The 57,671-nt window shown below is 42.7% G+C and carries 45 protein-coding genes, 1 riboswitch and 1 other annotated feature (1 of these 47 running past the window's edge); of the genes, 16 read left to right on the forward strand and 29 right to left on the reverse strand.

Annotation, left to right across the window (positions count from 1 at the left end; genetic code table 11):
• Positions 1 to 38: 38 nt before the first annotated feature.
• On the forward strand, positions 39 to 1,250 hold the full coding sequence (locus H8Z82_RS06720) for an IS110 family RNA-guided transposase (RefSeq protein WP_019160295.1): 1,212 nt from the start codon (positions 39 to 41) through the stop codon (positions 1,248 to 1,250).
• Positions 1,251 to 1,550: 300 nt separating this feature from the next.
• Positions 1,551 to 1,626, reverse strand: a riboswitch (cyclic di-GMP riboswitch).
• Between the two features lie 341 nt (positions 1,627 to 1,967).
• On the opposite strand, the gene mgtE is transcribed toward H8Z82_RS06720, so the two are convergent.
• Positions 1,968 to 3,362 carry a magnesium transporter gene (gene mgtE, locus H8Z82_RS06725; RefSeq protein WP_186994659.1) on the reverse strand — a complete coding sequence of 465 codons (1,395 nt, stop codon included), beginning with the start codon at positions 3,360 to 3,362 and terminating at the stop codon, positions 1,968 to 1,970.
• A gap of 589 nt (positions 3,363 to 3,951) precedes the next feature.
• On the opposite strand from mgtE, the gene sdaAB reads away from it, so the two are divergent.
• Complete coding sequence (gene sdaAB, locus H8Z82_RS06730) at positions 3,952 to 4,620, forward strand: L-serine ammonia-lyase, iron-sulfur-dependent subunit beta (RefSeq protein WP_186994660.1); 669 nt, start codon at positions 3,952 to 3,954, stop codon at positions 4,618 to 4,620.
• 50 nt (positions 4,621 to 4,670) lie between these two features.
• A complete protein-coding gene (sdaAA, locus tag H8Z82_RS06735) occupies positions 4,671 to 5,540 on the forward strand; it encodes an L-serine ammonia-lyase, iron-sulfur-dependent, subunit alpha (protein WP_186994661.1) in 870 nt (289 codons plus the stop codon).
• A 130-nt stretch (positions 5,541 to 5,670) separates the two neighbouring features.
• Here sdaAA and H8Z82_RS06740 read toward each other — a convergent pair whose 3' ends face one another.
• Together H8Z82_RS06740 and H8Z82_RS06745 are read right to left on the reverse strand one after the other, a co-directional pair.
• Complete coding sequence (locus tag H8Z82_RS06740; RefSeq protein ID WP_186994662.1) at positions 5,671 to 6,306, reverse strand: YczE/YyaS/YitT family protein; 636 nt, start codon at positions 6,304 to 6,306, stop codon at positions 5,671 to 5,673.
• 127 nt (positions 6,307 to 6,433) lie between these two features.
• Positions 6,434 to 7,090, reverse strand: coding sequence for a ribonuclease H1 domain-containing protein (locus H8Z82_RS06745; RefSeq protein WP_186994663.1), 657 nt, complete (start codon positions 7,088 to 7,090; stop codon positions 6,434 to 6,436).
• A 266-nt stretch (positions 7,091 to 7,356) separates the two neighbouring features.
• Here H8Z82_RS06745 and H8Z82_RS06750 point away from each other — a divergent pair, with 266 nt between their 5' ends.
• The 5 genes from H8Z82_RS06750 (at position 7,357) to H8Z82_RS06770 (ending at position 13,731) form a co-directional block, all read left to right on the forward strand.
• Positions 7,357 to 8,541, forward strand: a complete 1,185-nt coding sequence (locus H8Z82_RS06750) for an MFS transporter (protein ID WP_186994664.1) — start codon at positions 7,357 to 7,359, stop codon at positions 8,539 to 8,541.
• 145 nt (positions 8,542 to 8,686) lie between these two features.
• Positions 8,687 to 8,956: a binding site (T-box leader), on the forward strand.
• 465 nt (positions 8,957 to 9,421) lie between these two features.
• The gene (gene ilvB / locus H8Z82_RS06755; protein ID WP_186994665.1) at positions 9,422 to 11,140 is read left to right on the forward strand and encodes a biosynthetic-type acetolactate synthase large subunit; all 1,719 of its coding nucleotides are present in this window, start codon (positions 9,422 to 9,424) and stop codon (positions 11,138 to 11,140) included.
• Positions 11,141 to 11,157: 17 nt separating this feature from the next.
• Entirely contained in the window at positions 11,158 to 11,667 is a 510-nt protein-coding gene (gene ilvN, locus H8Z82_RS06760) for an acetolactate synthase small subunit (protein WP_019162659.1), read from the forward strand.
• Positions 11,668 to 12,064: 397 nt separating this feature from the next.
• Complete coding sequence (locus tag H8Z82_RS06765) at positions 12,065 to 12,697, forward strand: ECF transporter S component (RefSeq protein ID WP_019162660.1); 633 nt, start codon at positions 12,065 to 12,067, stop codon at positions 12,695 to 12,697.
• Between the two features lie 68 nt (positions 12,698 to 12,765).
• Positions 12,766 to 13,731: a P1 family peptidase gene (locus H8Z82_RS06770; RefSeq protein WP_186994666.1), complete on the forward strand. Its 966-nt coding sequence runs from the start codon at positions 12,766 to 12,768 to the stop codon at positions 13,729 to 13,731.
• A gap of 52 nt (positions 13,732 to 13,783) precedes the next feature.
• On the opposite strand, the gene H8Z82_RS06775 is transcribed toward H8Z82_RS06770, so the two are convergent.
• The 7 genes from H8Z82_RS06775 to H8Z82_RS06805 form a co-directional block, all read right to left on the reverse strand.
• Complete coding sequence (locus H8Z82_RS06775; protein WP_019162662.1) at positions 13,784 to 15,037, reverse strand: DNA polymerase Y family protein; 1,254 nt, start codon at positions 15,035 to 15,037, stop codon at positions 13,784 to 13,786.
• A gap of 133 nt (positions 15,038 to 15,170) precedes the next feature.
• Positions 15,171 to 16,739, reverse strand: coding sequence for a glycoside hydrolase family 43 protein (locus H8Z82_RS06780; RefSeq protein ID WP_186994667.1), 1,569 nt, complete (start codon positions 16,737 to 16,739; stop codon positions 15,171 to 15,173).
• An 86-nt stretch (positions 16,740 to 16,825) separates the two neighbouring features.
• Positions 16,826 to 17,596, reverse strand: coding sequence for a polysaccharide deacetylase family protein (locus H8Z82_RS06785; RefSeq protein WP_186994668.1), 771 nt, complete (start codon positions 17,594 to 17,596; stop codon positions 16,826 to 16,828).
• A gap of 4 nt (positions 17,597 to 17,600) precedes the next feature.
• Positions 17,601 to 19,700, reverse strand: coding sequence for a glycoside hydrolase family 3 C-terminal domain-containing protein (locus tag H8Z82_RS06790; protein WP_186994669.1), 2,100 nt, complete (start codon positions 19,698 to 19,700; stop codon positions 17,601 to 17,603).
• Positions 19,701 to 19,732: 32 nt separating this feature from the next.
• A complete protein-coding gene (locus H8Z82_RS06795) occupies positions 19,733 to 20,578 on the reverse strand; it encodes a carbohydrate ABC transporter permease (protein ID WP_019162666.1) in 846 nt (281 codons plus the stop codon).
• Between the two features lie 12 nt (positions 20,579 to 20,590).
• On the reverse strand, positions 20,591 to 21,478 hold the full coding sequence (locus H8Z82_RS06800; protein WP_019162667.1) for a carbohydrate ABC transporter permease: 888 nt from the start codon (positions 21,476 to 21,478) through the stop codon (positions 20,591 to 20,593).
• Positions 21,479 to 21,557: 79 nt separating this feature from the next.
• On the reverse strand, positions 21,558 to 22,850 hold the full coding sequence (locus tag H8Z82_RS06805; protein WP_186994670.1) for an ABC transporter substrate-binding protein: 1,293 nt from the start codon (positions 22,848 to 22,850) through the stop codon (positions 21,558 to 21,560).
• Between the two features lie 314 nt (positions 22,851 to 23,164).
• On the opposite strand from H8Z82_RS06805, the gene H8Z82_RS06810 reads away from it, so the two are divergent.
• Positions 23,165 to 24,055, forward strand: coding sequence for a helix-turn-helix transcriptional regulator (locus H8Z82_RS06810; RefSeq protein ID WP_186994671.1), 891 nt, complete (start codon positions 23,165 to 23,167; stop codon positions 24,053 to 24,055).
• A gap of 41 nt (positions 24,056 to 24,096) precedes the next feature.
• On the opposite strand, the gene H8Z82_RS06815 is transcribed toward H8Z82_RS06810, so the two are convergent.
• The 6 genes from H8Z82_RS06815 to H8Z82_RS06840 form a co-directional block, all read right to left on the reverse strand.
• Positions 24,097 to 25,284, reverse strand: coding sequence for a serine hydrolase domain-containing protein (locus H8Z82_RS06815; protein WP_186994672.1), 1,188 nt, complete (start codon positions 25,282 to 25,284; stop codon positions 24,097 to 24,099).
• A gap of 67 nt (positions 25,285 to 25,351) precedes the next feature.
• Complete coding sequence (locus H8Z82_RS06820) at positions 25,352 to 26,335, reverse strand: AraC family transcriptional regulator (RefSeq protein ID WP_173742168.1); 984 nt, start codon at positions 26,333 to 26,335, stop codon at positions 25,352 to 25,354.
• Between the two features lie 208 nt (positions 26,336 to 26,543).
• Positions 26,544 to 27,572, reverse strand: coding sequence for a substrate-binding domain-containing protein (locus H8Z82_RS06825; RefSeq protein ID WP_186994673.1), 1,029 nt, complete (start codon positions 27,570 to 27,572; stop codon positions 26,544 to 26,546).
• Positions 27,573 to 27,703: 131 nt separating this feature from the next.
• Complete coding sequence (locus H8Z82_RS06830; RefSeq protein ID WP_186994674.1) at positions 27,704 to 28,702, reverse strand: ABC transporter permease; 999 nt, start codon at positions 28,700 to 28,702, stop codon at positions 27,704 to 27,706.
• Positions 28,703 to 28,705: 3 nt separating this feature from the next.
• Positions 28,706 to 29,698 (reverse strand): ABC transporter permease, encoded by a 993-nt coding sequence (locus H8Z82_RS06835; protein ID WP_019162674.1) that lies wholly within the window; start codon positions 29,696 to 29,698, stop codon positions 28,706 to 28,708.
• Positions 29,698 to 31,212, reverse strand: coding sequence for a sugar ABC transporter ATP-binding protein (locus H8Z82_RS06840; protein ID WP_019162675.1), 1,515 nt, complete (start codon positions 31,210 to 31,212; stop codon positions 29,698 to 29,700). The genes H8Z82_RS06835 and H8Z82_RS06840 overlap by 1 nt, the downstream gene beginning before the upstream one ends.
• A gap of 253 nt (positions 31,213 to 31,465) precedes the next feature.
• Between H8Z82_RS06840 and H8Z82_RS06845 the strand changes: the two genes are divergently transcribed.
• Positions 31,466 to 33,022: a response regulator transcription factor gene (locus H8Z82_RS06845; RefSeq protein WP_019162676.1), complete on the forward strand. Its 1,557-nt coding sequence runs from the start codon at positions 31,466 to 31,468 to the stop codon at positions 33,020 to 33,022.
• Positions 33,023 to 33,032: 10 nt separating this feature from the next.
• Positions 33,033 to 34,856, forward strand: a complete 1,824-nt coding sequence (locus H8Z82_RS06850) for a sensor histidine kinase (RefSeq protein WP_186994675.1) — start codon at positions 33,033 to 33,035, stop codon at positions 34,854 to 34,856.
• Between the two features lie 76 nt (positions 34,857 to 34,932).
• On the opposite strand, the gene H8Z82_RS06855 is transcribed toward H8Z82_RS06850, so the two are convergent.
• The 10 genes from H8Z82_RS06855 to H8Z82_RS06900 all read right to left on the reverse strand — a co-directional run bounded on the left by H8Z82_RS06855 (position 34,933) and on the right by H8Z82_RS06900 (position 48,068).
• Entirely contained in the window at positions 34,933 to 36,351 is a 1,419-nt protein-coding gene (locus tag H8Z82_RS06855; protein WP_186994676.1) for an arabinose isomerase, read from the reverse strand.
• Positions 36,352 to 36,421: 70 nt separating this feature from the next.
• On the reverse strand, positions 36,422 to 37,822 hold the full coding sequence (gene rhaB, locus H8Z82_RS06860) for a rhamnulokinase (RefSeq protein ID WP_186994677.1): 1,401 nt from the start codon (positions 37,820 to 37,822) through the stop codon (positions 36,422 to 36,424).
• A 213-nt stretch (positions 37,823 to 38,035) separates the two neighbouring features.
• On the reverse strand, positions 38,036 to 38,416 hold the full coding sequence (locus H8Z82_RS06865; RefSeq protein ID WP_019162680.1) for a hypothetical protein: 381 nt from the start codon (positions 38,414 to 38,416) through the stop codon (positions 38,036 to 38,038).
• Positions 38,417 to 38,510: 94 nt separating this feature from the next.
• On the reverse strand, positions 38,511 to 39,629 hold the full coding sequence (locus H8Z82_RS06870) for a substrate-binding domain-containing protein (RefSeq protein WP_186994678.1): 1,119 nt from the start codon (positions 39,627 to 39,629) through the stop codon (positions 38,511 to 38,513).
• Between the two features lie 175 nt (positions 39,630 to 39,804).
• Positions 39,805 to 40,782 carry an ABC transporter permease gene (locus H8Z82_RS06875; RefSeq protein WP_019162682.1) on the reverse strand — a complete coding sequence of 326 codons (978 nt, stop codon included), beginning with the start codon at positions 40,780 to 40,782 and terminating at the stop codon, positions 39,805 to 39,807.
• Between the two features lie 11 nt (positions 40,783 to 40,793).
• Positions 40,794 to 42,305 carry a sugar ABC transporter ATP-binding protein gene (locus H8Z82_RS06880; RefSeq protein ID WP_019162683.1) on the reverse strand — a complete coding sequence of 504 codons (1,512 nt, stop codon included), beginning with the start codon at positions 42,303 to 42,305 and terminating at the stop codon, positions 40,794 to 40,796.
• Between the two features lie 20 nt (positions 42,306 to 42,325).
• Positions 42,326 to 43,303, reverse strand: coding sequence for an ABC transporter permease (locus H8Z82_RS06885; protein WP_186994679.1), 978 nt, complete (start codon positions 43,301 to 43,303; stop codon positions 42,326 to 42,328).
• 358 nt (positions 43,304 to 43,661) lie between these two features.
• The gene (locus tag H8Z82_RS06890; protein WP_186994680.1) at positions 43,662 to 44,639 is read right to left on the reverse strand and encodes a substrate-binding domain-containing protein; all 978 of its coding nucleotides are present in this window, start codon (positions 44,637 to 44,639) and stop codon (positions 43,662 to 43,664) included.
• Positions 44,626 to 46,452 carry a sensor histidine kinase gene (locus H8Z82_RS06895; RefSeq protein ID WP_186994681.1) on the reverse strand — a complete coding sequence of 609 codons (1,827 nt, stop codon included), beginning with the start codon at positions 46,450 to 46,452 and terminating at the stop codon, positions 44,626 to 44,628. The genes H8Z82_RS06890 and H8Z82_RS06895 overlap by 14 nt, the downstream gene beginning before the upstream one ends.
• Positions 46,449 to 48,068 (reverse strand): response regulator, encoded by a 1,620-nt coding sequence (locus H8Z82_RS06900; RefSeq protein WP_186994682.1) that lies wholly within the window; start codon positions 48,066 to 48,068, stop codon positions 46,449 to 46,451. Before H8Z82_RS06900 ends, H8Z82_RS06895 begins: the two co-directional genes overlap by 4 nt.
• A gap of 208 nt (positions 48,069 to 48,276) precedes the next feature.
• Between H8Z82_RS06900 and H8Z82_RS17110 the strand changes: the two genes are divergently transcribed.
• Positions 48,277 to 48,420 carry a hypothetical protein gene (locus H8Z82_RS17110; protein ID WP_207724638.1) on the forward strand — a complete coding sequence of 48 codons (144 nt, stop codon included), beginning with the start codon at positions 48,277 to 48,279 and terminating at the stop codon, positions 48,418 to 48,420.
• Positions 48,414 to 48,857, forward strand: coding sequence for an RbsD/FucU family protein (locus H8Z82_RS06905; protein WP_186994683.1), 444 nt, complete (start codon positions 48,414 to 48,416; stop codon positions 48,855 to 48,857). The genes H8Z82_RS17110 and H8Z82_RS06905 overlap by 7 nt, the downstream gene beginning before the upstream one ends.
• Before the next feature lie 153 nt (positions 48,858 to 49,010).
• Here H8Z82_RS06905 and H8Z82_RS06910 read toward each other — a convergent pair whose 3' ends face one another.
• The 3 genes from H8Z82_RS06910 to H8Z82_RS06920 all read right to left on the reverse strand — a co-directional run bounded on the left by H8Z82_RS06910 (position 49,011) and on the right by H8Z82_RS06920 (position 54,436).
• On the reverse strand, positions 49,011 to 50,069 hold the full coding sequence (locus tag H8Z82_RS06910) for a hypothetical protein (RefSeq protein ID WP_243176414.1): 1,059 nt from the start codon (positions 50,067 to 50,069) through the stop codon (positions 49,011 to 49,013).
• Positions 50,070 to 50,094: 25 nt separating this feature from the next.
• A complete protein-coding gene (locus H8Z82_RS06915) occupies positions 50,095 to 52,380 on the reverse strand; it encodes a C1 family peptidase (protein WP_186994684.1) in 2,286 nt (761 codons plus the stop codon).
• A 259-nt stretch (positions 52,381 to 52,639) separates the two neighbouring features.
• The gene (locus H8Z82_RS06920) at positions 52,640 to 54,436 is read right to left on the reverse strand and encodes an L-fucose isomerase (protein ID WP_019162691.1); all 1,797 of its coding nucleotides are present in this window, start codon (positions 54,434 to 54,436) and stop codon (positions 52,640 to 52,642) included.
• A gap of 219 nt (positions 54,437 to 54,655) precedes the next feature.
• Here H8Z82_RS06920 and H8Z82_RS06925 point away from each other — a divergent pair, with 219 nt between their 5' ends.
• From H8Z82_RS06925 to H8Z82_RS06935, 3 genes are all read left to right on the forward strand, one after another.
• Positions 54,656 to 55,504: an AraC family transcriptional regulator gene (locus tag H8Z82_RS06925; protein WP_019162692.1), complete on the forward strand. Its 849-nt coding sequence runs from the start codon at positions 54,656 to 54,658 to the stop codon at positions 55,502 to 55,504.
• 522 nt (positions 55,505 to 56,026) lie between these two features.
• Positions 56,027 to 57,019 (forward strand): dihydroxyacetone kinase subunit DhaK, encoded by a 993-nt coding sequence (locus H8Z82_RS06930; RefSeq protein ID WP_019162693.1) that lies wholly within the window; start codon positions 56,027 to 56,029, stop codon positions 57,017 to 57,019.
• 21 nt (positions 57,020 to 57,040) lie between these two features.
• On the forward strand, positions 57,041 to 57,671 hold the 5' portion of the coding sequence (locus H8Z82_RS06935) for a dihydroxyacetone kinase family protein (protein WP_186994685.1). The gene runs 14 nt beyond the window's last position; only the first 631 of its 645 coding nucleotides appear in the window; the start codon lies at positions 57,041 to 57,043; its stop codon lies off the right edge, out of view.

The raw sequence follows: 57,671 nt of genomic DNA on the forward strand, positions 1-57,671 counted from the left end.
TTTATCCATTGTAATATTTTTTAAGGAGTGATAAATTTATGAACGCAGTAGGTATCGATGTTTCAAAAGGTAAAAGTATGGTTACAATTCTGAGACCATTTGGGGAGATTGTATCCTCTCCTTTTGAGATTAAGCACACATCCAGTGATATCCATTCACTTATTAAACTTATTCATTCTATCGAAGGTGAATCCCGGGTTGTAATGGAACATACCGGCCGCTACTACGAAGCACTTGCTCACCAGCTTTCAGCAGCAGATCTCTTTGTCAGTGCTGTTAATCCCAAGTTGGTCAAAGATTTTAATAACGATTCTCTTCGCAAAATCAAGTCCGACAAAGCTGATTCTGTCAAGATTGCCCGCTACGCTCTTGACAAATGGCAAAGTCTTGAACCGTATAGTATTACAGATGAATTACGCGCTCAGCTAAAGGTCATGAATCGTCAGTTCCATTTCTATGTGAAACAAAAAACGGCTATGAAAAATAATCTTATTGGCCTCATTGACCAGACCTATCCAAATGCAAATACTTATTTCAATAGTCCCACCCGCAGTGATGGTTCCCAGAAATGGGTTGATTTTGTCTCTACATACTGGCATGTAGATTGCATTCGTAAAATGTCTCTAAACGCTTTTGTTGAACATTATCAGAACTGGTGCAAGCGCAAAAAATATGCCTTCAATAAATCAAAAGCGGAAGAAATTTACACCAAAACAAAGGAACTTGTTCCAGTATTTCCTAAGAATGAAATAACCAAACATATCATCAGACAAGCTATCGATCAGCTCAACAGTACTTCCGTTACTGTCGAAACAATACGCACTCTCATGAACGAGACTGCCTCAAAGCTTCCTGAATACTCAATTGTCATGCAGTTTAAAGGGATTGGTCCATCTCTCGGTCCACAGCTTATGGCTGAGATCGGTGATGTAACCAGATTCACGCATAAAGGAGCCCTTACTGCATTCGCCGGAGTTGATCCTGGGGTAAACGAATCTGGTTCCTATGCACAAAAAAGCGTCCCAACATCCAAACGTGGATCTTCAAATTTAAGAAAGACTCTTTTTCAAGTAATGGATGTTCTTATCAAAACCATGCCTCAGGATGATCCTGTATATCAATTCATGGACAGAAAACGCACCCAGGGTAAGCCTTACTATGTTTATATGACTGCAGGTGCTAATAAATTTCTCAGAATATACTATGGACGAGTGAAAGAATATCTTTCTGTTCTTCCTGATCCAAGCTAATTCAAAACTTTTACTTTCAGACCAGCACTGGTTGTGGTGGCCTTATTTTAATGCCTAATTTTTAACCTGTAAAGTTTTTTAACTTTCTTCAATTTTAGTATTGACTTTTTATTTGCAGGCTGAAGTAACGAGAATGCGACGCGCGGTCATTCAAGCGGATATTCCCAATCCGCTTCGCTACTTGCTCATAACCGAATAACTGCTTATTGCTTTTCTCAATTGAAGCAGGGGACTTACTTGATTCGGTTAAAAAAAGAGAATAATGCCCGCTACAATACAACAAGACATTACTCTCTGTATAAATGTAACTGGCTGCCATTTTACAGGCCCTTTAGTTTTGCGCCGCAGCCTTTCGACTGTTTTGCCGATAGTATCTGTTAAATTATACAGTTGTCGGCACACTGGTTTTATTCACAGATACATTATATATATATATTATATTTTCAATTTCTTATTACTGTTTACCGCTAATATTTCCTGCACCGCTGTTTATTTGTTACTGTTTCCTCCGTTCTCAGTAACGTTTATACGCTTTGTAAACACTAATTGCAATATATTATTTGTATATCCCCTGAATAATGTCAACTGCTATTTCCCTTATTTCACAAAATTTATTCCAGATTGCAAATATCAGACATTGTATTTTTCAAACACGCTTTAAAACAGGTCCAATATCTTATAATCAAAGATAAAGGACCTGTTTTTATTATCTGAAATTCATCCCGCAAACTGCAATATTTCCAATAAAAACAGCCAGCTCAGTCCATAGTAAGTAATTACTGCTACAAGGTCGTTGATCGTAGTGATCAGCGGACCGGATGCAACTGCAGGGTCAATATTGATTTTCTTAAAGAACAGTGGGATACAGGTACCTACTGCACTGGAGATCAACATAGCCAGCAACAGTGCCACACCGATACATCCGGATACTGCATAGGAAAACAGAAGTGTTTTTCCCTTAAACAGGTAAATGTACAATCCTATCAGGATAAAGGACAGAAAACCAAGAAGACTGCCGTTACACAGACCAATTCTCATTTCCTTCCACACCAGTTCCAGCTTTTGTTTTCCTGTCAGGGATTCATCCATGAGGACACGGATTGTTACAGCCAGCGACTGTGTACCCACATTACCTGCCATATCCAGGATCAGTGACTGGAAGCACATAATAATCGGAAGTACAGTTACTACTTTTTCAAAAATTCCTACTACAGAAGAAACAACCATCCCAAGTCCCAGAAGAATAATCAGCCATGGCATACGTTTCTTCATGCTCTCCTTCAATGGCTCTTTCAAATCCTCTTCTGCAGTCAGACCGGCCAGCTTCGCATAATCATCACCCATTTCATCATCAACCAGGTCAATGATACTGGCAGATGTGATAACACCCAGAAGCTGATTATCATTGTCAAGAACCGGAATGGAATCCTCAGAGTAGTCCTTCAGTTCCTCAATACAGTCATCAATGCTCTCCTCCGCATACACATACGGATAAGAGGTCACCACCAGATTTTCAAGCAGATCATCCCGTCTGGCAATGATCAGCTCTTTCAGATTGATCGCTCCGTAAAATTTCTGCTGTTCTGTCACTACAAAAATAGTAGAAATATTGTCATTCTTTGCAGCCTGTTCAATCAGACTGCTCATTGCCTGCTTGACGGTCAGCTTATCTGTGATCACAATATAATTTGTGGTCATGCGGCTTCCGATCTCATCCTCATCAAAGGACGCGATCATTTCCACATCACGGCGAACCTCAGGTTCCAGCAGATCGATCAGTATTTTTTTCTTTGTTTTTTCAACTTTATTTAATACATCGGCCAGAGCATCTGTCTCCATTCTGGATAAAATGGCTGCTGCTTTTTTTACGTCCATTTCATTCAGATACTCTGCTGCATTCTCCTCACCTGTATATTCAAAAATATCAGAAAGCATATCTGTGTCCAGAATACGGTACAGTTTGTATCGCTCCTGTACAGTCAGAACCGGTAATACATCAGCCAGGTCATTCTCATGATAATCCTGCAGTCTGGCTGCCATAACAGCCGGAGATGTGTTGCTGCGGATAATCTTCAGAATTTCTTTTGAATAATCCTGTACTCTTTTTTCCATCACTTTTTCCTCCGTTATTTACATAAAAGTACACAAAAAGAAAGCAGTCTGTTACACTTGTTATGTTTACTGCTACCTTCTCTATACATTTTCCAGCACAACAAATGAGTAAGTTATTTCTGTCATCACTTACTCTTGTTCTCTGTCAAATATGTAATTGCATGATTCGGGGGATTTCATAATACAGGATAAGATATAAAAAGACGTGGTAATATATGACTACAGCAGAACAGAAGGGCTGCTATACTCATATACTCTTTTTATTTCAGATCCTGTGCTACTACTTCGCCCATGAGAATCGCAATTATCCATTCTGTTCCACCTGCCTTTTCTTTAAATTTTCTTAATTATCAATTTAGTCAAGCGGATATTCGCAATCCGCTTCGCTACTTGCTTGATTCGGTTAAAAACTGAAATGCACTGTTATTGTAACCGCACCACACTGAAAAAGCAACCCTGTTTTACTATTTTTACATTAAATTTTGTTAATATTAACGTAATGACAGGTTTGCTTCTTTTGCAGACAAATGTTACAATAAAATCACTTTATCAATACTATATTTCACATATTCACAGGAGAATATTTTTTATGTCATTTATCAGTGCTTTTGATGTAATGGGGCCAAACATGATCGGCCCTTCCAGCTCACATACCGCAGGTGCGGCACGTATTTCCTATCTTGCCCAGAAAATGATTGAAGGACCGTTAAAAAGGGCTGATTTTATTTTATACGGTTCCTTTGCCAGAACCTACCACGGACACGGTACAGACCGTGCTCTGCTTGGGGGCATCATGGGTTTTTCCACAGATGATATGCGCATCCGGAATTCTTATGAGCTTGCGCACGAAAATGGTCTGGAATTTTCTTTTACTCCAAATGAAACAGAAACAGATATCCATCCAAATACTGTAGATATCTGTATGGAAAATGAAAAGGGCCAGAAAATGACTGTCCGTGGAGAATCTCTGGGCGGCGGCAAGGTCCGCATCGTGGAGATCAACCATGTACAGGTAGATTTTACAGGCGAATACAGTGCTGTGATCGTGATTCATCAGGATACCCCGGGGGTTGCGGCTTATATCACAAAATGTCTCAGTGACCGCAGGATCAACATTGCATTTATGCGCCTCTTCCGCGAGGGAAAAGGTGATATTGCCTACACCATCGTAGAATCTGACGGCAGACTTCCGGAGGACATTGTCCCCGTGATCCGTGAAAACCCGAATATTCACGAAGTTATGATCGTACAGATGTAGAGAAAGGAGTGTTACTGTGTACAGGTTAAACAGTAACGAAAATTTTTATTATGGACTTTAAAAATGCACAGGAACTGATCGCACTCTGTGAAGAAAGAAATCTTCCCATCTCAGAGATCATGCGGATCCGTGAAATTGAACTTGGGGAAACAACAGCAGAAACTGTGAAAGAAAAAATGACCAGAGTGCTTGAAATTATGCGGGAAGCTGCACGTTCTCCCATTGAAAAGCCGGTAAAATCCATGGGTGGTCTGATTGGCGGAGAAGCCCGAAAACTCAATATTCACTCTCAGGGAAAAAAGGGACTTTGCGGAGATCTTCTTCAAAAAGCCATCACTTATGCCATGGCAACACTGGAAACCAACGCTTCCATGGGACTGATCGTTGCCTCCCCCACCGCCGGTTCTGCCGGAATCGTTCCCGGACTGATGCTTGCAATGCAGGAACATTATCATTTCTCTGATGACGAAATCATCCGGGCATTATTTAATGCAAGCGCCATTGGATATCTGGCAATGCGAAATGCCACAGTCGCAGGTGCTGTAGGCGGATGCCAGGCTGAGGTTGGTGTTGCTTCTGCCATGGCAGCTTCTGCTGCTGTGGAACTGATGGGCGGTACACCGAAAGAATGTACTTATGCCGCATCTACTGTTCTTATGAATATGCTGGGTCTGGTCTGTGACCCTGTGGGCGGTCTGGTAGAATATCCATGCCAGAACAGAAATGCAGCAGGTGTGGCCAACGCAGTTATCGCTGCTGAGATGGCTCTTGCCGGAATTCATCAGCTGATTCCTCTGGATGAAATGATACAGACTATGTTTACAGTAGGCAGAAAGCTTCCTGCTGAACTGCGTGAAACTGCAATGGGCGGATGTGCTGTCACACCATCTGCATGTGAAGCATGTCATATGTGCAGTTAACCTTCTGATAAACTGCAAAGCAGTTATTCGGTGTAAAGCCACAAAGCATTTTCCAAACACACTGCAGATACAAAAAGACTGTCCCTGTATATACCCATTTTCTTCTGCGTATATACAAGACAGTCTTTTATTATTTATTGCATTTTTCCAGTATTTTAGATGTAAAGTGTGTGTCAAAAAACTGTACAAATGGTCCAAATCCAAATGCACCGACCAGGGTTCCAAGACCTACTATACCACCTGACAGCCAGCATACAAGTGCACTGATTCCATCCGTAAAGACTCGGCACCAGAAATACGGAAACTTTGACCATCTGTCTGCCATGATCAGTGAAATGCTGTCATATGGTGCCACTCCCTGATTAGGCAGCTGATACATAGAAATCCCAAGACTTGCAACAATCACTCCTATACATACTGTCACCACTCTCAGAACCATCTGTTCAGGTGCATTGATCACAGATGTCACAAGATTATAGAAAAATGTAACAAAGTATCCCAGCAGCAACGCATTTACAATTGTCCCCACACCGATCAGTTTTCTTCCCCATATGATTTCTATGACAAAAAATCCCACATTGAGCAAAATCACAAATCGGGGATATTCAATCCCTATACATTCTGCCAGTCCCATAGCCATTCCTGTAAAGGGATCATTTCCAAGCCCTGAAAGCTTAAAGATCGCAACTCCCAGTCCCAGAATAACATTTCCAACAAACATCACAAATACAAACTTCCAGTTTATTTTTTTTATTCGTTCTCTCATTTCCTTTTTCTCCGTAAAATCGATTAATTATATCAAGAAGTAAAGTACTTTACAACAATCTTTCCGGAAATAGCAACCAGAAATATTGTAAAAAAAGCCGCTGTTTTTTATTTTTCCACTAAGATTTTTATATCCGTACTTCTTCATCCATTTTAAGCAATGCACTCTTAGCCACCTGATCCGCTTCTTCATTGTAGTGATTGCCTGTATGGGCTGCGATTTTACAAAAAGAAATCTTTATTTTCTTTCCTGCTTCCTGCATTTGGGCTGCGTATTTGCTGGTCAGTGGTGTTTTGGCTCTCCATACACCTGTTACCCATTTCTCTACCCCTTCATAATCATAGCGGATTTCCACAGCCGGATATTTGTTTTCTATAGCCCAGTTTACTGCAGTCATAGAACCAAGCATCTCCCCTGCCACATTCCGGATGGCAACTCCTGCAGGATCGCTTCCGCTGCCTGATTTGCGGACTTCCTGTCCGTCCGGTGTAAGAATCACACAGCCAAAAGCATATCTGCCAATACTTTTTTCAAAACTTCCGTCCACATAGGCAATGACCATATTTTCAGGTACTTCCACGATTCCTGCCGCCTCTTTTGCTTTATCACCGGATACATTTCCTGCTGTCTCCATGTTCAGAAAAGCCAATGCTTCCTCTTTCTCTGTAAATCCCCGAAACTCAGCTCCTGAATATCCGCTCACTGCCTTCTGGCACTCCGCCCATGTAGCAAAAAGTCCTGTTTTATGTCCCTTGCGTACTGCATATATTTTCTTTTTTGCCATAAACCCTCCTGAATACTCCCTATTGTTAACTCGCATTACTTTACTGTTTTGATTAATACTATATAGTCTTTCTTTCTATCAGGCAAGTTATATAATGAAAATTCCTCAAAAAATCATAATAGTATAGGAATTTACAAAAAAATCAAAAGATAACGAAAGAAAAATAAAAAGATATATGATAAACTGTCTTTGCTGACCGATAAAAACAAATTTATATATGAATTCTATCGGCATCATATATTTCAGATAGGGGGATATCACATCGGATGAAAACAAATTATAACAGAACACTACAGGCCTGTTTTATTGGATATGTAGTGCAGGCTATTGTCAACAACTTTGTTCCGCTACTGTTTCTTACATTCCAGAGCAGTTACGGAATTTCTCTGCAGAAGATTACACTTCTGGTTACTTTTAATTTCGGAATCCAGCTTCTGGTAGATCTGGCATCCATCGGCTTTGTAGACAGAATTGGCTATCGCGCCTCAATGATCCTGGCACATGGGATGGCAGCAGCAGGGCTGATTCTTCTCACTGTATTGCCAGAATATCTGAGTGATCCATTTGCCGGACTTCTCATAGCAGTTATGGTCTATGCCATTGGCGGTGGTTTATTGGAGGTACTGGTAAGCCCTGTTGTGGAAGCCTGCCCTACAGACAATAAGGAGAAAGCAATGAGCCTTCTTCATTCCTTTTACTGCTGGGGACATGTGGGGGTGGTACTTCTTTCTACGTTATTTTTCCGTATTTTCGGTATTTCAAACTGGAAATATATGGCACTTGTATGGGCCTTGATTCCTGTTATAAATGGAATTCTTTTTACCAGGGTCCCATTTGCTCCGTTACTGGATGACGGAGAAAAAGGGATGACGGTGGCAGAGCTTTTTAAGAAAAAAATCTTCTGGATCCTGATGCTGATGATGCTCTGCGCCGGAGCCAGCGAACAGGCTGTAAGCCAGTGGGCCTCTACTCTGGCTGAGAAGAGTTTTGGAATTAACAAGACCATTGGAGATCTGGCAGGTCCTATGGCATTTGCAATTCTCATGGGAAGCTCCAGGGCATTTTACGGAAAATTCGGAGATAAGATCAATCTGGAACGCTTTATGCAGTACAGTGCCATTCTGTGCATGATTTCCTATCTGATGATTGCATTTATCCCTGTACCTACGCTTGGGATTCTTGGCTGTGCAGTCTGCGGTCTATCTGTTGGTATCATGTGGCCGGGAACCTTCAGTATGGCAGCCGCCTCTGTAAAGCGAGGCGGAACAGCTCTATTTGCGCTTCTTGCCCTTGCAGGGGATGTAGGATGTTCTTCCGGACCAACTTACGTGGGGATGATTTCAGGAGTTCTAAACGATAACCTAAAACTTGGCATCTTCGCAGCACTGGTCTTCCCTGCATTGATGATAGCAGGAATTAAGATGATCGGAAGACTGAGAAAATACGATTGAATATATAGTTTCCCTTTTATTATTTATAAAGCTTTACATAATTACTACAAAACCCAGTTGACAATTCCCTCTCTCCAAATGTATAATGTAACCCAAGAAAACATTTGTCCACCCTATCCGGACAATGAATATCTCTATCTATCAGCCAAATGCCATGACAGGGAGGAGTACACAACCCCGGGAAGCACAGAGAGGAAGCGGTCGGTGCGAGCTTTCGTGAACGAATTGTAGAAGTAGCCCTCGAGCAGTGAACCCAACCGCATCTCCCGTCTGATCCACAGATCTGAACAGACATGCCAAGTAGGCTTCAACGTCAGTTCCACGTTACAGGAACACAGTATATCAGTACTGACAAAGTGCAGAGCCAGACTCTGAATACAGGTGGTACCGCGGAAGATTATTTTTCGCCCTGGGCAATAAGCCCGGGGCGTTTTTTACTATATTTAGATATCAAGGGCAAAAGGTCAAAAAGACGTTCGTGCTTGCACGATAAAACTTTTGAACTTGGGACCCGCCAAACATAAGAAAGTAGCGATTTACATAGTAAATCAGCGGATTTCGAATGTTTGAGAATTATCCCGGCAAACCTACCTTCCCCCAGCAGAATCAGCACAGCGCCATTCTGCTCCCCTGTATTTGCCAATGCACAGCTCAGAAATTTATTTGTTTGGTGTGCATTTGCAGGAGTCGTGTAGATCTTAGTGCCTGAAAATCTGCGTTGTTCAGAAAAATCTCACTGTCTGAGCGCAGCGAGTTTGAGATTTTTCTGAACGCTTTTAGTAGATTTTCAGACACTTAGAGTTCCTAGGCTCCGAAACCGCACCCGAAAACAAATAAATTTCCGAGCGTACCTATACCATACAAAAAGGAGGTCCCCCATATGAAACAAATATCCGGCAACAAACTCTTAGTCAAAGCCTTAAAAGAAGAAGGCGTAGAATACCTCTTCGGCTACCCCGGAGCCTGTACCATCGACATCAGTGATGAACTCTACAAACAGGACGACGTCAAAATTATCCTCCCCCGTCACGAACAGGCCCTTGTCCACGAAGCAGACGCCTACGCCAGAACCACCGGAAAAGTCGGTGTATGTCTGGTAACCAGCGGCCCCGGCGCAACCAACCTTGTAACAGGACTTGCAACCGCCAACTATGACAGCGTACCTCTTGTATGCTTCACCGGACAGGTAGCCCGCCACCTGATCGGCAACGATGCATTCCAGGAAGTAGACATCGTAGGAATCACCAGAAGCATCACCAAATACGGCGTTACTGTCCGCAAACGTGAAGACCTTGGAAGAATTATCAAAGAAGCCTTCTATATTGCCCGCACTGGCCGTCCGGGACCTGTCCTCATCGACCTTCCAAAGGACGTCATGGCAGAACTTGGCAGCGCAGAATATCCTAAAAATGTAAACATCCGCGGTTACAAACCAAACACAGATGTCCACATCGGCCAGCTCAAACGTGCCATCAAACTTTTAAATAAAGCAAAACGTCCCTTATTCCTGGCCGGCGGCGGTGTAGTAATCTCCCGCGCCCACGAAATCTTCCGTGAAGTAGTAGAAAAAACAAAGGTACCAGTTGTCACAACTGTAATGGGAAAAGGCTCCCTCCCTACAGACCACCCGCTCTATATCGGAAATCTTGGTATGCATGGTGCCTATGCAGCAAACATGGCAGTCAGCAACTGCGATGTGCTTTTCTCCATCGGAACCCGATTCAATGACCGAATCACCGGAAAGCTTCATGAATTTGCACCACATGCCCAGATTATCCACATTGACATTGATACTGCATCCATTTCCAGAAATATTCAGGTGGATATCCCCATTGTTGCTGATGCAAAAGAAGCTATCACAAAGATGAGTGAATATGTACAGGAATGTCCTACCGGCAAATGGCTTGAGCAAATCCAGGCATGGAAAGAAGAACATCCGTTGAAAATGCGTCCAAACGATATGTTAAGTCCCATGGATATTCTGAAAGAGATCAATGAACAGTTTGAAAACAGCATTATCGTAACAGATGTAGGACAGCATCAGATGCTTGTTTCCCAGTATGCTGAAATCACAGAGGGTAAGCAGATGATCATGTCCGGTGGTCTGGGAACCATGGGCTATGGCCTTCCGGGCGGTATCGGAGCCAAAATCGGAAATCCTGACAGACCGGTCATCGTTATCTCAGGTGACGGCGGTGTACAGATGAACATTCAGGAGCTTGCAACTGCAGTTCTGGAAGAGCTTCCTGTTATACTGTGTATCTTTAACAATGAATATCTTGGAATGGTACGCCAGTGGCAGAAGCTTTTCTACGGCAAGCGCTATGCCATGACCAACCTGCGTGCAGGAGCACTTTCCCGCCGCACTGAAGGTATGGAATATCCACAGTACACCCCGGATTTCATTAAACTTGCAGAGAGCTACAGAGCAAAGGGAATCCGTGTCACAAAGAAAGAGGAAATTGCGGCAGCCTTTGAGGAAGCCAAAAAGAATACAAAGGCACCTACAGTAATCGAATTCATCATTGACCCTGAGGAAATGGTTTATCCTATGATCAAACCAGGCGGAACTCTGGAAGATATGATTATGGACTGTTGATCAGGAGGAATATTATTATGGATAAAGGAATGAAAAAAAGATGGATTTCTCTCTATGTTGAGAACCAGGTAGGTGTTCTGTCCAAAATTTCCGGTCTTTTTTCCGGAAAATGTTATAACCTGGACAGTCTTACAGTAGGAACAACAGAAGACCCTACCGTATCCCGAATGACGATCGCAACTGTCAGTGATGACGAAACTTTTGAACAGATTAAAAAGCAGTTAAACCGTATGATTGAGGTGATTAAGGTTATTGACTTCACCGACGTATTTGTCCGCATGAAGGAGATTCTGTATATTAAGGTTTTCAACTGCTCCAAAGAAGATAAGGTTGAGCTATTTCAGATTGCCGAAACCTTCAAAGCAAAGGTCATTGACTACGGCAAAGACAGCCTGCTTCTGGAATTTGTCCAGACAGCAACCAAGAATGATGCAGTAGTGAAACTAATCAAGGAAGAATTCCACAGAATTGAAGTGGTGCGTGGAGGAAGTGTAGGAATTGAGTCTATCAGTATGATGGAACGTTAAATCTCACTATCAATCATTTCTTACAGGATATAGAGTTACTGTTCACTCCGTTCACAGTAACTCTATATCCTGTATTTATTTTCAAACATGCTATAAAACATTGCAGTTTTTTATCAAATGTGTTATTGTTTACGGGAGCGTTATTCGGAAGAAAATGCATCTGTTTTCCACATCTGGCAGTCTGGTGGAGCAAATCATCCACTTTGCAGTCTGGTTAAATTTGTGAGGCGACCTGTAAGGCGTCTACACACTGGAAATTTTTACCGGAAGATATTTCTTATTTCATATCTTTTTATTCTGATGCAGATTTTTCAAAACGCTTAATCCCCATACTCTAAACTGTCTGAAAAGCAGGGGACGCATTGCGCCGTTTTATCAGACCAAAAGGAGAATTTATATGAACGCAACAACTACAACAACAAACGTAGCAAAAAAGAGTAACACTCTTTACATGGTAGAACTGGCTATGATGATTGCCATTATTCTGCTCATGTCCTTTACCCCGCTGGGTTACCTTCGTACTCCCGGCTTATCCATCACTCTTCTCACCATCCCGGTAGCTGTAGGTGCCATTATTCTTGGACCGAAGGGCGGAGCTGTATGTGGATTTACTTTCGGTGCAACCAGCTTCTATATGGCTGTTACAGGAAGTTCTGCTTTCGCAGCTGCACTTTTTAATATCAGCCCGGCAGCAACCTTTATTGTATGTATCGTGGCACGTGTACTGGAAGGATGGATCACTGGACTTATTTTTGCAGCATTACATAAATCACCGGCGAAGAAATTTTCCTATTACATTGCTTCACTGGCATGTCCGTTACTGAATACCTTCTTCTTCATGGGCTTTTTATGTCTCTTCTTCTACAACACTGATTATATTCAGGGTATTGTTTCCACCCTTGGTGTAAGTAATCCGATTGTCTTTGTGGCAGCCTTTGTAGGAGTTCAGGGACTGATTGAGGCAGGTTTCTGCTTTGTAGTGGGAAGTATTGTTTCCAAGGCACTTTCTGTAGCACTGAAACGTGCATAATATTTAATAAAAAGTCCCTGATTACATTGTCACTGTAGTCAGGGATTTTTTATCAGAAGGAGATTTTTATGTCATTACTAAAAGAGATTTCTATTACAGAGTTTACAAATTTACGCATCGGTCATGCCTCGAATCATGACGGGCAGACCGGTGTAACTGTTCTTTACTTTCCACAGGGAGCAAAGGTGGGATGTGATATCAGCGGCGGTGGTCCTGCCTCCAGGGAAACACCTCTCACCTCTCCTGTCACCGCCGACAATCCCATCAACGCTATTGTATTATCCGGCGGATCTGCCTATGGACTGGCTGCCGCTGACGGTGTGATGAACTATCTGGAATCACAGAATATAGGTTATAACACCGGTGCAGCGCTGGTTCCCCTTGTGTGTCAATCCTGTATCTATGACCTTTCCTACGGAAACCCTAAAGTACGCCCAACTGCAAAAATGGGCGAGGAAGCCTGCCGTCAGGCATTTTCCGGAACAGATACCAGAACCGGAAATATCGGTGCAGGTACCGGTGCAACTGTGGGAAAACTCTACGGCATGAAACAATCCATGAAATCCGGGCTTGGGATTGCCGCTGTATCTGCCGGTGATTTCCAGATGGCTGCAGTGGTAATTGTCAATGCAATAGGGGATATTTTTAATCCGAAAAATGGCCAGAAAATTGCCGGACTAAAAACACCTGACAGAAAAGACTTTCTAGACAGTGTCCAGGAATTATACCGTTTTATGACACCTCACGATCAGTTTACCGGCAACACCACCATCGGGGCAGTGATCACCAATGGGGCATTTTCAAAAGCTGAGCTGAACAAAATTGCCTCTATGACCCGCTGTGCCTATGCCAGATGCATCAATCCTGTAGCAACTATGGCAGATGGCGATTCCATCTATGCAGCAAGCATTGGTGATGTTTCTGTGGATATTAACATGGCCGGAACCCTTGCTGCAGAAGTCATGGCACAGGCTATCCAGAATGCCATCCATACCTCTCAGATTCCGGATGAAGAATTTCTGAAATATGTATAGCAATCCACTATAAAAGCGCAGAGATTATACTTTTTTCTCTGCGCTTCTATTATTATTCTTTCCTGTCTTCATTTTTCATTTGTGCTTTTGCCTTTCGCCCGATCCGTGCACTGCTGTTCATAATACTGGCTCGGGTAATCTTATCATTTCCAAATTTCATACGTATCTCATCCATGGCTGCATCCAGCTTTCTGCGGCGTTCTTTTGTTTCTGTATTTTCAAACAGTGACATCTGTTCAAAGGAACCGTCCGTAAGACCGGTCAGTGCCACACCGATCAGGCGCAGAGGCTGTCCTTTCCAGAATTCTGTAAAAAGCCTGGTCGCATTTGCATAAATTTCATCTGTAAGATCTGTAGCATTTTCCAGCTTTGTCTGATGAGAACGGTTTCGGAAATCTAATGTCCGGAAAGTAACAGAAATACATCTACACTTCTTTCCTTTTCTGCGCATTCTGGTGGCCAGAACATCACACTGTTCCAACAAAATGGGCAACACCTGTTCTGTGGAAGTAATATCATCGTTAAAAGTAGTTTCTACACTGAAGCCCTTTGCCTCATCCGGTACTGCCTTTACAGTTGAATGATCGATGCCTCTGGCATATTGCCAGAGCTGGTGTCCCGGCTTTTCCCCCAGCCAGCACTGCACATTGGCTTCCCGTTCTCTCGCCAAATCACCGATAGTACGGATTCCCTGATTCAGAAGCTTCTGCTCGGAAGCTTTTCCCAGAAACAGCAGGTTACGAATAGGAAGGGGCCACATTTTCTCCGGAATTTCATCTGGGAACAAAGTGTGTACTCTGTCCGGCTTCTGAAAATCCGATGCCATCTTTGCCAGCAGCTTATTGGTAGAAATTCCCACATTTACTGTAAATCCCAGCTCTCTGTGAATTTTATCTTTCAGCTCATAAGCTGCAGCCACAGGATCAGGATAGATCAGAGAAGTACCCGTCATATCCAGAAACACTTCATCAATGGAAAAGGATTCCATCACAGGTGCAAAAGAAGCACAGATGGACTTAAATGCCCGGGAACATTTATCGTATAATTCAAAATCACTGGGAACGATCACCAGATTGGGACATTTCCGAAGAGCCATGGCTACGGGCTCGCCGGTCTGGATCCCGTATTTTTTTGCAGGGATAGATTTGGCAACCACGATACCTGTCCGTTTCTTTGGATTTCCTCCTACGCAGGAGGGAATTTCCCTGAGATCCGGCAGTCCCTGGCTCACCCTTCTGGCTGATTCCCAGGAAAGAAATGCACTGTTTACATCAATATGAAAAATTAGCCGTTCCGTACTTTTCACTGTTCTGCCTCCTCTGCTCCTGCCGCTTAATCATAAGTCAAGCGGATATTTGCAATCCGCTTCGCTACTTACTTTTATCTTAACACAAACGCAAAGGCAGAACAACCAATTGCCGGAATCATCAGAATGATTGTTACTTTACCGTAAATCTGCAAAACTGTGCACAGCCTGTACTCTGTTTCTGTTCAGAGTGTACATACATTCCCACTGTACAGCCGGTAAAACCGCCTGCCGCTTCTGTACACATATGGCTGATATCCACCTCCCTGATTATACATTGTGATTTTTCTTCCGTCTCAGGCCAAATCAGCCATACCTGCGCCAGGCTTTGGTCTACGCTCAATCTCAGGGTCTGCATACCTCTTTTCTCTGTTTTCTTTTCTGCAAGTATTTTCTCTGTTCCATTGATACATACTGTGACATAGATATAGCCGTCTGCCCCCACTTCTCCATATTCTGCCAGAAGATAATTCTGAGAATTCTGAAGATAGGCAATTCCGGCTCTGTCACCTTTTTCTCCTGCTTTTAACAAAAACTCCGTCTCTGCCTGAAATCTATGGTGCTTTTGTCTCACCGCAACATACGAAGGACTTCCATTATCCCCAATTGCCACAGCTTTTGCAGGAAGTTTTAAACATTCTTCCTGTTCATCTATTGTATAAGCATTCGGCTGGGGATTTCTGAGCATCATAAAATCCAGTGGAAGCTTTTTATCTGTCATATTTTTGAAACTGTAATTTCTGACTTCATTCAGTTCTCCGGGCATAGAGTTATCCTTCTCACCAGGCAGACAGATTTCCTTTTCCAGCATTCCTACTCCCGGGTTTACCACCGGCCAGTCATCCTCCCACTCTACCTTTGCCAGAAAAGTCTCTCTTCCCAGAAATGTCTTTCCGTCCACAGGTCTGCAGCCCAGAACAACCATAAACCAGTTTCCCTGTTCATCCTCAGTCAAATCGCAATGTCCTACACAGGTAATCTCCGCATTTTTTCCCAAATGTCTGTGCGTCAGGATCGGATTTGTCCCTGCATATTCATAGGGACCAAAAATATTTTTACTCCTGGCCACCATTTCACTGTGATGCTCCGCTGTTCCACCTTCTGCATGAAAAATATAGTAATAACCATTTCTTTTATAAAGATGAGGACCCTCCGGCCAGATTGCATTTCTCTGGAATCCATATAAAACAGGATGCGCCTCCCCTTCTAGCCTGAAAGTCTGCAAATCCAGCTTCTGTATCCATATTTCGCAATCACCATTGTACCTGCCGCCACGGGAATTTTCTCTCTGTCCGATATAATAACAGGTTCCATCCTCATCAAAGAATAAGCTAGGATCGATTCCCCTGGCATTTTCCAAAAAATGAGGTTCTGACCATGGACCCTGGGGATTTTTTGCAGTTACTATAAAATTTCCACCGCCAGATACATTAGTAGTGATCAGATAAAAAGTTCCCTCATGCCACCGAAGTGTAGGAGCATAAATCCCCTCATTATGTTCACAGCCCTGTAAGGGCAGCTGGCTCTCCCGTGTCAATATATTGCCAATCTGCTCCCATTGTGCCAGATTTCTGCTGCGAAATACAGGAATTCCCGGAAAATATGCAAAAGTAGATGTAACCAGATAAAACCACTCTCCCACCCTGCATATAGACGGATCCGGATAAAAGCCACTTAAAATCGGATTTTTACAAGTTATCATAGATTATTTCCTCCCGTAAATCAAATATGATGTCTGTAGACTCTCTTATATGCTTTTCAGCAAACCCTATATCAGTGAATGCCAGATCACAAAATCTGGCACTCTCCATTTATTTTACAATATATTTTTATTTTTGATAAATTTTCTGCATGAGAACATTCTGCATTGAATATCAGGTTTCTGGCTGCATTCATATAATTCACATAATCTATATTAGTGGTATACCACACATTCTCATGGCCTGAAATCTCTCTGCAGAAGCTTTCCATTTGCTCCCATGTCTGTTCCCGGTCAAACTCAAAGCTGTGTCCCCATACATAGAGAAGAGGAAGCTTCTGATAATCCGGTTTATGCAAAAACTTTTCTGCAATTCCCCTGAATGCATCATTGTGATGACAGGACGGAGTCCACCTCATAAAATCCTCCGGAATGCGGAAATTTCCTGTAGACTCCACGGTCCTGCTGTATGCAAACCCAAGATTCTTCAGAGTATGAATGACCCTTTCGTCATATTCTCCAAATGCATAAGAACATCCCCTGATAATCCTTCCCGTTTCTCTCTCCAGACTGCATCTGTCCTGATAAAATTCCTGAACCAGCCTTTCCTGCGAAAGATGTGTGGGATACTCATGTGCAACACCATGGCAGGCAATTTCATGTCCCTGATATAAACTTTTCAGTTCTTGTGTTTTTATAAATCCCTCTGTATCCAAAGTCCCTGAGTTCAGATGAAATGTTGCTTTCAAATTATATTTATTAAAAATATCAACCAGTCTTCTATCAAAAATCTGGCCATCATCATAACTGAATGTAACTGCCCGGTCTTTCCACTGCGGATAAAACAATTCAAATTTCATAGACTCAGTCTTCTTTCTCCCAGATTATCTTTACAGGTGCTGTTCCGGTAAGCTCTATACTTCTTTCATCCGGCTGGCTGCAGCCTGCAAAAATCTCATATTTCCTGCCATCCTCTACACGTTTTCCATTTTCATCTACCACTGTAAATGCCTTTTCCCAGACAGGAACCATAACTTTTCTGCGTTCTCCTGCTTTTACAAAAATTCTCTGGAATCCTCCCAGTGCAGGATTTGGAATTGCATTTTTACTGTCAAGATTTTTTACATAAACCTGAACAACATCCTCCGTATCTGCATTACCCTTATTATATACTTCTGCCTCTACTGTTATCTGCCGTCCGCACTGTCTTACCTCTGCATTTTCTACTTTTACATTACTGTAGGTAAGTCCATATCCAAAGGGGAACTGTGCTTTTCCTTCCATATAACGATAGGTTCTGCCTTTCATGGAATAATCTGTAAATTCCGGAAGTTCTTCAAGGCTCTCATAAAAGGTAACCGGAAGTTTGCCGGATGGGGAGTTTTCCCCAAACAGAATTTTTGCTGCCGCTTTTCCGCCCTGGCTTCCCGGATACCACAGAACCATAACTGCATCAAATTTCTCTGCTGCATAGCTCATATCAATATCACTTCCTGCCATCAGACAGAGAACCACCGGTTTTCCGGAACCAGCCATTGCTTCCATTAAATCAATCTGAGACTGAGGAAGCTTCAGGCTCTCTTTGTCTCCGGATGCATAGCTGTTTCCGGTATCTCCTTCTTCACCTTCCAGTGTCTCATCCAGACCTACACAAAGAATCACCACATCACTGTTTTCTGCAACGATCTTAGCTTCCGCAAGACGATCTCTGCTGAATGCCAGAGGTTCTGTCCTGTCTCTAAACAACTCGCTTCCTACAGAACTAAGAATTCTCACATCCTCACCTACATAATCCTGGATTCCCTCCTGGATTGTAATATATCTGGATGCAGTTCCATGGTAGTTTCCAATCAAAGCCTTTCTGCTGTCTGCATTAGGTCCCACAATTCCGATTGTTTTGATATTCTCTTTTTTTAATGGAAGAATTCCATTATTCTTCAAAAGTACAAAGCTCTTCGCTGCTGCTTTCTCTGCTGCTGCCAGATGTTCTGCTGATTCTACTTCCATATAGGAAATATCATCATATTCACTGCCATCAAATAACCCAAGAAGATATCTGGTAGTAAAAAGTCTTACTGCTGATTCCGTAATCCTTTCCTCTGTGACAAGCCCCTTTTCATATGCTTTCATAATATGAAGATATGTATTTCCACAGTTCAGATCGCAGCCATTATTAATGGCAAGTGCTGCTGACTCATAAGCCGTATTAGTCACCATATGATGTTCATGGAAATCTCTGATCGCCCAGCAGTCTGATACAAAATGTCCCTGGAACTTCCAGTCATCTCTCAGTTTTTTCTGCAGAGCAGGGCTTCCACAGCAGGGTTCTCCATTTGTGCGGTTATATGCTCCCATAACTGCCTCTACATCAGCCTCCTCTACCAGGCTTTCAAATGCAGGCAGATAAGTTTCCTCCATATCTTTTGCAGATGCCTTTGCATCAAACTCATGTCTGATCGCTTCCGGTCCGGAATGCACTGCAAAATGCTTTGCACATGCCGCAGCTTTCATAGTTTCTCCATTACCCTGAAGAGCTTTTACAAAAGCTACTCCAAGCTCTTTGGTCAGATACGGATCTTCCCCGTAAGTTTCATGGCCTCTGCCCCATCTCGGATCACGGAAAATATTTACGTTGGGAGACCAGAATGTCAGTCCTTTATAGATATCTCTGTCCTCTTCACTGGAATATGCATTGTATTTTGCACGTCCTTCTGTTGCTACAATATCTGCCATCTCAGCTACGCAATCTCTGTCAAATGTAGCAGCCATGCCAATTGCCTGCGGAAATACAGTTGCCTGTCCTGCCCTGGCTACCCCGTGAAGTCCTTCATTCCACCAATTATAAGCCGGGACACCAAGTCTCTTTATAGCCGGCGCATCATATTTTAACTGACTGGCTTTTTCTTCCAATGTCATTTTGGATACCAGTTCCTGCGCTTTCTTTCTTGCCTCGTCTCTGTTCATACAAGCCTCCTTTTACACATTCCTTTCATACATCATCCTTTTACAGCACCTGTAGTCAGACCTTCTACGATCTGATTACTGAACAGGCAGTATACAATAACGGTAGGTGCGATTGCGATAATGATCGCCGCGAACATCTGTACATAGTTGGTAGCATATGGTCCTACGAAATATGTAAGTGTTACAGGCAGTGTTTTCTTTACCGGGTCTGAGATAAATACCATAGCCAGCAACAGTTCATTCCAGTTACCAACAAATGTCATAAGACCGGAAACAAAGAATCCTGTTCTGCAAAGTGGAAGTGCGATTCTGAAAAAACATCCGTAAATTCCACATCCGTCAATGGCTGCTGCCTCAAATAATTCTCCAGGCATAGATTTGAAAAATCCTGTCAGAAGGAAAATAGTCATCGGAAGGGAAAACGTAATATACGGGATCATCAGACCTACTCTTGAGTTAGTCAATCCCAGCCCTGCAAAACGTACGAACAGCGGAATCAGGATACAATGTACCGGAACCATCATTCCGATCAGGAAAAATGTGTGTGCTGCTTCTGATAATTTCCAACGCATTCTCGCAATGGCAAATGCTGCCATAGCTCCGAAAAACAAACTAACCAAAAGTGTAACACCACAGACCAGTACTGAGTTTACAAGCGCAGTTCCAAGCTTACCCATTGTCCATGCCTGCTGATAATTTTCCCAGTGGAATACTTCAGGCAAAGCAAATGGCGCTGCCATTACACCTGCATTATCTTTTAACGAAACACTTAACATCCACAAAAGTGGAGCCACATAAATCACAGCAAGTATAATAAGAAATAGATATAAAATTACTGTAACAGGCTTTACCGGTTTTTTTGATTTTTTTGTCTGCATCTCTGATACCTCCTAGCCCTCGTAAGTTTCAACTTTGATTACTTTTTTGACCAACAATGTTACGATCAGGCACATAACCAGTAAGACTACAGAAATCGCACTGGCATATCCGTATTTGAAATAATTAAAGCCTTCTGCATAAAGTTCTGTTGCAAGTACCTCGGTTCTGTGGTTTGGTCCACCCTGTGTCATGTTATATACAAGGTCAAAGAATTTAAGTGAACCAATACAGTTCAACGAAAGTGAAGTTACCATCATTGGTTTGATCAGTGGAAGTGTAATATAACGGAATGACTGTGTCTTTGATGCACCGTCTATATAGGAAGCTTCATATATATCTCTGGAAATTCCTGTGATCTGAGCCATATAAAGCATCATATTCTGTCCAACATACTGCCATAGGGCAACAAACGCGATCACCCACATGGGAAGTACAATAAAACCTTTGGAATCCATCAGCCAAAGAGGGCCTTTGATTCCGAACTGTGCCAGCAGATTATTGATACCGATCTTTGGGTTAAACATAAATGCCCACAAAAGACCTAAGGCTGCTGATGAAAGAACAGATGGAAGATAATAAATATTTTTGAAAAGGTTTCTGCCTTTTTTAATATTGGTAAGCATAACTGCAAGACCAAGGCCGATCACCTGCTGAGTGATGGCAGAAAAGATCATGAAAAAAATAGAGTTCTTTAACGCAATTTTAAATGTAGCATCTTTGAAAAATAACTTTTTATAGTTTGCCAATCCGCTAAATTTAGGCGGTGTCAGTGCCGCGTAATCACATAAAGAATAGTAGACCATCTGCACCATTGGGATAACCAGTACCAGAACAAACATGATCAGTGCCGGTGCGATAAATATGAAAATAGCCTTCTTATTACGTAAAATTTTATCCATAACTGCCTCCATTTAAAAACTGCTGCGGAACTTTTTTCTTCCGCAGCAGCCATGTAAATTCTGTACTATCTATCCACAATTATTCCCAGACGTTTTCTTCATAGAAATCCTGTACTGTCTGGAAGGCTTCTTCCGGAGTCTGGTTTCCAAGGAATATATCAACCATTGCATTGTCGAAGCAGTCACCGGCTTCTACAGATGCCAGAGATTCATTGTAGAATCCAAAAGTACCAGTTGCTTTGTCCATGATATCCTGCACATATTTCAGCTGTGCAGGAGCTTTGTCATAGTCAATGTCAAGATCTTTGATGATCGGGAATTTTCCTGCTATTTCTGCTGTATATTTCTGTGCTTCTTCATCTGTAAACATCTTCATCAGTGCGATTGCTGCATCCTGATGCTCTGTTGTAGAGCTCATCAGTAAGTTGTCTGTTTTAACGATCATACGGTTCGGATCATTTGCTCCGTCGATTCCAGGGAACTGGAATACACCGCATTTGCTCTGGAAATCAGGATTATTACCATTGATCTGAGCAATAGCCCATGATCCCTGTACCAGCATTGCTGCATCTCCATTGTAGAAGTTTGCTGTAGCCTGATCATTGGAGTCACCTGCTGCTGTTTCCTGGAAATACTGAGATAACTCTTTTAATTTCTCACCTGCTGCAATACAGTTATCGTCTGTCCAGTTTGCTGTATGATCTGCGATTGCCTGAAGATCTACACCTGAACGGTCACAAAGATAACCTGCGATCATTGACAGGCACCATGCAGTTCCTGCGGAACAGGAGATTGGTGTAATACCAGCATCCTGCAGTTTCTTACATACATCAATCAGTTCATCATAGGTAGTCGGAACTTCTACTCCGGCCTTCTCAAAAAGCTCTGTATTATAGTATACACAGGCAGCTGCGAAGTTTGTTGGAACTGCCATGATCTTTCCATCATAAGTCAGTCTGTCAAAGATTCCATCTGTAAATGTTGCATACCAGTCTTTTTCCTGATTTTCAAGAATGTCTGTCAGGTCTGCTGCTGCTCCTGCATTTACATATACATCCATGTTCGGTCCCGGGTTGCAGATATATACATCCGGTGTCTGTCCTGCTGCGATCAGGGCATTTAATTTTCCGTCATATTCTTCCAGATTTGTTGTGATCGGTGTTACATGGTATTTCCCTTCATATTCTGTATTGAAGCGATCAATAACATCTTTGTATCCTTTGGAAACCAGATCCTCTGTAGCTTCCAGATCATCCCAGAACATCCATGTGATTTCCTCTGTGTCATCTGCATATGCAGGCACTGCTACTGCCATGGTTCCCGCTACCATAGCTGCTGAAAGCAATACTGAAAGTAATCTCTTCTTGTTCATTTTTTAATCCTCCTTTTGATTCATTGCCTCGTTTCTTGATGGTTTTACTATAGCAGAATGTCCTGTGATTGGCTCCATAATTCTTGTCATGTTGCTATCAATTCTTGCTATTTATCTACTACTATTTTCTTCAATATGTCAATTTTAATAGATTTTTATATTCTTTTTTATATATTTTGACATATGTTTTTATTATTTCAATTTTTTCAATGTTATATATTGCCATTTACACATGTTTTTGATACATTATATACACAAACATTAAAAATCAACATTTGCTATCAAAAGCAATAATTAGGTGTAAAGGAGTCCATATGATCCATAATTTACAGGGAATTCATGAAACCGTTGATTACAAAGCAGATACCCAGATATGTCTTTATTACAATGATGAAGCCGAAAACTATCCTCCTCACTGGCACCCTTCTTTCGAAGTGATCATGCCTGTTATCAATGACTACCGGGTAGTCTGCGGTTATAACGATTATCATATCAAAGAAGGAGAAATTCTTGTTATATGTCCCTGTATGCTCCACGAGCTCTTTGCTCCGGCAACAGGAGAAAGGATTATTTTTCAGCCCGGCCTGAGCCACATCAAGCTAAAAGAACTAGATCTGATCACTCCACTCCTCAGTCCCGCCATTCTGATCACCAGGGAAGAATATCCACAGGTCTATGAACACATCCACAGTCTTATGTTAGAAATCAAGGATGAATATATGAATTTTACCACCTATTCCGAAATTTCCATCATTGCAAAATTCCTGGAAATCCTTGTGGATATTGGCAGGAATCACAAAGCTTTTCATCAGCAGGACGGAGACCGTGATATTCACCATCAGAAAGAATATATGGAAAAATTTCTGTTTATCACCGACTATATCAGCAACCATTTTTCTGAAAACCTTACTCTGGAGGATGTTGCCAGTCTGGCAGGGTTCAGCAAATATCACTTTGCCCGCCTTTTTAAACAATATACTAATTCCTCCTTCTACAAATTTCTGAACCAGAAAAGAATTGAATACGCAAAATCTCTTTTGCTAGATCCGGAGCTTGCTGTTACCGAAGTGGCAGTGCAATCAGGCTTTTCCAGCCTGTCTGCCTTTTTACGGATGTTCAAACAATTAAATCTGTGTACTCCCACAGAATTCCGCAGTATGTATGATTCACAATTCCAAAAAACACCTGCTTCCGGGAAAAAGTAATCCCGGAAGCAGGTGTCTGTATTTTCTGCTTTGCAGCAAATTCACCCCAGACATTCACTGATAACTACATTTCGCAGTTTTCTGGTCAGAGGAAAGGTTCCTGCATCTTTTTTTTGCATACCCATGAGAATGGTCATGTCTTCCTTGGGGAAATTGGCAAAATACATGCCAAGCCACCCATCCCAGCCGTATTCACCTTCCCTGGCAAACATAACAGCCTGTGACGGATTTTTGCAGACACGCATCAGGTTACCATAGCTGAAACCATCCAGTCCGATCCACTGGTCAAAATCCTGTTGTCTCACAGGCAAGAGCTGTCCGCTGCACATATAGCGCAGGGTTTCAGGCTTAAGGATCTCCTGTTTTCCTGCTCTTCCCCCATTTCTCAGCATTCTGGCAAATTTCATATAATCATCCAATGTGGACACCAATCCTGCACCGCCGGCCTCGTATGCCGGTGGTTTTACCATATCATTTCTCACAGCCAGATTGTTACCTGTATAAAGCTGCATGCTTTTACTTCCATCCTCAGCTGTGACTGTCTCATAAGCCTTTGCCAGACGGCTTTGTTTTTCAGCAGGCACCCAGAATGCAGTGTCCTTCATTTCCAGAGGAGCAAAGAGCTCATCCTGCATAAATTCCGACAGTTTTTTCTCTGAGATCACTTCGATCACAGCTCCCAAAACATCTGCGGAGGTTCCATATCTCCATCCGTTTCCCGGTTCAAAGGCCAGTGGACACCGGGCCAGTCTGTCTGCCAGTTCCCGGGTAGTCATGGGCTTATCTGTATCCAGACGGTCACAGGCTTCTGCAAATACCGTATCCACTGCTTTTCCCGGCTCCGTACAATCATCCGGATAAACCAGCCCTGATGTCATATTTAGCAGGTCAATGATCCTGAGAGGCTGCTTTGCAGGGCTGGTTCCATGAATATCTGCTGTTTTCAATTCCGAATATGAAGGCAGATACTCGGATACAAACTCCCCTGGATCCAAAAGTCCTCTTTCCATCAAGATCATAGCACATGCTGCTGTCACAGGCTTTGTCTGAGAATAGAGACGGAATATGGTATCTCTGGAAATTAATCTGCGATTTTCTCTGTCAGCCATCCCCTCCTCACAATAGAGGAGCTCTTCTCCTCCTTTTTCTACCAGAAGATTCACTCCCATCACTTCACAATGATCCACCGCCTGTTTCATTACCTTACTGATTTTCTCTTTTATATCCATGTCATAATACCTCGTTTCTGATTTTTATGGTTCACTTTTTTCTTGTATTCAGATATTTTTTCTTCTGCTACAGTCTTACCTGTGCCTGCTGCCTGTTTTCCTCCCTGAAAGCCCTGGGAGTCATATGATATCTTTCCTTAAATACCCGGTGAAAATAACTGTTATTCTCGTATCCCACTGCTGCAATAATGTCACTGATGGCCAGATCTGTGTCACACATCAGCTCTACGGATTTATTCAGACGTTTCCTTTGAAGCAGTTCCTTGAAATTAAAGCCTGTGGTTTTCTTGATCATCTTGCTAAGCACATGCATGGGCAAATGAAGCAGTTCACACAGCTCAGTGAGAGTTGCAGTTTTATATTTCTGTTCTATGTAATCCAAGGTTGTCATGGAAATCATGTTTTCGTACTGATTTGGCACACGCATTTCCACATACTGTACAGAATCCACCAGATACAGAAAAATCAGTCCCATAGTTGTCTGATTAATCCGGTTATTTTCCCCTTTTCCTGTCACCAGAGAATAGATCATATTTTCCAGCAGATTCTGGATCTGCAGAACCTCTGAAACTTTAAAATACAGGTATTGTCCTCTCTCCTCATCCTGCCGGAGAATATTTACCAGAAAATCTGCCAGTACATTGTTTCGCCCTGTCATGGAATAGGCCACATCAAAAAATTCCGGAAGAATCATAAAATTAATGGCAATATCATTCTCCCCTGCAGGCAAAAGCTCATGTCTGGTATACTGGTTGAGAAACAAAAGTTCACCTTTTCCAACCACTACTTTCTTGCCGTCTATTATATTGGTAACAGAGCCTTCACATACATAAAGCACCTCAATAAAATTATGTCTGTGAGCAGGAAAATGAACAAACCGGGTATGGGTCCGTACAGTAATCAGCTTTCCCTCATCCAGCATCTTTCTGCTGTCTACAATGAAATCCCTGCCTGAGGTGTATAGCTCCTTATCCACTTCTGCACTGCCATCCAGGATTTTCTGTTCTTCCTCTGTGATTTTCTTTAAATGATCTAATAATTCCTGTTGCATAGATTTCACCTTCTGTATCTTTCACGATAATCTGTAAATTCTGTTCCTCACTGCAATTCACAGATATCAGTTCAGGAACAACATATTTTTTTCAAACACACTCTAACCTCATTATATACGATTCATTTTTTTCAGACAACCACAAAAAGAAACGGAGCTAATGCCCCGTTCCCTTTTGTATTTTTATGGAATTTATCAGGTTATCTAATTAGTACAGTTTAGCCATCTCTTCGATGTTTTCTGTGTTGAACTGTAATGGCTCGCCAAGAACGATTTCTGTGCCGCCGTCATCAGCTTCTGTGATTGTATAATCACCAAGGTCACCAGCTGTGAATGTTTCATCCAGTGCGCCTGTGATGTCGCCGTTGATCAGAGCTGCTGTTGCATATGCGCTGAGTTTACCAAGGCCCTGCATATCCCACAGATAGAAGTATGGGCAGGAATGAGCATCGTCATCACCTGTGTACTCCTGCATTTCAGAAGGAAGTCCAAGTCCTGTCAGTTTGCAGGCAGAACCATTATCCTGAAGATATTTAGCTGCTGCTGCGATACCAACTGTTGTAGGTGCACAGATAACTTTCAGATCCGGATATTTCTCAAGAAGAGCTGCTGTCTGGTCTGTAGATTTCTGAGGTTCGTCATCACCATAAGCAACCTCTACCAGTTCCAGTTTGCTGTATTTGTCATCGCCTTCCATAATGGATTTCATTGCATCGATCCATGCATTCTGGTTAGCAGCCTGGGAAGTAGCAGAAAGAACTGCCCACTGTCCTTCTCCACCGGAGATATCAAGAACTGCATCCAGAAGAGCCTGTCCAACCTGTTTTGTACCAGCCTGGTTTACGAATACCTGACGGCTGTCTTTATTTGGTGCGGAGTCGAAAGAGGATACTTTGATTCCAGCATCCATAGCTTCTTCCAGTTTAGCCTGAAGAGCATTAACGTCATTTGCAGAGATGCAGATTGCATCCGGTTTCTGGGAAATCAGGTTATCCAGAACTTTGATCTGAGCATCAGCTGTTGCAGCTTCCGGATAAACAACGTCTACTGTGCCGCCTTCTGCCTCTACAGTTTCCTTGAAAGAGTTTGCTGCGATTTCAAAGAATGCGTTACCAGCAGATTTACCAACCAGTGCGATTTTTTTGCCGTCTGCTGCTCCACCGTCTGCCATTACAGGTGTAGCTGCTGCAAGAACCATTGCTCCACAAAGAATTGCGCTTACTAATTTTTTGTTCATGTTTTTTTCCTCCCTTGGATGAATAAAATATTATATAGCTTTTATTTGCAACTGCCCTTCATCCATTACCCCAAAGGGCAGCTACTGACTGAGTAGTTCTGTCAGGATCCGCTCTGCAGATCCTGACTGCTTTATTTTTTTACTGCTCTTTTTACATTTTCAATAATATTCGGAAGTGCTACTGCACAGATCAGAAGTACACCGATGATCAGCAGGATTACCTGTGCATGTACGTTTCTCTGTCCAAGACCAACTCGCAGACATACAATAATGAATGCGGAGATCAGACCACCTGCCAGATTACCTTTTCCACCTGTGGAAGAAATTCCTCCGAATACTGCCATTGCGATGGCATCCATTTCAAATCCATTACCTGTGGTGGTGTTGGCACCATAAGATGATGCTACCAGAAACAGGGCACACAGTCCACAGAAAGTTCCCATAACTGTGTAGATAATAAAGCGGATCTTTTTTACATGGATTCCTGAGTAATATGCTGTGAGACGGTTTGTACCAATAGCATATACTCTTCGTCCGAAGGTGGACTTTCCAAGAATCACTGCAAAAATTACTGCAAGGATCAGAACCAGGAACAGAATGTAAGGCACCTTTCCTACTTTTCCACCAATAAGACGGAAGCCATCTGTATTGGATGCTGAGATACTTCCACCGCTTCCCAGTACGATCTCGGCAATACCACGGAAAATAATCTGTGTTGCCAGTGTTACGATCATCGGAGGCAGCTCCTCAAACTGTGTAAGGATAAAACCATTGACTGCACCGCAGACAGTTCCCACGATCAGTGCTGTAAGAATTACTACGATAAATGGTGCTCCTGTATTACACATCATACAGCTTAATGTAGCAGACAGACACACGGTTGCACCTACGGAAATATCAATCTCTCCCAGTACCAGGATATATGCCATAGGAATCATCAAGAATACCTCAGCAAGATATACAGGCATCTGACGGAGCAGATTTTCTAAATTATAATACTCTGAAAAGCCTTTACAGAAAATGTTAACCAGGATAAACAGGACTACCAGGATGCCTTCCCAGCTGAATATCATATGTTTGATCGGACTTTCCGGCACGTTGTTAATACTTCTTCCAGATTTTCCAGCCATGAATTACATCTCCCTTCCTTTTAATGCATTTCTGTCAGCAACTCGCTGTAATACTACGTTCACTACAACTACCACCAGGATCAGTACACCCTTGATCGTATTCTGCCACAGAGCGCCGATTCCTACCAGAGGAAGTGCCTTGGCAATGGTTGCCAGGATCAGGGAACCTAAGAGAGCTCCCACTACGGTACCGCGACCACCGCTCATGCTTACACCACCGATTACGCAGGCTGCGATAACATCCATCTCACCACCGTACTGCATATCCGGCATGGCTGATGCATAGATGGAAACCTGAAGGGCTCCGCCCAGACCTGCCAGAATACCCATGATCGTATAAACCAGTAAATTAATATTTTTTACATTAATACCGGAAACCTCTGCTGCACTGGGATTACTTCCTACTGCATAAATCTTACGTCCTGTTCTTGTCCATTTCATGAACCAGAAGAAGAATACATAGCAGAGGATGATGATCCAGATCACACAGTTCAGTCCCAGAAATTTAGATGTTGCAAAATTTTTGAAGCTTCCAAGTGCTGCTGCACCTGCCCATTCACCACCGTGGGATACCAGATATCCCATAGCGCGGAATACATACATAAAGCCCATGGTTGCAATGATAGGAGGTACCGCTGCCCTGGAGATTACCAGACCAACAACTGCTCCGCAGGCTGCACCGATAGCAATGGCGATTACAAATGCCAGGAAAGTATTGGAAATATGTCCGTATTTCAATAGCATACCAATGGACATACCGGACAGTGCCAGGGTTGACATGATAGAAATATCAATACCGCCAACCAGCATAACACATAACATACCAAGTGACATAACCAGTGTGACTGCGTTATTTTTCAGAAGCTCTATGATTGATTTCGGTGTCAGGAAGGATGGACTGATTGCTGTGACTACCAGACACAGAAGGATCAGAATCACTGCCAGCAACGCTTCACGAGAGCCTGTAATTTTCTTCATGATGGATTTCTTTTCCATTATTTAGCTGCCCCCTCTCCTGCATTCTGGCTTTTCTCCATAGCCAGTTCAAGAATTCTCTCCTGTGTTGCCTCGTTTCTGTCCAGTTCACCGGTTTTACGTCCATTACACATAACGATGATTCTGTCTGCCATTCCCAGGATCTCAGGCATTTCTGAAGAGATCAGGATGATGGCATAGCCTTTCTTTGCCAGATCTCCCATAATCGCATAGATCTCAGCCTTTGCACCAACGTCAACACCCTTGGTAGGCTCATCCATGATTACGACCTTCATTTCCTGGCTCAGAGCCTTGGCAACAACTACCTTCTGCTGATTACCACCGGAAAGTGAGCTTGCAGGCTGGAAAATATCCACAGCCTTGGTATCCACTTCCTCCAGAAGCTTCTTTGCCAGATCTCTCTCTGTCTTTTCATCATTTAAGCCGTTCTTTGCATATTTACTGATTGTTGGAAGAGTAACATTTCTTCCCAGTCCCCAGCTCATGATCAGACCCTCTTTCTGACGGTCCTCAGGAAGAAGGATAATTCCCTTTTCCATTGCATCTGATGGCTGTTTGATGTGGACTTCCTGACCTTCCAGGTATACCTTACCTTCATCCGGTCTGGTAATTCCACAGACACTTTCAACTACCTCTGTACGTCCTGCACCTACCAGACCGGTAAGTCCCACGATTTCTCCTGCATGAACGTTAAAGGATACATTTTTATAATAACCGGTTCTGGAAAGTCCTTCTATACGAAGCATTTCCTCTCCGATCTCTACCTCTGGTTTAGGGAACAGATCCTTGATCTCACGGCCAACCATAGCTTTGATCAGATCTGCATTGGTAATTCCATCTACATCGTAAGTTCCGATATACTGGGAATCACGGAATACGGTAACTCTGGAAGCCAGACGGTACATATCTTCAAATCTGTGAGAAATAAAGATAATAGAAACGCCCTCTTCTTTCAGCTGATCTACGATCCTGTAAAGCTCCTCAGACTCTCTTCTTGTCAGTGATGCAGTGGGCTCATCCAGGATAACGATCTTAGCATGTGTGGAAAGAGCCTTGGCAATCTCTACCATCTGCTGCTGTGCCACACTTAAGGTACCCATCTCAGCCGTAGCATCAAAATCTGCATTCAGCTGTTTCAGAAGCTTGTTGGCTTCTTCATTCATGGCTTTCCACTGAATCATCTTATGTTTGATGATCTCATGACCCATAAAAATATTTTCTGCTACAGACAGATGTGGATAAGATGTGGGGTGCTGATAAACGGCTGCAATTCCTGCTGCCTGCGCATCCTTCGGTCCTTTGAAGTCTACCTTCTCACCGAAGAGATACATCTCTCCCTCTTCTGCTTTATGTACACCGGTAATAACCTTGATAAACGTAGATTTACCTGCACCGTTTTCGCCCATCAGTGCATGAACTTCACCGGGTTTTAACTGAAACTGAACATTGTTCAATGCCTTCACGCCCGGGAAAATCTTAGTAATGCCTTTTAACTCAAGAACATAATCAGACACGGTTATTGATTCCTCCCTCTTTCTTAATGTAGCTTTATCATAGCATCACGTTTCTTTTTGGGTAATGGGAAAATATTTAGAATCAGGGTAAAATATTTTCCTGTTAGTATTGTAAGATTATACAAAAGAAGTTTTTTTACAGGTCGTATTTTATACCTTTTTATGGTAAAATAATACCGAAAAATGTGGTCATTCCGTCTCTGTGACCATAAGAAGCAAAAAACTTCTACAGCATATATAATGGAGAAATGATATGAAATTACTGATCGTAGATGACGAGGAGCTAACCCGTACCGGTGTGATCTCCTCTATTGACTGGAAAGCATTGGGGATTGAGGAAGTCCTCCAGGCTGACGATGGAATAAATGGTCTGGAAATGGCAAAGCAACACCGCCCGGAGATTATCCTCTGTGATGTGCGGATGCCCCGCATGACCGGTATTGCCATGCTGGAACGGCTGGAAAAAATCCTGCCGGATACCATCCCTATTTTTATGAGCGGATATTCCGATAAAGACTATCTGAAAGCCGCCATCAAATTAAAGGCTGTAAACTATATGGAAAAGCCACTGAATCCAACTGAAATCCGTGAGGCTGTGCTGGAAGCCATAGAACTTTATACGAAGAAGATCCGCTCACACAGAGGAGAAACTCTGCAGTCTATGGAAAACGCCTCCCGCCTGGCCCAGCTTCTCACCACTCCGGGAATAGATTCCCTTCAGGCTGCAGAGCAGCTGGCAGAAGAGCTCGCTCTCCCCTGTGGACCAGGTACCCAGGTTACATGCGTGATCATCCGTCTGCGCACTGCCCCGGAATTTGTACAACCTTCCCCGGAAGAGATTTACCATGGTTTCCATAATCTGCTTCAGCATTATCACAGTGACTGTGTGTATGTGGCAAAAAAGCTTCAATTTCTGGTATATTTTATCTTCAGCCCGGATTCTTTTTCTTCACTTATGGCATCAGATATCCAGAAATTTCTGGAAGAACAGTTTTGCTCCTATGAAGATCATTTTATTGCTATGGGCGAAAGCTACCATGGATTTTCCAAGGCATATCAGGCATATACCTCTGCCGTGATCCTGCTGGAAAGCAGCTTTTTCTTTCCGGCAAACTCCTATCTTACACCAGAGATTTCCCAAAATTCTTCCAGTGCAAAATCTGCCCCCGGCTTTGCTCCGGAATCGCTTCTGTCAGAAGCTCTTTCTTCTCAGGACTCTGACAAATGCGGACAGATTTTAAAAGACCTTGAAGAACAGTATTTCCGGAATACACAGATTCTGCCTGACCAGACCAAGGATCTGTACTATAAGCTTTTTCTTTCTCTGGAAAATGCCCGCAGACAGCAAAAGCTACCCTTACATTCCTCAAATTCCGGAAGCATGATGTCCCTTTTGGAAAACTGTTTTACCTTTCAGGAGCTTCATAATACTTTGTGCAGCCAGGTGGACAACTATTTTTCTGATCTGCAGGATGCTGTCCCTGAGAATTCCACCATTTTCCTTATCCGGGACTATATCAGCAAAAATTACGGGAATGAAACCTTATCCGTCAAGGATATCAGCGATCATGTGTTTTTGTCTGCCTCCTATGTATGTACCTTTTTCAAAAACGAAACCGGGCAGACTCTCAATCAGTATCTGACCGAATTCCGAATGGAAAAAGCTAAGGCTCTTTTGGCAGATCCCCGATATAAAATTGCAGACATCTCTTCCAGAGTCGGTTACAGTGACGGAAATTATTTCGGAAAAAGTTTCCGCAAATATACTGGACTGTCACCTTCTGAATACAGAGAAAAATTAAACAGATAGGGGGATCAAAATGACACAGAAAAATCCCCGGGGATTCCGGGCATGGTATGGAGATCTGAAGCTTCAGAGCAAATTCACCCTTGCCCTCACTCTGATCGTTGTAGTGCCTGCAATTCTGGTTGCTGTATTTTTTTATCACCAGCTTTATGACATGGTGGTTTCCAACACAATCCGCAAAGAACAGATCAGTTCTGCCAAAACTGCGCCTCTTATTGAAGACACTGTGGATGATGTAACTGCTGCCTATGATGATCTGGCATCCATTCCTTTTTTTAAAACCATCTTTCACAATCCGGTAAGCACTCCCATGGGATATCTGACCCACGGGGAACAGGCAGAAGAATTTAAAGAAAAAGTCAACGCAGTCTGCGACAGTCACCAGATCAAGGGAATCCGAATTTATGTGGATGCCCCGGCAGACCAGAACAGTCTTCTGGTCAGTGAGAATACCTGTAATCTATTTCTGCCGATTTCCCAGGCAAGGGGAACCTACTGGTATGGCATTTTTCAGGGCAGTCATATGACAGAGCTTTACTGTCCTCCCTTTTATCTGGGTGCAAAGGAAAAAGAGAGCTATGGGGATCTGGCCTATATCCGTAAGATCTCCGTTAATTATTACAATGCAGTCTACGATGCCTATGTTGCAGTTTATTATTCCAGTTCCACTTTCGAAAAGATACTTTCAGAAAATCTGGCTCTTGAGGGAAGTGTATCCTATATTATTAATGACCGTAACAGTGCTGTGGCTTCCTCTGATGACTCCCTCTCCGGTATTTACTGGCTGGACTATGATACCATCAAGGACTCCTTTATGTCCTCTAACAATTTCATCGAGCAGAATATTCTGGGGGAAACTGTATACGCAGGCTTCTACAGCATTACTGTTCCTAACTGGTACATGGTAACGATCCTTCCTTCCAGACCATTGATCACCCAGAGTAATCAGCTGATCTTTCAGCTGCTGCTTATCTACCTGGCAATCCTGGTCTTTGCCATTATATTGGCTAACCTGTTGTCCCGTTCTATCACCAGCCGCCTTTCCTCCGTGATCCGGCAGATGAAAAAAGTACGGCAGGGACCACCGGTACCTATGGATAGTCCTGTTTATCACGATGAAGTAGGTGATCTCATTGACACCTATAACTATATGACCCGAAAAATGAATGAACTGATCCAGAAACAGGCAAAAGCTTCTGAAGACCTGCGCATCGCAGAATTCAATTCCCTACAGGCCCAGATCAACCCACATTTTCTGTATAACACTATGGATATGATCAACTGGCAGGCCTTGCAGGGACATACGGGGGAGGTCAGCACAGCTGTACAGAATCTGTCCCGGTTCTATAAGCTCACTCTGAGCCGCAAGAAGGGAATTTCCACCATAGCCCATGAGGAAGAACATGTTTCCATTTATATAAATCTGCAGAATATGCGATATCATGACAGCATTGACCTGATTTCTGATATCCCCGATGAGCTGATGGAATATCAGATTCCCAAGCTGACTCTTCAGCCTGTAGTAGAAAATTCAATTCTCCACGGTATTCTGGAAAAAGAAAGTAAATCCGGTACCATCGTACTCACCGGATGGCTGGAAGATCAGGATGTGGTTCTGCTGATCTCCGATGATGGTGTGGGAATTCCTCCGGAGAAAATGCCTACCATTCTTTCCGGCACCGGACACAGCAGCACCGGCGGTACCAATATCGCCATTTACAACACACACCGAAGACTGCAGATCCTGTATGGACCAAAATACGGACTTACCTACACAAGCAAGCCCGGACAGGGCACTGAAGTACAGATCCGCATTCCTGCAAAAAAAGAAACCTGACAATCTGCCAGGTTTCTTTCTTTTTGAATATGTGTTTTATATGATTCCACTTTCATGGAGAAATCTTACTATTTTATTATCTTGTAACAATATCTACCGGTACATTGAAAATCTTTGCAACCTTCAGAATTGTATCAATATGTCTTCCTGTAGCAGCTGCCATATGATGTGTTGGACCAGCTTCACTCCAACGGTTAACAAATTCTCTTGCACCGCAGGTGAAACGTGTTCTCATATTTGTATCACCAAAGGAAAGGATTTTACCTTCTTCATTTACACCTTCAGCAACAACAAATTTAAAGTGTCCATCTGCATCCTGTGTGATTGCCAGATAAGTAACAGGACCTGTATATGGATAGAACTGTGTCAGATATCCGCCGCCAGTCTTACCGTGGAATACTTTTACGATCTTCATGGTTGGTTTCTTATCAGAGATATCAGCATCACCACTTCCGGAATGACCGATAATGCAAATGTCATCATTAAAATCAATGGAGTACATCTCAGAAAGCTGTCCTGTTCCTGAAATGGTCTTTAAGATACTCATTGCCATGGCAACCTTCATATCCCCTTCTACAGCGCAGGCTGTACCCTGTTTGATCAGCATGGAGAATGCCGGGATCAGCATACTGTCCAGAACTCCTGCTTTCCCCTGTGCAAATCCATCATAATGGGAAGCGATCATTCCAAGATGCTCATCTTTTACCCATTTCTCAAATGCTACCACATATTTCGCCATATCCCATACTTTCTCAATGGTTCCGCCGCCTTCGATCTCAAAGGTATCCAGAATTTCCTGAGCTTTTGCACGGATAACATCTTCATCTGTAATATCATCAGCAATGGCCCACATTTTCTCCCAGTCAAACTGTTTTGTATACAGGAACATTCTGTTGTACAGATTTGTCTCATCAATATAGAGATCCATCATACCCGGATAGGGTCTTCCGATCTGTGCGATATTGGTATCACGGAACCTTCTTCTTACCTGAGCAGCCTTACACCAGTCTTCGATTTCTGCCTGAACTCCAGGATCTCCACCTTCTACAACACCTGTGATCACCGCATGTCTCTTGCCTGCTCTCTCCAGGTCTGCCACAGCTTCGCCTACTGCACCGCATGCATACCCCTCTCCTAACCAGGAGGCAATATCAGTGTGGTCATAATCCAGGGCTTTCAGCTTCTGCACATTCACCAGAACAACCGGTACATCCAGGTCACGGACTGCCGGAAGCATGTTATAGGATGTGGCATAGGTAAGCATCTGAAGAAATACCAGATCAACATCAGCTGCACGGAACTTGTCCCCTGCTTCCATTGCCTGTTCCTTTGTAGTTACCATTCCACCGTCAATAATCTCTACAGTGTCCGGGATTGTTTTCTTGAATGCTGCATACTGTGACTCAAATTCCGGTACCAGTGACGGGAACTGAGGCAGATATGCACCTAAAGCGATAGAAAATACACCAACTTTTGCCTTCGTGTTTACTAACATAATATGATTCCTCCTGTTTTCAGAGCGGGGATTCATTATGCATTATGCAGTCTGCATTCCTGCTCTTTTATTATTTATAAACTTTTACACCAAAGGACTCATGAATAATAGTACGAGCCTCTTCGATTGTTTTAAACTCTTCTGCTTTCAGCATCTGTGCTGTGATATTTCCGATTGCAGTAGCCTCTCCCGGACCTGCATGGATTTCTTTCTTTGTTGCCTTTGCAGTCAGCTCATTGAGATATCCTGCGTTGGAACCGCCGCCTACGATATGGATACGGCTGTAGGTTCTGCCTGTCATCTCTTCCAGCTCTTTTGCTGTCTTTGCATAGCATTCTGCAAGACTTGTGTAGATAACTGTTGCAATCTCTCCCAGAGTTTCCGGAACCTTCTGTCCTGTTCTGCGGCAGTAATCCTTAACTTCTTCTGTCATATTGTCAGGAGAAAGGAAGCACTCATCATTTGCCTCTACTCTTGACGGGAAATCCTTTGCTTCCTCTGCCATTGCACAGATCTCTGCAAAGCTGTATGCATCATTTACTTCATGACGTACAGACTGGATCATCCAGAGTCCCATGATATTCTTCAGATAACGGAAACGGCCTGCATAACCGCCTTCATTTGTGAAGTTCATCTCACAGCTCTTCTCAGAGCAGTCTGCTTCTTTTCTCTCAATACCCATCAGTGACCATGTTCCGGAACTGATATAGATAAAGTCATCATCATTTGCAGGAACTGCCAGTACAGCGGATCCTGTATCATGTGTTGCAGGTGCCACTACCTCCAGGTCAAATCCCACTTCTTCTCTGATCTTATCTGACAGATGTCCGATGCTTGTGCCAGGCATGATCAGCTTCTGGAACATTTTTCTCGGATAACCGAGCATATCGATCAGTTCATAATCCCAATCCTTGGTGATCGGGCTTACAAGCTGTCCTGTTGTAGCTTCTGTGTACTCACAGGTTTTCTGTCCTGTAAGAAGGAAATGGAAGTAATCCGGCACATGAAGAAGTGTCTCTGCCTGCTCCAGATATTCCGGATGTTTCTTTTTCACTGCCATCAGCTGATAGATGGTATTATAATCAGCTTTCTGGATACCTGTTCTTGCATAGAGATCTTTCAGGGAAATAGCCTTATAAACTTCTTCGTCCATTCCCTCTGTACGGTGATCACGATATCCTACTGTATTTCCAAGAACTTTGTCATCTTTGTCAAGCAGTACGAAATCAACACCCCAGGTGTCTACACCCATGCTTACAGGAAGTTTGCCGATCTCTTTACATTTCTTCAGACCATTTACAACCTCTTTAAAAAGGCGGTCAAATTCCCAGCAGAGTTCTCCGTCTTTCTTTACCATTCCATTTTCAAAACGATCGATCTCTTCCAGAACCATTTTTCCGTTTTCCATATGTCCAAGAATGTGACGTCCGCTGGATGCTCCGATATCTACTGCTAAATAATATGTTGCCATTTTAAATCCTCCTCAATATGTAAGATCATTGTAATTGGAACAGTTACTGTTTATCCGTAAAACAATAACCAAAAACATTCTCTCCATACTTGATAATGCCATTTTAAACTATTTCCAACCCTAGTTTAAGAACCTGGTTTGTTTAAAAAAGAGTCCTTATTTGCAAACTCCCGGCTTATCCCCTATATGAAGTGCTTTATTGCTTAACTTTTTCTATTTTTCAGCCTTTTCTTCTCGTTCTTTTTTTACTTTTTCACGCTGCTTTGTGAGATCATAGTAATCATCTGTAATAAAACCATGTCTGCGCATTGCATCAAATACTCTCTGCTGTTCAGCAGTCATCTTCATTCCTAAGGAATTATTATAATCTGTCAGGACACAGCCAGTCTTCTCGATCAGCCAGAATAATGGGGAATCATCCTCCGGGATCAGCTTCCAGATCTCATCCTCGGTCTGTGGCAAAAGCTCCATCAGTCTGTGAAGATGCCCCCCTTTACTGATAGGACGATAGTCTCCGTCCGGAAGAATAATTCCGTCAGAAAAATTAAGATCTGTCTTTTTCTTTTCCTTCAGTAGTTCTTCTGTCACCTTCATTTATCGCCTCCCAGTAACCAGTAACGCCGCACAGCCATGGGCAGTGCGGCGTTATTTTAACTATTTACCGTTCTTAATTATCACTAATTAAAAATTAGTCATAAAGGTTAGGAGCGATGCTTTCGTCTTCCATGTTAGTGGAATCATACCAGTAACCAGCTGTAGGAACATCTTCAAGCTCCTGTCCGTTAGCTGCTGCTGTCAGAGCGTAGATTGCATAGTATCCCATCATCAGAGGAGACTGTGTAACTGCACCAAGGAATGTTCCATCCTGTACAGCTGTTTTGATTGTTGTACCAGCATCGAAACCAACACCGATTACATCACCGTTTGCTGCGTCAGATCCAAGAACGTTCAGGTTGTTGTTTGCTGCAAGAACACCTTCTGCAGAAACCTGGTTGGAACCGAAAACTGCGATACAGTTTTCCTGGGAAAGGATTGCCTGAGCCTCTGTGGAGCAAAGCTCTACAGTTGTCTGTGCAGGAACACCTACCTGGATAACAACATCTGCATCAGCTTCTTCAGCGTCAGCGCCTTCTGCTGCGTTTACATAGAAATCATTACCTTTAACTGCTACTGTTTTGCCATCAGCTTTAACAAGTTCGATCATTTTGTTGATGAAACCTGTACCACGCTGCTGGATGTTCTGAGCTGTAGCATCCTGGTTAACTTCACCGATGATAACCTGTCCCTCAGCGTTTGCAATAACATCTTTGATCGCATCATACATATGCTCAGCTGCTACAGAACCAGCCTGTGCATTGTCTGTACAAACTTCACAAACAACAGATCCTTCCGGAGCATCAGCAATACCTGTATCGAATGTTACAACCGGGATTCCCTTTTCAACGCAAGTCTTCAGAGCATCCTGTACAGAAGATGTATCGCATGCTGCAATACCGATTCCTTTAGGGCTGGAAGCGATTGCTGTGTTGATCATGTTAACCTGGTCAGCAATATCAGATTCACTGTTTGGTCCCTGTGCTGTATATGTAACGCCAAGTTCTTCAGCTGCTTTCTTCATACCTTCCTGAGCTGCATCCCAGTATGTAGCCTGGAAAGATTTAACCATCATCGGGAATTCATAAGCTTCAGCTGCTTTCAGATCTTTGAACTGCTCTGGCATATCATCTGCTGCCATAACACATGTAGCTGACATTCCTGCTACCATTGTTGCACACATAACTAATGCGATCACTTTCTTTGCTTTCATTTAATACTTCCTCCTTTTAAGAAAAAATTATATAGTTTTTTATGATGATACCCCAGAAGAACTACTGCCTTTCACTACTCTTATCCCTATTTTCATGAAAAGCAGCCTTGCTCCTCCGTTGTTTCATTATCCCTTACATTTCTGCGATTCCTATCGCAGTATGGCTACCCGGCTATTAGTGGGAGCCTTTCTTTTCTTTCATAATATCGATCAGGACTGCTACGATCAGAACGATACCTGTGATGATCTGCTGCCAGTTTGCCTGCAGGCCGATGTATGGAAGACCTGTCTTTAAGAGCATGATGACAAAGATACCAACAAATGTACCGATTACGGAACCGTAACCACCTGTTGCTGCAACACCACCTACGAATACACCGCCGATGGCATCCATCTCAAGTCCGGCACCTGTACCAGGCTGTACAGTAGGTGTAACTGCTGCATATGCGATAGCTGCAAGACCTGTAAACAGACCGCAGACTACATATACCATTACATGGTAGAATTTAACGTTGATTCCTGAAAGAGCTGCTGCTTCTTTGTTGGAACCGATTGCAATGGTGTAACGTCCAAATTTTGTCTTATTCAGTACGAACTCCATTACAAGAACCAGGATAACCATCCACAGGAAACCGATTGGATAACGGGAAGCGCTTCTTCCTGTACCAACTGTAATCTTGAAGATTGTGTGGAACCATCCACCATCCTGTGATAATGCCGGCCATGGTGTAGCACTGCAAAGAGAACCAGCACCACGGGTAATCATACAGGTACAAAGGGTAGCAAGGAATGGAGGCAGGTTCATAACACCGATCAGCACACCATTTGCTGCTCCTACAATAAGTCCAAGTACAATGCAAAGTAACATTGCCACTGCAACCGGAAGGTTGTTATTTCTTATCAAAGATCCTGAAATCAATGCGTAACATACCATACCAGTACCGATTGACAGGTCTACACCTCCGGTAATAAGCGGGAATGTAACACCGATTGCCATCAGAAGGTCATAGTATGAGAAATCCAGCATACTCAGAAGTGTAGTGTATTTTCTGAACTCAGCACTTCTGAAAGAGAAGAATGCAGCCAGTACAATGATAACCAGCAATACAACAAATCTCTGATCACTTAAAATACTTTTTTTCTTCTTAGTCATGACTTTCCTCCTTAATCAATATTTCGTGTAGCCTTACTCATAATGTGTTCCTGTGTAGCTTCGGAAATATCAATATCTCCAGTTACTTTACCTTCACACATGATGATGATTCGGTCACTCATTCGGAGAACTTCTGTCATTTCAGAAGAGATCATGATAATGGATTTACCTTCTGCTGCCAGTTTGTTCATTAACTTGTAAATTTCATTCTTGGCACCAACGTCGATACCTCTGGTTGGCTCATCGAAAATAAGGATGTCACTGTCTCGTGTCAGCCATTTTGCGATAACCACCTTCTGCTGGTTACCACCGGAAAGATTGACTACCAGCTGCTCGCAGTTTGGAGTCTTAGTTGCCAGTTCTTTCACATATCTCTCTGCAACTTCTTTTTCTTTCGCCTTATTGATCAGGAGACCACTGGTAAATTCTTCCATAGTTGCCAGTGTAGTATTTTCTGTTACAGATTTCTGTACAACACAACCATATCTTCTTCTGTCCTCTGACAAATAACCGATACCGTATTTAACTGCATCCTGAGGACTGTTGATGGTAACTTCATGAAGCTGTCCGTCTTTGCCCATAATGGAAATCTTTCCACTCTGTTTCGGGTCTGCTCCGAATAATGCTCTGGCAGTCTCTGTACGTCCTGCACCCATCAGTCCTGAGAAACCAAGGATTTCTCCTTTACGAAGCTCAAAGCTTACATCCTGAACCATCTTACCTGCATTCAGATGTTCTACTTTCAGAACAACCGGTGCATCTGGTGCAACCATGCTGTGTTCCTTCGGATCTTCGTAAATAACACGACCAACCATCATGTTGATGATATCTTCTTTTGTACTTTCTGCTGTAACCAGTGTTCCCACATAACCACCGTCTCGCATGACTGTTACACGGTCTGTGATCACCTTGATCTCATCCATACGGTGTGAGATATAAACAATTCCCAAATTTTTCTTACGCAGGTCACGGATAATCTCAAATAAATCAGCGATTTCCTTCTCTGTCAGTGCAGCGGAAGGCTCATCGAAAACAATAACCTCCGCTTTATGGGAAATTGCCTTGGCAATCTCGCACATCTGCTGCTTACCTACTGTAAGGTTTTTCATCTTTTCTCTTGGATTGATTTCAATATTCAGATCCTTGAAAAGCTTCTTGGAATCTTCGATCATTTTCTTGTCATCAATACGTAATCCCTTCTTTGGCTCACGTCCGATGAAAATATTCTGGGCAACTGTCAGGTCACCTACCATGTTCAGCTCCTGATGCACGATTACAACACCTGCATCCTGTGCTTCTCTGGTACTGTGGAACTCTGTTTCCTTACCCTTATATGTAATACTGCCTGAATCTTTCTGATAAATACCGGTAAGAACCTTCATCAGTGTAGATTTACCGGCACCGTTTTCTCCCATAAGTGCATGTACTTCGCCGCGTTTCACCTCGAAATTAACGTGATCAAGGGCATGAACTCCAGGAAAGGACTTATCAATGTCCTTCATAGTTAAAATAACTTCACCCATTGTTACATCCTCCCTTCCGATCAGTTCTTTCTGCGTCTTGCAGATACGTCGACGTAAACTGCTGCGATTACAATGAGACCTGTGATGATCATCTGCTGTCCTTTACCAAGGCCAAATGCCATGATTCCCTGCTGAAGAAGTGAGATGATAAACACACCGATTACTGTACCGCCGATAGAAGCAAGTCCACCAACCATGGAAGTACCACCCATTACACAACCTGCAATTGCTTCGTTGTTGTACTGGTCGCCGTATCCAGGCTGAACAGTTGTATAAGCTCCTACGAAGAACAGTCCTGCGATTCCAACCAAAACACCGCAGATTACATAAGCAAGCATCTGCCATTTTCTGGTATTAACACCGGAAAGGCGAACCGCTTCGCTGTTAGAACCAAGACAAAGGATATAACGTCCCGGTTTTGTGTTGTAAAGAATAATGCCGCAAAGCACAGCTGCAATCAGGAAAATCACAAGTCCTACAGGAAAACCATTGTAAGAAATGATATTTCTGAACCATCCGTTTACAGGATCTGAAGACTGAGGCCAGCTTACGGACTGAGTTTTGGTAAATACAGATGCAAGACCTTTTGCAATGTTCATAGACGCCATGGAAATAATGAACGCCGGAACTGACATGTAGGATACCATAAAACCATTAAACATACCAAAGGCAAATCCGATCAGCACACAGATCACCATTGCCAGGGCACATGGTACATGATAAGCTGTCATGCAGTATCCTGAAATCAGGGCACAACAGAACATTACCGGTCCGATAGAGAAATCGATTCCTCCGGTTGCAATTACGAATGTTACTCCAAGTGACAGGAAGCCAAGGAAGTATACATAGTTCAAAGTAGATTTAATACTGTCAGCCACAGGGAATTTACTTCCCAGAACTACTTTGAAAACAACGAACATGAGAATCAGAATACAGACAAGCAGGATTCTGTTCAGCCCAAGCTTCTTAACAACTGGATTTTGTTTCAACTTTTCCAAGTTTTTCACCCTCCTTATATTTTATCTCTCTTGTTGTTGAATATATCTTACCTTAATGCCCGGATAATTGTAATGGAATATCTTCCAAAAAAAGGTTAAATATTTCCTATCTGTGCATAGGAAATATTTAACCTTTTCTGTAACATAATAACCATTTACTTTTACATTTGTAAACCTGATATCCACGAATTGTTCCGTTGCAAAGCAGCTCCCACAATTCTCAAACATTCGAAATCCGCTGATTTACTGCGTAAATCGCTACTTTCTCATGTTTGGCGGGTCCCAAGTTCAAAAGTCTTATCATGCAAGCATAAACGACTTTTGACCTTTTGACCCTGATATCATAATAAGAAGTTTTTCAGTAAAAAGGGAAGATCAGACGTTCAATATCACTGTCATACATATTGTCCGGTGTCACCAGTTCACAGCCGGAATCAATATTTTTCGCCACAGAGTCTCCGTTCAGCATATGGATTGTCTCCTCTACTCCCATATATCCCATACGGAAAGCCTTCTGCACAATAATCCCTTTGTAAACTCCCATTTCCATCAGATTAATGGCCTCCTGGGAGCAATCCACACCGACTACCGCGATCCTGTCCTTTGCCCCTGCATCACTGACTGCACGCCCTACACCTACAGCAGAATATTCATTCATACCTGCAATCATTTCCAGATCCGGATATTTCTCCATCAGTTCATTGGTCAACTCATAGGATTTTTCAAAAAGGGAATTACAGTAAACCACCTCTACAATATTTTTTGCATAATCCCCCAGACCTTCTCTGAAGCCCTGTTCTCTTTCCACTGCAGTCGAAACCCCTTTTACATGGCTGACTATGGCAAGCCTGGAATCCTCGTCCAGCAAGGTTCTGGCATATTCCCCCAGACGTCTGCCTGCCTCCACATTATCTGTAGCAACAGTAAGATCCTGAAGCTCCTCCTCTGTATAAGAGTCAATATAGGTAATGCGGATTCCCTTTTCCTTTGCCTCTTTCAGCAGTTTATCTGACGCACTCATACTGGAGGGAGAGAACAGGATGGCATCCGGTTCCTTTTCAATGGCTGCCTTAAGCAGATGATTCTGTTCTTCAATATCTTCCTCTTTGTCCGGTGCCATGATCTCCAGTTTTGAGCCATATTCCTCTGCAGCCATTTTGCATCCGGAAATCAATGATGACCAGAAATCATTGGTATCATCCTTAATCTTTGGAATATAGATCAGAGAACACTCTCTGGTCTGCGTCACTCCCGGAGACATCAATCCTGTCACAGCCACCAAAAGGGCAGCCATAAGAATTATAATAATAATAATCACTTTTCTATATTTTCTCATGGACATCCTCCTGATTTTTAGGAATCACAACAGTCGCTGTAGTTCCCTTTCCTTTTTCGCTATGATAGATAATTCCATATTCCTTTCCATAATAAAGAACCAGTCGCTGCTGTACATTATACACTCCCACTCCATTTGAATGGTAGTTAACCTTATGCTTATCATAGATATGTTTCAGGGTCTCTTCATCCATGCCTACACCGTCATCTGTAATATCAATAATGATCCGTTCTCCCAGTTCATAGCCATGAACCTTGAGCATTCCCTTGCTCTCTTTATATTTCAGTCCATGATAGATGGCATTCTCTACAATGGGCTGCAGCACCAGACGGATGATCTGTGCATGGGTGATCCGTGGATCCACATTGATCTCAAATTCCAGCTTGTCCTTGTATCGCATCTTCTGAATCGTAAGATAACTTCTTACATACTCTATTTCCTGCCCAATGGTCACCAGTTCATTTTCAATACTGATACTTTGCCTGAGAAGCCGCGCCAGAGAAGCAGTCATAAGTACTACCTCTTCATTCTTCTTTCCCTCTGCCATCCAGATAATAGAATCCAGTGTATTATATAAGAAATGAGGATTGATCTGGGACTGAAGTGCTTTCAGTTCAATTTTTCGTTTCTGCTCCTGCTCCTGAATGTTCTGAGCCATCAGATCCTGGATCTTGTGAGTCATCACATTAAAGGATCGGGTCAGGCTTCCAATCTCATTGTCCGAATACACTTCAATTTCTGCAGCAGAAAAATCTCCCTTCTGTACTCTTTTCATAGAATCACGGAGTTTCTGGATCGGGAAGGTAATATTTCTGGCAATCTCGCTGGAAATCACCAGAGCTATTGCGATCAGTCCCAGGGCTACCAGCACATAAATACTTCTGGCTTTTCTGCTGTTTTTCAAAAGCTCAGACATATTCATGCAGCCTACAATGGTCCATCCGGTTGTCTCAGAATGGGACAGAGCATATATTTTCTCATCATCACCCTTTCCTGCTGTAACCACATCTGTTTTCGCATTCATAATCAGGGAAATGTTTTCCGTCTGCAGTTCATTATAAAGCTGTTGCTGCTGTGGATGATACACAATATTTCCATTTTGATCCAGAATAAACACATAGCCTTTCGCTCCCACACTGTTCTGCGTACACAGTTCACTGATGGCACTGTAGTTCAGGTCAATAAAAACGACTCCATCACTGTCTCCTTCTCCTGTATAATTGCGGATTCCGCGGCTGAGAGTGATCACCCAGGGGCGTTCCCCACTGATCACATTCTGCACATGGGAGGAGGTCAGGTTGTAATGATCATATTTTCCCACAGCATCTGCATACCAGCGCTGAGTATCAAGCTTCAAGTTCTGATTACGGGTAGACATCCCGTTATTAAACAGGGATGAACTTCCATTTTCTCTGCGCACAATTCCGATATTGCGGATGTCAGACCTACCCTTCAGTATGGTCTTAAACTGTTCTGTCAGACGCTGTCTGCACTGATTATATTCCTTCAGAGAGAGAGCATCTATTCCGCTTTCACTGTACAGATATTTATAGGCATCTCCGCTTCCAGCTACCAGGGACGCAATATTATCCATGTAACTGATATAGGAATCTATGTTCTGATTCAGCTGCCCGATAATTGTCTGTGTATACATAACGGAGTTCTCATAAATAGAAGAATTGGTATATCGCAGAGAAACAACTGTTACTACCAGCACTGCACTTAATACCAGGATTGAAACCGCACAAAAGATCGCGCTCTGGATACTTTTAAATTTCACAGGAAGCCTTGCAGCTATTCCTTTTTTCTTCATCGGCGTTTCTCCCTTGCATATTCAGTAGGTGTTTTCCCTGTTATCTTTTTAAAGGAAATCCCAAAATAATGAGGGTCTGAGAAGCCTACCTTTTCTGCAATCTCATAATTTTTCATGGTGGTATTCTCCAAAAGCTCTTTAGCCTTCTCCATCCTGACCCTGGTCAGCACTTCTATAAAAGTCTCTCCTGTCATTTCCTTAAATATGGTACTGAAATAACTGGTGCTGATATTTAAATAGGAACAGATACTGTTCAGACTCAGACATGGATCCATATAATTTTTCTGTATATAGTCCATTGCCAGCATCCCTTGTCTCTGTCCGTTGGAGCTATTCAGCTCCTGCAATGCATCAAACACTTCCTGCGCATACTTCTCTACCAGGGCTGCTGCCTGAGAGAACATTCTCTGCTCTGTAACTGCTTTCAGAAGAGCTTCTCTCTGAGCTATAATCTTTTCCGGCTCCTCGCCGAGAGACTGGCAAGTATTTCCAATTGCACGGATCACCTGCTGCAGATAGATGCAAGCATAACTTTTTCCCACCAATGCGGATTTAATTTCTGTCTCAATCTGTCCCAGTGTTTTCTCCATAAGCCTTCTGTCTCCGGACTTGATTGACTCTGTAAGTATTTCCAGATCATTTATCAGAAAAATAGAATTGTCTGTTTTTTTCTCTTCCATATCAAAAAGCAGATTTCCACCCAGAAGATAACGATAATCAATGGCTTTGGCAGCCAGCCGGTAGGAATAAATCAGCTCATGTGGTGATCGTACCCAGCTCCCGATTCCAATGGAGGTTTCAAGCCCAATTACCTCCTTTACCTTCTCCTGGATTTCATGGCAGATCCTGTGGATGCTCTCAGAAAATTCCTTTGTCCTGTTTCCGGCAAAAATGATACACACACGGTTGTTTCCCTCCTGGTATACCACGCCTGCCTTCTCCCGTACCACAATCTCATCGCCTACATTAAACAGCACAAAAGCCATAAGTGCACTCTCCTGCTGTTTATCCATGTCCATCTGATACATGTCCGAATACGTGTCTATATCAAACACTGCCACTCTGTAGCTGGCAGCCTGGAAAGTAATTCCCATCCTCTCCAATTCATCCAGGCTGACCTGCACATCTCTGGTGCATTTCACCAGACAATCCAATGCCTTAGAACGGATCACATTTGCATTCTTATGATAATCCTGGGAAACCTGGGTCAAAGACTCCATCTTCCTTTGTTCTTTTTTCCTAGAATCCAGTTTTTCCTTCATATTTCCGATAACCTTGGTCAGTTCCATGGCAGTAACCGGCTTCAGCATATATTCGCTTACATTATACTGTATTGCTTTTTTTGCATACTCGAACTCTCCGAAACCGCTGAAGATCACGATCAGAATATCCGGATAATTATCATGGAGAAAATGGCTCAGCTCCATTCCATCCATATAGGGCATGAGAATATCTGTGAGAACAATATCTACCTCATGTGTTTTTACAAACTCCACAGCCTGCTTCCCGTTCTCACAGTCTCCTATCAGTTCACAATCCAGCTTTCCCCAGTCAATATTCTCCCTGATGGCATCCCTGACAAGGATCTCATCATCCACCAATAAAATTTTGTACATAAAATTATATCTTCCCCCATAATATCGTTATCCTACAAACATTTACCATATGCCATTCATAAGTCATGCATATGACTATTCCCTAGTGTACCAACTAGTTTATTATATGTAAAATATCATATCATATTTTAACGATTTTTACAATTTTATGTCGCTGGTTTTTGGCAAGCTTTATATCTCCTGACCAGCATAAAAAAATAAACATTTTATGGAAAATATTGCCTTGAATAATCTGCCCGAAGCCTGTAAACTGATGAGTAGTGATAAGCGTGTACTGTGTTATTATATGCAGACAGCATATAACAACACCGCAACCATGAATGTATTGTTGAAAGGGGAAAAATTATGTTAAAAGGTATTCCTGAAATTTTATCACCAGAATTATTAAAAGTATTATGTGAGATGGGACACAGTGATCGTCTTGTAATCGCAGACGGTAACTTTCCTGTAGAATCCATGGGCAAAAATGCAATTACAATCCGCTGCGACGGACATGGCGTTCCGGAAATCCTGGATGCGATCCTTCAGCTCTTCCCACTGGATACTTATGTAGAAAAACCTGTAAATCTTATGGAAGTTATGCCTGGAGATACTGTAGAAACACCAATCTGGGATACTTACAAAGAAATCGTAACAAAACATGATGACCGCGGTGCAAAAGCAATCGGAAATATTGAACGTTTTGAATTCTACGAGCAGGCTAAGACAGCATACTGCATCATCTCCACCAGCGAGAAAGCTCTGTATGCAAATGTTATGCTTCAGAAGGGTGTTGTTATCAATAAATAATTCTGAATAACAAACACTTCTTACTTAATGATCAATAATTCAGACAATCAGAGTTCTCCTCTGAACTGTCTCAATTATACACACATTTATACACACATTCTTCCAACAAAAAAGAACAGCTGCACACAATGTGCACTGTTCTTTTTTGTTACATTATTTTTTCTTTTTCAGGAAGTAAAACAGTAATCCGATAAGGAAAACCGCCCCTGCAATACTGATGCAGATTCCGGCAACATTTCCACCCTGGGAAGTGCTTATATTCCCGGAAGATGCTTTCTCTGCCTTTTCTGTGGGGGTTGCCTCTGTAGTTGGAGTTGTTTCCACAGTAGGAGTTGCTTCTGTAGTTGGGGTTACTTCCACAGTAGGAGTTGCCTCCGCTGTGGGGGTTACTTCTGCAGTAGGCGTTGCCTCCGCTGTAGGAGTTGCCTCCGCTGTGGGGGTTACTTCTACTGTGGGAGTTGCTTTTACAGTTGGAGTCACCTTTGCAGTTGGAGTTACCTTTGCAGTGGGGGTTGCTTCCGGTGTGACAGCCCCGTTCTCAGCGGAAGCTGCTTCCGGTATGGTCGTCATATCAACAGAAGCTGCCGACTTATAATCTGTATCCTTATCCAGGTTCAGCCATCCTTCTGTACTGCTTCCTTCTTTGTCATCTATGGATGTCTTTCCCCAACTGCTGCCATCTTCGCTCTCTACATACTGGGAAATATGGACAGACGTACCATTTGCAATTTCTCCTGTGCCTGACACCTCTCCAAACTTTTCTCCAGGTCCGTTATAGAGTACAGCAGCTTTATCCTGACTGTTTATCTTTACATCAAAATCTGCATCCTGTCCGCCAAGTACCTTATATTCTGATTTTACAGCCTCAGACCGGGACACAGGATCCAGGTTATCCATAGGTACATAGCCATTCATTCCATGATACTGGATATATCCCCATTTTTTATTATCTGTTCCGGTTTTCTCTCCCTGGATTCGGATTGCTATCCCATTAGGGATTAGTTCACCATTCAGCTTTGTGCTCTGAGGATCTGCCTCTGAATAGATATCAATTCCTCCCTCCGGGCTCTCCACAAGCATGTAATAATCAGTCACATAATCCGGATTCTGGCTGGTACCCTCATCTGCCCATACACATACTGTCATGGTAAATATACATAGCAAAAACCCCAAAAGTGTTCTCCGTGTTTTCTTACTTATCTTTTTCTTCATGATTATTTCCTTCAATTTTCATCCTTCAGCGCTTTATATACGATGATCCCGTATACCTGCTGTATACCTTGCCATAGGGTTCCTTTACATATGCTTTTATTGCATAGGAATATAATACACCTTTTTGGGCTTTCTTGTCCAGATAAGAAGCAGAAGTTCCTTTAGAAATTGTCGCAAGTAATTTGTATTTTTCGCCCTTCTTCTTTCTGTATATCCGATATCCGTCACAGTTTTTCTGCGCCTTCCAGCGAATACGGATTCCATTTTTCTCTTTTTTTACAGAAGATACTTTCTGCAGTGCAGGAGCTGCCTTTATAACCTCTCCCGGAGTATACGCACTCATATAGGTTCTGGTGCTGGATTTGTACCATGCCCGCACTGTATAGCGGTAAGAAGCAGTGGCTGTTATCTTTTTATCCTGGTACTTCAGCACTGTTCCTTTTACTGCTGCCAGCTTTGTCCATTTTCCTCCGGACGCTGCCTGACGATAGATGTTGTACCCCTGGGCACCGGTCACCTTTTTCCAGGTAATCTGATTATATCCATTATTGTTTGCCTTTGCAGTAAATGCCGGGGTATCCAGCGTACTTTTGGTATTCAGAGTTCTGGTATGTGCCTTGATCCTAAAGCTATAGCCTGAAGATGCCACATCCTTCCACTCAGCGCTGGCAGATGCCCCCTTGAAAAAGGTCTGGTTCTCTGCCACTCCGGCTGTAGAGGTAAACCATACAGAGCCATTGGTATTCTTATACCGGGTACTGTTCTCCACACCAAACTGAATTGTTTTGGAACCGGCATTTGTCAATACTACTGCATAGGAAGAACCTGGCATAAGAACTACTTCCGGAACCTCCACCGTCTGCACACCTGCAAAATCCTGAGTATAAGTAACCGGAGCAGAATATGCAGGAGTTCCACTGAAAGGATCTGAAGGATCTGCCAGATTAGTATACACCTGAATCCGATAAACCGCATCATCACTCATGGTCACTACATTAACTTCCCCCAGTGCCTCATCTTTCTCCGGAGCTGCTTTGGCTTCAAAAACAGCTGCTACAGACTGCCCGGTCTTAATACCGGCCTTGGAAATTGCAGAAGAGCCATCGTAGAAATAATTATTGGGATATTTTTCATCATTTACAGTAACCGCCTCTGCAGTAACCAGATTACTAATGTTCTGATCCTGGTAAGAGAGATAAAAATAACCATCCTCTCCCCAATCCGTGCCCCAGCTGTTTTTGACGATCCAGGCACCATCCTGTGTAACCTTGGAGGAAGTCTTAAAATTCGCCTTGGAATAATTGTCATCCCAGCCAACTACAGTTACAATATGATTAATGTATCTGACAGGATTATCTCTGACAGGATAACAATAAGCTCCTGTATCCGGATTGTAATAGGAGGTAGACATATCAAACATAATAGACACTGCCTGGTCCCGGGTGATCATTTCCTTCATTCTCTCCTGAGAATAGTCAGAAAAGCTGGCATTTTTCAGATGTACCACACTGTTATATGCTTTCATATCCGGGATGACCTCTGACAGATCCTGGGTATGGGTATCATCTGTAGGCAGCGGCACATCCTCCTCTGTGGTCATTCCGGACCAGGTAGAAAGAAATAATGCTGCCAGATAATCATTTCCCCCAATTTTATGATAATCTCCGGCTACCCCATTCTGGTCATAGGGAGTATTTCCCAAGGGATCATTCTGTCTGTTGGAAAAAAAATAGGATAAATGTTCTTCTGACAGATCATAGTTTCCCTTTCCCTGGGCCAGCAGAGAAGACTCCAGAAGAGAAGCCATGCCAAAAGCCCAACAGGTTCCAAAAGGGTGCTGATTTTTTACTGATGTAATATAGCCATACTTTCTGGAATCATAAAACGACGGAAAAGCTGATGATCTCATGCCATATGCTGCAGGTACAGAGCTTAAGTCACTGTCTACCTGAGGACCGGGATCCAGTTCTGTCAGGCTTCTGATCGGATCAAGCTGTTCCTCCCTCTCTTCCTCTGTGAGAGGCCGCCCTTTGATATACCGGATTTCATCAGTCTCTCCAGTTACATCCTCTTCTGCATCCTGAAATTTATCTTCACTGTCATCTGCAGTAAAGGTTTCCTCTGTGATATTAAATTCATCCTCTGCTATGGGGACATCAAACGCGTCCTCTTCATTCTCTATGGGCAGCTGCACCTCTTCTGCACCGGAAACAAACAACTCACCTGCAGAAACAGGCACAGAAGATATTGTCACAGCAAGCGCAAGGAGCAGAGAAAAAGTCCGCTTTCCGGCAGCTCTTCTTTTCTTCAAATCCGTTCCTCCTTTTCTGATAAAGTAATATAAAGTAAAGCGGACATTCGCAATCCGCTTCACTACTTGCTCATGAACGCAGTCGCTTCGCGATCTGCATTCAAACACTTTATGATATCTTTATGTATTGAATTTTATTATATCTATTTATCAGGAAAATGTAAACAGTAACGTAAATACCCGCCTCTCCGAAAAAGGAGAGACGGGTATTGAGGTTTTATCATGTTATTTACTTATTAATTATAATTGTTTTACCTTATTATTTATAAAGTGGTCCGTAGTTCTTGCATGCTCTGAAGTCTGCGCCTTCTTTGTCCATGCCGAATGCATTCCATGCTGCCGGGCGATAGATATCTTTCTCAGGAACATTGTGCATAGATACCGGGATTCTCAGCATAGAGCACATTGTGATAAGATCTGCACCGATGTGTCCGTAGGAGATTGCACCGTGGTTAGCTCCCCAGTTGTTCATTACATCATAAGCTGTCTTGAACGGTCCCTCTTTACCATCGCATCTTGGAGCGAACCATGTACATGGCCATGTGTAGTCTGTACGTTTCCAGAGTTTGTCAGATACTTCTGCCGGAAGAGCTACTGTCCATCCTTCAGCAATCTGCAGAACCGGTCCAAGTCCTTTCACAAGGTTCAGACGGATCATAGTTGCAGGCATCTGAGCTTTTGTTTCATAACGGCTGGAGTATCCGCCTCCACGGAAGTATCCGTTGTCAGCCATACACCATTCTGTGTTATCCATGATTGCTTTCTGATCTTCTTCTGTAATATCCCACCACTGTTTCATAACAGCATTGCCGTTTTCATCTTTAGCTTCTCCGTTAGCATCAAGGCAGGCAGCACCAGAGTTGATCAAGTGAAGGAATCCGCCAGCTTCTTTCGCTACGCCTTCAAGGTCATATCCTGTAGCTTTCTTAACAGCCTCCGGGCTCCAGTATGTACGAACATCAGCGAAGATCTGTGCTCTGTTTGTCAGAAGTTTCATGAACATCATTCCAAGTCCGTTCAGAACATCGTTCTCTGTAGCCAGGATGTATGGCTCACGTGCTCCGTTCCAGTCAAAGGAAGTATTCAGCATAGCTTCTGCAAAGTCACCGTTCGGATAGAAGTCTGTCCACTGTCTCTGTCCCTGGAAACCAGCTGCCAGAGCATTGTGTCCGATTGCTTCTTCAGAGAATGCAGGATCAAGGTTGTCACAGCCGTTCATCAGCTCTTTGATGATAACTGCCATTTTAACAACAAACTCGAACTGCTCTTCTTTCTTCTCAGCTGAGAACTGAAGTTCTTCAGGGTTCTTGTCCCATCCGATCTTGCAGGTTTCTTTTGCCCATTTCAGAGCTTTCTCAAATTCTGCGTGATCATAGATGCCTTCTGTCATACGACGGATGATTTCTACCTCATCAACAGACTCAACTCTCATTCCAAGATAAGATTCGATGAAATCGGAATCAATGATAGATCCGCCGATACCCATTGTTACAGAACCGATCTGCAGATAGGATTTTCCTCTCATGGATGCAGCTGCAACTGCTGCGCGTCCGAATCTTAACAGTTTTTCTTTAACATCTTCCGGAATAGATGTGTCATCAGCTTCCTGAACATCATGTCCATAGATACCGAATGCCGGAAGTCCTTTCTGTGCATGTGTTGCAAGTACAGATGCAAGGTATACAGCACCAGGTCTTTCTGTTCCGTTGAATCCCCATACAGCTTTGATTGTCTGTGGATCCATATCCATTGTCTCAGCACCGTAGCACCAGCATGGTGTAACTGTAAGAGTGATATCAACGCCTTCTCTGCGGAATTTATCTGCACATGCAGCACTCTCACCAACACGTCCGATGGTTGTATCAGCGATTACAACCTTAACAGGTTCACCATTGGAATATCTTAAATTCTCTTCGAATAATTTGGCAGCTGATTTTGCCATGTTCATTGTCTGATCTTCCAGAGATCCACGAACATCCAATGCTCCTCTACGACCATCGATAGTAGGTCTGATTCCGATTACCGGATAGCTGCCAATTAATCTGCTCTTTGCCATAATAAAATTACCTCCTGAATTTATTTTGTGTCTTTACCCCTATTTATCAGGAAAACACAGTACTTTTAAAAATCATGGTTTTTCCTGACTGTTTCTGTTACTATTATACATTTGCATTCCATAATTTACTTGTGTTATAATAGCAAAAAATAGTACAATATTCACTTTTTCTGTAATGATTATAAAATTTCTGTAAATTTCTGTAAGGAGGAGATTTTTTTGCATGATTTAGGACGTAATGAGGACCGGCCAAGAGGAACCTATTCCTTCCCTTTTGAGTTTCATCACATTGACCATACCCATCCCAGATATGTCATGTCTTATCACTGGCATGTAGAATATGAGATCATACGGATCCTCAAAGGGAAACTCACTGTCACTTTAGACGAAAAAAGTTTTGTTGCAAATGAAAATGATGTTATTTTTATACATAGTGGAATTCTCCATTCCGGAATTCCGGAAGACTGTGTTTACCAGTGTATTGTTTTTGATATGAATACTTTTCTGAAAATCAATTCTGCCTGTGCAGAATATATACAGATGATCCTTCACCAGGAAATGATGATTTTTCCTCATTTTACAGAAGAACAACCGGAGATTCTTTCCTGCATCTCCTCTCTTTTTCGCGCGATCAGTGAGAAAAGAACCGGTTATGAGCTGATTGTATTTGGACAATTTTACCACTTTTTTGGTCTTATTTTTAGTAATCATTACTGTCTGGACAATCCCACACAAAACCGCAAAGATTACAAACGTATCCTGCAGCTAAAACAGGTGCTGGAATTCATTGAAAAGAATTATACCAACCCTCTGACTCTGCAGCAACTTTCTGCCTCTGTATCCATGTCTCCCAAATACTTCTGCCGGTTCTTTTCGGAAATGACTCATCAGACACCAATGGATTATCTAAATCGGCAACGGATCGAGGAAGCTTGTTACCAGCTGGCAGCCACCGATGATTCCATCACTGAGATTGCCTATAGAAATGGATTTAATGATCTCAGTTATTTTATCCGGACATTTAAGAAATATAAGGGAACTACCCCCGGAAAATACAAACGAAGATAAAATCACGACAGATATTTTCCCTCCAGACCTGAATCTGTCCCATTGCACTAAAAAAGGGAGGATGTAAAAAAGCTCGATTGAGTTTTTTCGCTTCCCCCTTTTTATGTACTTCCTCTGATTTTATTCAACAGAAGCTATGGCAAATGTCTGAGTGACATTTTCTTTTGTAACAGAAGAAATCCCTGATTCAAATCGGATTTTTAGAAAACAGACTTTTATATGAATCTTCTCTTTTGCCACCATATTTATTCTAGCAGACAAAAATATATATTTCAATTAGAATCGTCCACGATTATCTTGGATAATCTGACAACAAAATCTCCCTGCATTTCCTTTTATGTTGCTTTTTGGTTATTTTTTATATTTTTTTCAAAAATAATACCACATTTCAGTACATTTTAATTGACAAAACAACAGATAAGAATTAAAATTATAGTTACAAAATCCAATATTTTGGGGCTTAGAATCAATTTTATTATCAATTTTTATCCAATCACATTTCAAAGAACAAGGAGGTATCTTATGAAAAAAATCATCAATGCACCGGAGAATTATGTAGATGACATGCTCAAGGGTATCTATGCAGCCCACTCAGATGAAGTCAAATATGCTGCTGATGATCTGCGCTGCTACTGCAGAGCAGAAAAAAAAGACGGTAAGGTAGCAATCATCACAGGCGGAGGTTCTGGTCATCTTCCTCTGTTCCTGGGTTATGTAGGCGATGGATTGATCGATGGCTGTGGCGTAGGCGGCGTTTTTCAGTCTCCTTCCCCAGAGCAGATCTATAACATTGCCAAAGAAGTAGAAGCCGGTGCAGGTGTATTGTATCTGTACGGAAACTATACAGGAGATATTATGACCTTTGATATGGCCACTGATCTCTGCGATATGGACGATATTGAATGTAAAAGCATCGTTGGTGCAGATGATGTGAATTCTCACAAAGATCCTGCCACACGACGCGGCGTAGCAGGAATCTATTTTATGTTCAAAGCCGCAGGCGCACGCGCTGACGAGGGCGGCACACTGGATGAAGTTCTTGCAGCCGCACAGCTGGCCAAGGATAATACCCGAACTGTAGGTTTTGCTTTAACACCATGCATCATTCCAGAAGTAGGTCATGCCAACTTTGAATTAAAAGAAAACGAAATGGCTATGGGTATGGGAATCCACGGCGAACCAGGTGTATGGAACGGACCTTTAAAAACTTCCCGTGAAATCGCAGAAGAATCCCTCAACACTCTTCTTGGCGATATGCCATTGAAAGAGGGCGATGAAGTTTCCATATTAATAAACGGGCTGGGAGCTACTTCCATTGAAGAATTATACATTTTATCTAATGATGTTACAGAGATTCTTCATTCCAAAGGAATTAAAATCTACAAAACAATCGTAGGTGAGTACGCTACTTCCATGGAAATGGCAGGCGCTTCTATCTCCATCTGTAAAATGAATGATGAAATGAAGAAATATATGGATCACCCTGTAAAAACTCCATTTATCTGTCAGAAATAATAAATATAAGGGGGAACAAAAATGGACAAAATCCTTTTCGAACAGATTCCCGACTTATTTACCAGTGTAGGAAATCTGTTTATAGAGAAAAAAGAAGAATTATGTGAAATGGATGCTCGTCTTGGTGATGGGGATCTGGGACTTACCATGAGTAAAGGCTATGGTTCACTTCCGGATATCATGCGCGCAGAAGCAGAAGGCGCTGCCGGAGATATTGGTAAGCTTCTGATGAAATCCGGTATGAAGATGTCATCTTTGGTTCCTTCCACAATGGGATTTCTTATGTCAACCGGCATTATGGAAGGTGGAAAAGCATTAAAGGGAAAAACCGAAATAGATGCTTCTGGCCTTGCCGCTTATCTTACAGGATTTGCAGCCGGTGTACAGAAACGAGGCAAATGTGAGCCAGGTCAGCGCACGATCTACGATTCCATTCTCCCCGCAGCACAGGCTGCGGAAAAAGCTGCAAAAGAAGGCTGCTCTTTACAGGATGTTATCACCCAGGCATTAGCTGCTGCCAAAGCGGGAGTCGATGCCACCAAAGACATGGTGCCGGTCTTCGGAAAAGCTGCTGTTCATGCCGCACAATGTGCAGGAGTTGAAGATCAGGGAGCTGTGGCTGGTTATTACAAAATCTTAGGATTAAGTAAAT

The sequence above is a fragment of the Blautia difficilis genome (genome assembly GCF_014297245.1).
GTDB lineage: Bacteria > Bacillota > Clostridia > Lachnospirales > Lachnospiraceae > Blautia_A > Blautia_A difficilis.

Excerpts from the sequence above, each read along its gene's own strand:
- H8Z82_RS06720 (WP_019160295.1), top strand. The coding sequence starts at position 39 with ATGAACGCAGTAGGTATCGATGTTTCAAAAGGTAAAAGTATGGTTACA.
- mgtE (WP_186994659.1), bottom strand. The coding sequence starts at position 3,362 with ATGGAAAAAAGAGTACAGGATTATTCAAAAGAAATTCTGAAGATTATC.
- sdaAB (WP_186994660.1), top strand. The coding sequence starts at position 3,952 with ATGTCATTTATCAGTGCTTTTGATGTAATGGGGCCAAACATGATCGGC.
- sdaAA (WP_186994661.1), top strand. The coding sequence starts at position 4,671 with ATGGACTTTAAAAATGCACAGGAACTGATCGCACTCTGTGAAGAAAGA.
- H8Z82_RS06740 (WP_186994662.1), bottom strand. The coding sequence starts at position 6,306 with ATGAGAGAACGAATAAAAAAAATAAACTGGAAGTTTGTATTTGTGATG.
- H8Z82_RS06745 (WP_186994663.1), bottom strand. The coding sequence starts at position 7,090 with ATGGCAAAAAAGAAAATATATGCAGTACGCAAGGGACATAAAACAGGA.
- H8Z82_RS06750 (WP_186994664.1), top strand. The coding sequence starts at position 7,357 with ATGAAAACAAATTATAACAGAACACTACAGGCCTGTTTTATTGGATAT.
- ilvB (WP_186994665.1), top strand. The coding sequence starts at position 9,422 with ATGAAACAAATATCCGGCAACAAACTCTTAGTCAAAGCCTTAAAAGAA.
- ilvN (WP_019162659.1), top strand. The coding sequence starts at position 11,158 with ATGGATAAAGGAATGAAAAAAAGATGGATTTCTCTCTATGTTGAGAAC.
- H8Z82_RS06765 (WP_019162660.1), top strand. The coding sequence starts at position 12,065 with ATGAACGCAACAACTACAACAACAAACGTAGCAAAAAAGAGTAACACT.
- H8Z82_RS06770 (WP_186994666.1), top strand. The coding sequence starts at position 12,766 with ATGTCATTACTAAAAGAGATTTCTATTACAGAGTTTACAAATTTACGC.
- H8Z82_RS06780 (WP_186994667.1), bottom strand. The coding sequence starts at position 16,739 with ATGATAACTTGTAAAAATCCGATTTTAAGTGGCTTTTATCCGGATCCG.
- H8Z82_RS06785 (WP_186994668.1), bottom strand. The coding sequence starts at position 17,596 with ATGAAATTTGAATTGTTTTATCCGCAGTGGAAAGACCGGGCAGTTACA.
- H8Z82_RS06790 (WP_186994669.1), bottom strand. The coding sequence starts at position 19,700 with ATGAACAGAGACGAGGCAAGAAAGAAAGCGCAGGAACTGGTATCCAAA.
- H8Z82_RS06795 (WP_019162666.1), bottom strand. The coding sequence starts at position 20,578 with ATGCAGACAAAAAAATCAAAAAAACCGGTAAAGCCTGTTACAGTAATT.
- H8Z82_RS06800 (WP_019162667.1), bottom strand. The coding sequence starts at position 21,478 with ATGGATAAAATTTTACGTAATAAGAAGGCTATTTTCATATTTATCGCA.
- H8Z82_RS06805 (WP_186994670.1), bottom strand. The coding sequence starts at position 22,850 with ATGAACAAGAAGAGATTACTTTCAGTATTGCTTTCAGCAGCTATGGTA.
- H8Z82_RS06810 (WP_186994671.1), top strand. The coding sequence starts at position 23,165 with ATGATCCATAATTTACAGGGAATTCATGAAACCGTTGATTACAAAGCA.
- H8Z82_RS06815 (WP_186994672.1), bottom strand. The coding sequence starts at position 25,284 with ATGGATATAAAAGAGAAAATCAGTAAGGTAATGAAACAGGCGGTGGAT.
- H8Z82_RS06820 (WP_173742168.1), bottom strand. The coding sequence starts at position 26,335 with ATGCAACAGGAATTATTAGATCATTTAAAGAAAATCACAGAGGAAGAA.
- H8Z82_RS06825 (WP_186994673.1), bottom strand. The coding sequence starts at position 27,572 with ATGAACAAAAAATTAGTAAGCGCAATTCTTTGTGGAGCAATGGTTCTT.
- H8Z82_RS06830 (WP_186994674.1), bottom strand. The coding sequence starts at position 28,702 with ATGGCTGGAAAATCTGGAAGAAGTATTAACAACGTGCCGGAAAGTCCG.
- H8Z82_RS06835 (WP_019162674.1), bottom strand. The coding sequence starts at position 29,698 with ATGGAAAAGAAATCCATCATGAAGAAAATTACAGGCTCTCGTGAAGCG.
- H8Z82_RS06845 (WP_019162676.1), top strand. The coding sequence starts at position 31,466 with ATGAAATTACTGATCGTAGATGACGAGGAGCTAACCCGTACCGGTGTG.
- H8Z82_RS06850 (WP_186994675.1), top strand. The coding sequence starts at position 33,033 with ATGACACAGAAAAATCCCCGGGGATTCCGGGCATGGTATGGAGATCTG.
- H8Z82_RS06855 (WP_186994676.1), bottom strand. The coding sequence starts at position 36,351 with ATGTTAGTAAACACGAAGGCAAAAGTTGGTGTATTTTCTATCGCTTTA.
- rhaB (WP_186994677.1), bottom strand. The coding sequence starts at position 37,822 with ATGGCAACATATTATTTAGCAGTAGATATCGGAGCATCCAGCGGACGT.
- H8Z82_RS06865 (WP_019162680.1), bottom strand. The coding sequence starts at position 38,416 with ATGAAGGTGACAGAAGAACTACTGAAGGAAAAGAAAAAGACAGATCTT.
- H8Z82_RS06870 (WP_186994678.1), bottom strand. The coding sequence starts at position 39,629 with ATGAAAGCAAAGAAAGTGATCGCATTAGTTATGTGTGCAACAATGGTA.
- H8Z82_RS06875 (WP_019162682.1), bottom strand. The coding sequence starts at position 40,782 with ATGACTAAGAAGAAAAAAAGTATTTTAAGTGATCAGAGATTTGTTGTA.
- H8Z82_RS06880 (WP_019162683.1), bottom strand. The coding sequence starts at position 42,305 with ATGGGTGAAGTTATTTTAACTATGAAGGACATTGATAAGTCCTTTCCT.
- H8Z82_RS06890 (WP_186994680.1), bottom strand. The coding sequence starts at position 44,639 with ATGAGAAAATATAGAAAAGTGATTATTATTATTATAATTCTTATGGCT.
- H8Z82_RS06895 (WP_186994681.1), bottom strand. The coding sequence starts at position 46,452 with ATGAAGAAAAAAGGAATAGCTGCAAGGCTTCCTGTGAAATTTAAAAGT.
- H8Z82_RS06900 (WP_186994682.1), bottom strand. The coding sequence starts at position 48,068 with ATGTACAAAATTTTATTGGTGGATGATGAGATCCTTGTCAGGGATGCC.
- H8Z82_RS17110 (WP_207724638.1), top strand. The coding sequence starts at position 48,277 with ATGGAAAATATTGCCTTGAATAATCTGCCCGAAGCCTGTAAACTGATG.
- H8Z82_RS06905 (WP_186994683.1), top strand. The coding sequence starts at position 48,414 with ATGTTAAAAGGTATTCCTGAAATTTTATCACCAGAATTATTAAAAGTA.
- H8Z82_RS06910 (WP_243176414.1), bottom strand. The coding sequence starts at position 50,069 with ATGAAGAAAAAGATAAGTAAGAAAACACGGAGAACACTTTTGGGGTTT.
- H8Z82_RS06920 (WP_019162691.1), bottom strand. The coding sequence starts at position 54,436 with ATGGCAAAGAGCAGATTAATTGGCAGCTATCCGGTAATCGGAATCAGA.
- H8Z82_RS06930 (WP_019162693.1), top strand. The coding sequence starts at position 56,027 with ATGAAAAAAATCATCAATGCACCGGAGAATTATGTAGATGACATGCTC.